56 protein-coding genes and 1 pseudogene (2 of these 57 only partly in view) are annotated in these 55,315 nt (G+C 71.7%); 33 read left to right on the top strand and 24 right to left on the bottom strand.

Translation table 11 applies throughout. The features are described from left to right. Positions 1-1,262 carry the 3' portion of an MFS transporter gene (locus IF00_RS0117820; protein WP_051820364.1) on the top strand. Its footprint begins 139 nt before the window's first position, so the window shows 1,262 of its 1,401 coding nt (coding positions 140-1,401); its start codon lies beyond the left edge, outside the window; its stop codon occupies positions 1,260-1,262. 130 nt (positions 1,263-1,392) lie between these two features. On the opposite strand, the gene IF00_RS0117815 is transcribed toward IF00_RS0117820, so the two are convergent. Together IF00_RS0117815 and IF00_RS48040 are read right to left on the bottom strand one after the other, a co-directional pair. After that, the gene (locus IF00_RS0117815) at positions 1,393-1,770 is read right to left on the bottom strand and encodes a dihydrofolate reductase family protein (RefSeq protein WP_078944726.1); all 378 of its coding nucleotides are present in this window, start codon (positions 1,768-1,770) and stop codon (positions 1,393-1,395) included. A 2-nt stretch (positions 1,771-1,772) separates the two neighbouring features. Then, entirely contained in the window at positions 1,773-2,066 is a 294-nt protein-coding gene (locus IF00_RS48040) for a TetR family transcriptional regulator (protein WP_425338333.1), read from the bottom strand. An 18-nt stretch (positions 2,067-2,084) separates the two neighbouring features. Between IF00_RS48040 and IF00_RS46990 the strand changes: the two genes are divergently transcribed. Next, positions 2,085-3,104 carry a hypothetical protein gene (locus tag IF00_RS46990; RefSeq protein WP_167346866.1) on the top strand — a complete coding sequence of 340 codons (1,020 nt, stop codon included), beginning with the start codon at positions 2,085-2,087 and terminating at the stop codon, positions 3,102-3,104. On the opposite strand, the gene IF00_RS46455 is transcribed toward IF00_RS46990, so the two are convergent. Next, positions 3,024-3,596, bottom strand: coding sequence for a hypothetical protein (locus IF00_RS46455; protein ID WP_030319177.1), 573 nt, complete (start codon positions 3,594-3,596; stop codon positions 3,024-3,026). The two genes, IF00_RS46990 and IF00_RS46455, sit on opposite strands and share 81 nt — an antisense overlap. A 274-nt stretch (positions 3,597-3,870) precedes the next feature. On the opposite strand from IF00_RS46455, the gene IF00_RS0117800 reads away from it, so the two are divergent. From IF00_RS0117800 to IF00_RS0117790, 3 genes are all read left to right on the top strand, one after another. Next, positions 3,871-6,213: a collagenase gene (locus IF00_RS0117800; RefSeq protein WP_245234553.1), complete on the top strand. Its 2,343-nt coding sequence runs from the start codon at positions 3,871-3,873 to the stop codon at positions 6,211-6,213. Positions 6,214-6,296: 83 nt separating this feature from the next. Beyond that, complete coding sequence (locus IF00_RS0117795; RefSeq protein WP_030319174.1) at positions 6,297-7,283, top strand: proline racemase family protein; 987 nt, start codon at positions 6,297-6,299, stop codon at positions 7,281-7,283. Then, positions 7,280-8,215: an ornithine cyclodeaminase family protein gene (locus IF00_RS0117790; protein ID WP_037638451.1), complete on the top strand. Its 936-nt coding sequence runs from the start codon at positions 7,280-7,282 to the stop codon at positions 8,213-8,215. The genes IF00_RS0117795 and IF00_RS0117790 overlap by 4 nt, the downstream gene beginning before the upstream one ends. A gap of 48 nt (positions 8,216-8,263) precedes the next feature. Here the strand turns inward: IF00_RS0117790 and IF00_RS0117785 are convergent, their stop codons facing one another. Genes IF00_RS0117785 through IF00_RS0117765 form a run of 5 tightly spaced genes read right to left on the bottom strand, consistent with a single transcriptional unit; the run spans position 8,264 to position 13,956 of the window. Continuing rightward, entirely contained in the window at positions 8,264-9,244 is a 981-nt protein-coding gene (locus IF00_RS0117785) for an ABC transporter ATP-binding protein (protein WP_030319170.1), read from the bottom strand. After that, positions 9,241-10,245: an ABC transporter ATP-binding protein gene (locus IF00_RS0117780; protein ID WP_030319169.1), complete on the bottom strand. Its 1,005-nt coding sequence runs from the start codon at positions 10,243-10,245 to the stop codon at positions 9,241-9,243. Before IF00_RS0117780 ends, IF00_RS0117785 begins: the two co-directional genes overlap by 4 nt. Beyond that, a complete protein-coding gene (locus tag IF00_RS0117775) occupies positions 10,245-11,231 on the bottom strand; it encodes an ABC transporter permease (protein ID WP_030319167.1) in 987 nt (328 codons plus the stop codon). Before IF00_RS0117775 ends, IF00_RS0117780 begins: the two co-directional genes overlap by 1 nt. Further along, positions 11,228-12,181 (bottom strand): ABC transporter permease, encoded by a 954-nt coding sequence (locus IF00_RS0117770; protein ID WP_030319165.1) that lies wholly within the window; start codon positions 12,179-12,181, stop codon positions 11,228-11,230. The genes IF00_RS0117775 and IF00_RS0117770 overlap by 4 nt, the downstream gene beginning before the upstream one ends. Before the next feature lie 32 nt (positions 12,182-12,213). Then, on the bottom strand, positions 12,214-13,956 hold the full coding sequence (locus IF00_RS0117765) for an ABC transporter substrate-binding protein (protein ID WP_030319163.1): 1,743 nt from the start codon (positions 13,954-13,956) through the stop codon (positions 12,214-12,216). A 213-nt stretch (positions 13,957-14,169) separates the two neighbouring features. Between IF00_RS0117765 and IF00_RS0117760 the strand changes: the two genes are divergently transcribed. From IF00_RS0117760 to IF00_RS0117730, 7 genes are all read left to right on the top strand, one after another. Continuing rightward, entirely contained in the window at positions 14,170-15,327 is a 1,158-nt protein-coding gene (locus IF00_RS0117760; protein ID WP_030319162.1) for an NAD(P)/FAD-dependent oxidoreductase, read from the top strand. A gap of 32 nt (positions 15,328-15,359) precedes the next feature. Then, positions 15,360-15,674, top strand: a complete 315-nt coding sequence (locus IF00_RS0117755) for a (2Fe-2S)-binding protein (protein ID WP_030319160.1) — start codon at positions 15,360-15,362, stop codon at positions 15,672-15,674. Next, a complete protein-coding gene (locus IF00_RS0117750; protein WP_078944725.1) occupies positions 15,655-17,226 on the top strand; it encodes an FAD/NAD(P)-dependent oxidoreductase in 1,572 nt (523 codons plus the stop codon). The genes IF00_RS0117755 and IF00_RS0117750 overlap by 20 nt, the downstream gene beginning before the upstream one ends. Positions 17,227-17,289: 63 nt before the next feature. Continuing rightward, complete coding sequence (locus IF00_RS0117745; RefSeq protein ID WP_030319156.1) at positions 17,290-18,198, top strand: dihydrodipicolinate synthase family protein; 909 nt, start codon at positions 17,290-17,292, stop codon at positions 18,196-18,198. Positions 18,199-18,232: 34 nt separating this feature from the next. Beyond that, a complete protein-coding gene (locus tag IF00_RS0117740) occupies positions 18,233-19,237 on the top strand; it encodes a proline racemase family protein (RefSeq protein ID WP_030319155.1) in 1,005 nt (334 codons plus the stop codon). Beyond that, the gene (locus IF00_RS0117735; protein ID WP_106975826.1) at positions 19,234-20,619 is read left to right on the top strand and encodes an aldehyde dehydrogenase family protein; all 1,386 of its coding nucleotides are present in this window, start codon (positions 19,234-19,236) and stop codon (positions 20,617-20,619) included. The genes IF00_RS0117740 and IF00_RS0117735 overlap by 4 nt, the downstream gene beginning before the upstream one ends. A gap of 47 nt (positions 20,620-20,666) precedes the next feature. After that, positions 20,667-21,347 carry a GntR family transcriptional regulator gene (locus IF00_RS0117730; RefSeq protein WP_030319151.1) on the top strand — a complete coding sequence of 227 codons (681 nt, stop codon included), beginning with the start codon at positions 20,667-20,669 and terminating at the stop codon, positions 21,345-21,347. Positions 21,348-21,378: 31 nt separating this feature from the next. On the opposite strand, the gene IF00_RS0117725 is transcribed toward IF00_RS0117730, so the two are convergent. The 7 genes from IF00_RS0117725 to IF00_RS0117695 form a co-directional block, all read right to left on the bottom strand. Then, complete coding sequence (locus IF00_RS0117725; RefSeq protein ID WP_030319149.1) at positions 21,379-22,407, bottom strand: LacI family DNA-binding transcriptional regulator; 1,029 nt, start codon at positions 22,405-22,407, stop codon at positions 21,379-21,381. Positions 22,408-22,475: 68 nt separating this feature from the next. Next, positions 22,476-24,425: a glycoside hydrolase family 36 protein gene (locus IF00_RS0117720; protein WP_078944724.1), complete on the bottom strand. Its 1,950-nt coding sequence runs from the start codon at positions 24,423-24,425 to the stop codon at positions 22,476-22,478. A gap of 5 nt (positions 24,426-24,430) precedes the next feature. Next, positions 24,431-25,246, bottom strand: a complete 816-nt coding sequence (locus tag IF00_RS0117715) for a carbohydrate ABC transporter permease (protein WP_030319145.1) — start codon at positions 25,244-25,246, stop codon at positions 24,431-24,433. After that, positions 25,243-26,247 (bottom strand): carbohydrate ABC transporter permease, encoded by a 1,005-nt coding sequence (locus IF00_RS0117710; protein WP_030319144.1) that lies wholly within the window; start codon positions 26,245-26,247, stop codon positions 25,243-25,245. Before IF00_RS0117710 ends, IF00_RS0117715 begins: the two co-directional genes overlap by 4 nt. Positions 26,248-26,249: 2 nt before the next feature. Continuing rightward, a complete protein-coding gene (locus IF00_RS0117705) occupies positions 26,250-27,584 on the bottom strand; it encodes an ABC transporter substrate-binding protein (protein ID WP_051820358.1) in 1,335 nt (444 codons plus the stop codon). Further along, positions 27,569-28,741, bottom strand: coding sequence for an aminotransferase class V-fold PLP-dependent enzyme (locus IF00_RS0117700; RefSeq protein ID WP_037638447.1), 1,173 nt, complete (start codon positions 28,739-28,741; stop codon positions 27,569-27,571). The genes IF00_RS0117705 and IF00_RS0117700 overlap by 16 nt, the downstream gene beginning before the upstream one ends. A 204-nt stretch (positions 28,742-28,945) precedes the next feature. Then, the gene (locus IF00_RS0117695) at positions 28,946-29,623 is read right to left on the bottom strand and encodes a TetR/AcrR family transcriptional regulator (protein ID WP_051820356.1); all 678 of its coding nucleotides are present in this window, start codon (positions 29,621-29,623) and stop codon (positions 28,946-28,948) included. Positions 29,624-29,676: 53 nt separating this feature from the next. Between IF00_RS0117695 and IF00_RS0117690 the strand changes: the two genes are divergently transcribed. Beyond that, positions 29,677-30,654, top strand: coding sequence for a GNAT family N-acetyltransferase (locus IF00_RS0117690; RefSeq protein ID WP_030319138.1), 978 nt, complete (start codon positions 29,677-29,679; stop codon positions 30,652-30,654). 88 nt (positions 30,655-30,742) lie between these two features. Here the strand turns inward: IF00_RS0117690 and IF00_RS0117685 are convergent, their stop codons facing one another. Next, entirely contained in the window at positions 30,743-31,132 is a 390-nt protein-coding gene (locus IF00_RS0117685) for a VOC family protein (protein ID WP_030319137.1), read from the bottom strand. A gap of 176 nt (positions 31,133-31,308) precedes the next feature. Next, positions 31,309-32,463: an MFS transporter gene (locus tag IF00_RS0117680; RefSeq protein ID WP_425338332.1), complete on the bottom strand. Its 1,155-nt coding sequence runs from the start codon at positions 32,461-32,463 to the stop codon at positions 31,309-31,311. Between the two features lie 315 nt (positions 32,464-32,778). On the opposite strand from IF00_RS0117680, the gene IF00_RS0117675 reads away from it, so the two are divergent. From IF00_RS0117675 to IF00_RS0117665, 3 genes are all read left to right on the top strand, one after another. Beyond that, positions 32,779-33,264 carry a hypothetical protein gene (locus IF00_RS0117675; RefSeq protein ID WP_030319135.1) on the top strand — a complete coding sequence of 162 codons (486 nt, stop codon included), beginning with the start codon at positions 32,779-32,781 and terminating at the stop codon, positions 33,262-33,264. A 134-nt stretch (positions 33,265-33,398) separates the two neighbouring features. Beyond that, complete coding sequence (locus IF00_RS0117670; protein ID WP_030319134.1) at positions 33,399-33,890, top strand: DUF2975 domain-containing protein; 492 nt, start codon at positions 33,399-33,401, stop codon at positions 33,888-33,890. Beyond that, positions 33,890-34,138, top strand: a complete 249-nt coding sequence (locus IF00_RS0117665; RefSeq protein WP_030319133.1) for a helix-turn-helix domain-containing protein — start codon at positions 33,890-33,892, stop codon at positions 34,136-34,138. The genes IF00_RS0117670 and IF00_RS0117665 overlap by 1 nt, the downstream gene beginning before the upstream one ends. 159 nt (positions 34,139-34,297) lie before the next feature. On the opposite strand, the gene IF00_RS0117660 is transcribed toward IF00_RS0117665, so the two are convergent. After that, positions 34,298-34,750 carry an Lrp/AsnC family transcriptional regulator gene (locus IF00_RS0117660; protein WP_030319132.1) on the bottom strand — a complete coding sequence of 151 codons (453 nt, stop codon included), beginning with the start codon at positions 34,748-34,750 and terminating at the stop codon, positions 34,298-34,300. Between the two features lie 111 nt (positions 34,751-34,861). On the opposite strand from IF00_RS0117660, the gene IF00_RS0117655 reads away from it, so the two are divergent. The 3 genes from IF00_RS0117655 to IF00_RS0117645 all read left to right on the top strand — a co-directional run bounded on the left by IF00_RS0117655 (position 34,862) and on the right by IF00_RS0117645 (position 37,547). Further along, positions 34,862-35,479, top strand: a complete 618-nt coding sequence (locus tag IF00_RS0117655; protein WP_030319131.1) for a LysE family translocator — start codon at positions 34,862-34,864, stop codon at positions 35,477-35,479. A gap of 70 nt (positions 35,480-35,549) precedes the next feature. Further along, positions 35,550-36,020: a PaaI family thioesterase gene (locus IF00_RS0117650; RefSeq protein WP_030319130.1), complete on the top strand. Its 471-nt coding sequence runs from the start codon at positions 35,550-35,552 to the stop codon at positions 36,018-36,020. A gap of 489 nt (positions 36,021-36,509) precedes the next feature. Beyond that, positions 36,510-37,547: a PP2C family protein-serine/threonine phosphatase gene (locus IF00_RS0117645; RefSeq protein WP_030319129.1), complete on the top strand. Its 1,038-nt coding sequence runs from the start codon at positions 36,510-36,512 to the stop codon at positions 37,545-37,547. Between the two features lie 216 nt (positions 37,548-37,763). Here the strand turns inward: IF00_RS0117645 and IF00_RS0117640 are convergent, their stop codons facing one another. Continuing rightward, entirely contained in the window at positions 37,764-38,495 is a 732-nt protein-coding gene (locus IF00_RS0117640; RefSeq protein WP_078944723.1) for a GNAT family N-acetyltransferase, read from the bottom strand. 479 nt (positions 38,496-38,974) lie between these two features. On the opposite strand from IF00_RS0117640, the gene IF00_RS0117635 reads away from it, so the two are divergent. Together IF00_RS0117635 and IF00_RS0117630 are read left to right on the top strand one after the other, a co-directional pair. Then, positions 38,975-39,769, top strand: a complete 795-nt coding sequence (locus IF00_RS0117635) for an SGNH/GDSL hydrolase family protein (RefSeq protein ID WP_030319127.1) — start codon at positions 38,975-38,977, stop codon at positions 39,767-39,769. 116 nt (positions 39,770-39,885) lie between these two features. Beyond that, positions 39,886-40,500: a hypothetical protein gene (locus IF00_RS0117630; protein WP_245234558.1), complete on the top strand. Its 615-nt coding sequence runs from the start codon at positions 39,886-39,888 to the stop codon at positions 40,498-40,500. A gap of 180 nt (positions 40,501-40,680) precedes the next feature. Here IF00_RS0117630 and IF00_RS0117625 read toward each other — a convergent pair whose 3' ends face one another. After that, positions 40,681-41,808 carry an NADH:flavin oxidoreductase gene (locus IF00_RS0117625; protein ID WP_030319125.1) on the bottom strand — a complete coding sequence of 376 codons (1,128 nt, stop codon included), beginning with the start codon at positions 41,806-41,808 and terminating at the stop codon, positions 40,681-40,683. A gap of 116 nt (positions 41,809-41,924) precedes the next feature. Here IF00_RS0117625 and IF00_RS0117620 point away from each other — a divergent pair, with 116 nt between their 5' ends. Continuing rightward, positions 41,925-42,359, top strand: a complete 435-nt coding sequence (locus tag IF00_RS0117620) for a MarR family winged helix-turn-helix transcriptional regulator (RefSeq protein ID WP_037638443.1) — start codon at positions 41,925-41,927, stop codon at positions 42,357-42,359. 219 nt (positions 42,360-42,578) lie between these two features. Continuing rightward, a complete protein-coding gene (locus tag IF00_RS0117615; RefSeq protein ID WP_030319123.1) occupies positions 42,579-44,099 on the top strand; it encodes a DHA2 family efflux MFS transporter permease subunit in 1,521 nt (506 codons plus the stop codon). Between the two features lie 363 nt (positions 44,100-44,462). On the opposite strand, the gene IF00_RS0117610 is transcribed toward IF00_RS0117615, so the two are convergent. From IF00_RS0117610 to IF00_RS0117595, 4 genes are all read right to left on the bottom strand, one after another. Continuing rightward, positions 44,463-44,891 (bottom strand): STAS domain-containing protein, encoded by a 429-nt coding sequence (locus IF00_RS0117610; protein WP_158710477.1) that lies wholly within the window; start codon positions 44,889-44,891, stop codon positions 44,463-44,465. 269 nt (positions 44,892-45,160) lie between these two features. Beyond that, positions 45,161-45,601: a VOC family protein gene (locus IF00_RS0117605; protein ID WP_030319121.1), complete on the bottom strand. Its 441-nt coding sequence runs from the start codon at positions 45,599-45,601 to the stop codon at positions 45,161-45,163. A 103-nt stretch (positions 45,602-45,704) separates the two neighbouring features. After that, complete coding sequence (locus IF00_RS0117600) at positions 45,705-46,160, bottom strand: hypothetical protein (RefSeq protein ID WP_030319120.1); 456 nt, start codon at positions 46,158-46,160, stop codon at positions 45,705-45,707. A 478-nt stretch (positions 46,161-46,638) separates the two neighbouring features. Continuing rightward, the gene (locus IF00_RS0117595; RefSeq protein WP_030319116.1) at positions 46,639-46,896 is read right to left on the bottom strand and encodes a WhiB family transcriptional regulator; all 258 of its coding nucleotides are present in this window, start codon (positions 46,894-46,896) and stop codon (positions 46,639-46,641) included. Positions 46,897-47,103: 207 nt separating this feature from the next. Between IF00_RS0117595 and IF00_RS0117590 the strand changes: the two genes are divergently transcribed. From IF00_RS0117590 to IF00_RS43805, 10 genes and pseudogenes are all read left to right on the top strand, one after another. After that, a complete protein-coding gene (locus IF00_RS0117590) occupies positions 47,104-47,934 on the top strand; it encodes a DUF1206 domain-containing protein (protein WP_030319112.1) in 831 nt (276 codons plus the stop codon). Between the two features lie 101 nt (positions 47,935-48,035). Beyond that, positions 48,036-49,226, top strand: a complete 1,191-nt coding sequence (locus IF00_RS0117585) for an alcohol dehydrogenase catalytic domain-containing protein (RefSeq protein WP_030319110.1) — start codon at positions 48,036-48,038, stop codon at positions 49,224-49,226. A gap of 231 nt (positions 49,227-49,457) precedes the next feature. Continuing rightward, positions 49,458-50,138: a HemK2/MTQ2 family protein methyltransferase gene (locus IF00_RS0117580; RefSeq protein WP_245234551.1), complete on the top strand. Its 681-nt coding sequence runs from the start codon at positions 49,458-49,460 to the stop codon at positions 50,136-50,138. 121 nt (positions 50,139-50,259) lie between these two features. Further along, positions 50,260-50,436 (top strand): CDGSH iron-sulfur domain-containing protein, encoded by a 177-nt coding sequence (locus IF00_RS46450; RefSeq protein ID WP_106975830.1) that lies wholly within the window; start codon positions 50,260-50,262, stop codon positions 50,434-50,436. Next, positions 50,433-51,476, top strand: a complete 1,044-nt coding sequence (locus IF00_RS0117570; protein ID WP_030319107.1) for an iron-containing redox enzyme family protein — start codon at positions 50,433-50,435, stop codon at positions 51,474-51,476. Before IF00_RS46450 ends, IF00_RS0117570 begins: the two co-directional genes overlap by 4 nt. 92 nt (positions 51,477-51,568) lie before the next feature. After that, entirely contained in the window at positions 51,569-52,936 is a 1,368-nt protein-coding gene (locus IF00_RS0117565) for a mycothione reductase (protein WP_030319105.1), read from the top strand. A 124-nt stretch (positions 52,937-53,060) separates the two neighbouring features. After that, on the top strand, positions 53,061-53,549 hold the full coding sequence (locus IF00_RS0117560; RefSeq protein ID WP_030319104.1) for a flavin reductase family protein: 489 nt from the start codon (positions 53,061-53,063) through the stop codon (positions 53,547-53,549). 146 nt (positions 53,550-53,695) lie between these two features. Beyond that, positions 53,696-54,661, top strand: coding sequence for an LLM class F420-dependent oxidoreductase (locus tag IF00_RS0117555; RefSeq protein WP_030319102.1), 966 nt, complete (start codon positions 53,696-53,698; stop codon positions 54,659-54,661). Between the two features lie 323 nt (positions 54,662-54,984). Beyond that, on the top strand, positions 54,985-55,221 hold the full coding sequence (locus IF00_RS41315) for a hypothetical protein (RefSeq protein ID WP_051820348.1): 237 nt from the start codon (positions 54,985-54,987) through the stop codon (positions 55,219-55,221). 13 nt (positions 55,222-55,234) lie between these two features. Further along, positions 55,235-55,315 (top strand): annotated as a pseudogene (locus IF00_RS43805) (DUF6766 family protein); its annotated part runs 135 nt beyond the window's last position; the annotation flags it as partial.

The raw sequence follows: 55,315 nt of genomic DNA, 5'->3' as shown, positions 1-55,315 counted from the left end.
GGCGGGGCCTCGATGTGGGCACCCGCGGCCTCGCATGGGTCGTCGACGCCTACACCGTGGTGATGGCCAGTCTGCTCGTCGTCTCGGGCGCCCTCGCGGATCGCCTCGGGCGCCGCCGGGTGTTCCGGTGCGGGCTGATCGTCTTCGGCCTGGCCTCGCTCGCCTGCGCCCTCGCCCCATCCGTCGGCGCACTCGTCGCCGCCCGTGCCGTCCAGGGGATCGGGGCCTCGATGCTGAGCCCGGTGGCCCTGGCGATCGTGGTCAACGCCATGCCCGACCCGCGGGAACGGGCACGCGCGATCGGGGTGTGGGCCTCGGTGTTCGGGCTCAGCATGGCGGCGGGCCCGGTCACCGGCGGGGCGCTCATCGCCGCGTTCGGCTGGCGCTCGGTGTTCTGGATCAACGTGCCGGTGGTCGTGGCCGCTCTCGTCCTGGTCGCCGTGTTCGTGCCGGAGTCCCGGGGCGAGCGCACCCGACGCCTCGACCTGCCCGGCCAGGTACTGCTGACCGTGCTCCTCTGTCTCTTCGTCGGCGTCCTCATCGAAGGACCCCACCTCGGCTGGACATCGACCGCGGCCCTCGTCGGTTACGTCGGCACCGCGGCTGCCGCGGCCGGCTTCGTCCTGGTCGAGCGGCGCCGAGAGGAGCCCCTGACGGAGCTCGGGCTCTTCCGCCGTGCGCCGTTCGTCACGGCGGTCCTGGGCGCGACGGCGGTGTTCGTCGCGCTGAACGCGACCCTGCTGCTCAACACCCTCTACCTCCATCACGTCCGTGGCTGGACAGCGCTGGAGACCGGCGCCGTGACCCTTCCCATGGCTCTCGGGGCCACTCTGTGCGCACCCTGGTCCGGCGCCCTGGTGGGGCGCTTCGGGCCCCGGCGTCCACTGATCCTCGCGGGCGGGTTCATCACGACCGGCGGCCTGTGCCTGGTGAACCTGGACCGGGACACGAGCGCGTCGTCGATCCTCCTCGCCTTCCTGCTGATCGGCACCGGGTTCGGCTTCGCCAACGCCCCCCTGACCAACACCGCGGTCAGCGGACTGCCGCCGTCCCGGGCCGGAGTGGCGGGGGCGATCACCTCCACCGCGCGCCAGGTCGGCGCGGCGGTCGGCATCGCCGTCGCCGGCGGCCTGGTCGCGGGTGTGGGCCATGCCGACCTCGCCGCCGCGACCCGTCCGGGCTGGCTGCTCGTGTCGGGGTGCGGACTCTTCCTCTTCCTCGCGGCCCGCACCGCAGATTCCCGACCTGCCCGTTCGCGCTAGGCCGCCTCCAGGGGTTCGGCCCCCTGGGCCTTCGGAGGCTCCGTGATCGCGGTGGCCCGTACGGTCATGGCACCTCCCCTCTCTCCCCGCCCGGTCTCGCGGCGCGCGGTCGGTCGTCCCCGCGGCGTCACTACTTCTCCACGGTGTAGCGCAGTTGAGCGAAACCGCCGATGTCGGCCACCGAGTCCAGGCGCAGCGGGACGTCCTGCACCAGCTCTCCGAAGAGCCGGTGGCCGGCGCCGTTCAGGACGGGGGCGACGCTGATGACGAACCTGTCGACGCGTCCGGCGTGGATGAAGCTCTGGACGAGACGTCCGCCGTCGGGGTAGACGTGCTCGCTCCCGCGCTTGTCGAGGTCGGCGACGAGGCTGTCGATGTCCCGGTAGACGGTGATGCGCGGGTCGGCGTCCTCGGGGAGGGTCGTGCTCAGGACGCCGACGTGACGTTCGCCGTAGTGCCAGTTCTCCTCGCCGAAGCCGATGACCTTGTCGTGGGTGTTCCGGCCCATGATCACGGTGTCGATCGAGTCGAGGAACTCGAAGAAGCCAGGTCCGAAAGGTCGAGTTGGAGCATGCTGAGGTGATTCGCCATCTCCTCAGCGGGCGACATGTGGCCGACGAACTCGTCGGCGACGGCGTGCAGCGCCACGAGGGGTGAGTCGTGTGCGGCCCGCGCCCTCTCGTAGGGGACGGCCGCGCCCGCGGCGGCCTGCGTGGCGAACGCCAGGAGGAGGCCCCGTTTCGACCCGAAGCGTTGCGAAAGCGTCGCCGGGGCGACTCCGGCCTCGGCGACGACGAGCGCCAGTGTGAGCTTGGCCGGCCCGTGAGCGCCGATGGCCCGCGCGGCGGCGGCTCGGAGCTGACGAAGGGTGAGGCCGGGGCGTACGGCGCGGGCTCGTACGCACCGCGTGCCTTCGCGCAGGCCTCGCCCGAGGCGCAGACCGGAGCCCGGGCCCCGAGCCGGCCTTCGGTCCGGAGCTCGCCCCGGACCCCGTCCCGTGGGCCGGGCGCGATCCCGGTGGTCCCCTCGCCGGCCCCGTCGCCCGAGGCGGTCGCCGCCGCGGGGATCCTCGGGGGGGAGTTCGACGACATCGTCTGGAGCGGCCGGGGCAGTGCCAAGTTCGCCATGGACACGACCCCACCGCCCGGCTATGTCCTGGTCGAATTCGCCCGGACCGGCAAGGGTTTCTTCGGCCTGGACTCCATCGACTGGAACGGCAGGGAGGCCTGCGGCCTCGGTGACTCGGACACCTCCCAGCGGTTCGAGCGGCGGGCGATGTGGTGCGACAACCTGTACCCGCTGCGCTTCCGCGTCAGCTGCGACGACCACGACGAGTGGACGATCGTGATCCGACCCGTGACCACGGTGCGCCGGCTCGGCGAGGCGGCTACCGGCAGGGGCTCCGAGGTGCTGCTGCACACCGGGCCCGCCGGTGAGCTGGTCACCCGTCTGCGTCCGGCGGAGGCGACAGGGTCCCTGCGGGTCAGGGGGTACGAGCCGCGTCGCCCCGATGCCCCCGCGCCGTTCCCGGTCGCCCTGGCGAGCGAGTCCGGCCGGAGCCCGAAGGGCACGCGCGCGCTGCCGGAGGGGCCCCTGCTCGTGGGGGTCGTCGAAGGAGCGGGCGACTGGTCACTGGAAGTCCGCCCCCGGGGAGCGCACCCCAGGAGAAGCGCTCCGGATTCTGGCGCCGCTTCGGCAGGGCGTAGCGCCCGACGCCTCGCCAGGCCCGGCGCGCGGGGCCGCGCAGGACGGGCTTCGGGGTCAGTCGGTGATGTACCAGTCGTCCCTGAGGTACTCCAGGGTGTAGTTGCCGAGGTCGCTCTCGGAGAAGGTGGCGGATGACCTGACCGCCTCGACCGGCATCTCGATCTTTCCGGGCGTGCGGACGGCGACGCGCTGCGGGTCGACCGTCGCGGTCTGCAGGGCCTTCTTCTGCGCGGGCGAGATCATCTGGAAGACGGCGGTGTACGTCGACGTGCACGGGCCGAATCCCTGGTTCTCCGCCTGCTCGGCGGCGGGCCCGGCCACGTCACAGACCGTGTCGATGTCCTCGTGGCCGAGGGCGTGGAGGTACTGCTCGTAGCGCCGGATCGCGCCCTCCTTCGTCCTGGCGGAGGGCAGCTCGCCGGTCGGGACAGCCGACGGCTTCCCGGTCCGAGCGATCGCGGTCGGTGTGGCCTGCGGCTCTTCGGCCCGCGTCGACCCGGATGCGGACGCGGCCGGCGGTGAAGGCTTCGCGCCCGCGTCCTCCTTCGTCTGCTCCGGACCGCACGCACACGCCACCAGAGCCACGCAGGCCGCCACCGCCGCGTTCACCATCGTTCGAGCCCGCATCCGGTCGTCTCCGCTTCCCTCGCCACCAGCCGACACCACGTCAAGAGGTCACGCAGGATGCGGGGGATCGGTTCCTCCGCCGGGCCGGCCGGCGGCAACCTCGGGTAACTCATGGCCGCAGAGGGGTTGTCAGTGCAATTTCACATTACTATGTTACACCGCACACGGCTTGATGAACCTTCGTCAAACACCGTGCGCACCACAACAGTTCTCGTCACATCCCCATTGACGTTCCCCCACCACTCATGGAGTTCTGTTGTCCATCCACAGACGTGTGCGTTCGTCCCTGCTCACCTCCGCCGTCGCTGTGACCCTCCTGGCCTCCTCGGGTCAGACCGGGGCCTCCGCGGCCGACACGGACGCCCGCACCACCGCTGTCCCCGCCGCGTCGACCGGCGCTCCGGCGCCGCGGGCCGACCACGGAACCAACCCGTTCGACGAGGTGGAGCGCCTCGCCACCGCTCCCCGCAAGACCTTCGGACCCGCGCCCGCCCCCGGCAGCCTCGCGGCCGGGCGCGTCCCCGGCCGTGCCCCGGCCACCGCCACCGCCGCACGGACCTTCTCGGCCGGCACCAAGACGACCGCCGCCGGCGTTCCCTGCACGCTCGACGGGATCACCGGGCTCGGCCCCGAGCAGTTCGCCGACTTCCTCGCCGACCCCGCTGTCCTCGCCGACGACTGTCTGCGCGGACTCATCTGGACCTGGGACGCCCGGCTCGCGCCCGTCATGTCCGACGCCCACGTGCAGGCCGTCGCCCGCCGGATATCCGGCCTGGCCGCCGCCCACGACGGCCGCAACTCCTCCCACCTGGAGGAGATGTTCACCTACCTGCACGCCGTCGCGTACCACGACTACTCCCGCGACGAGATCGACACCACCGACGCGCCCACCGTGAACGCCGTCCACCAGGCCGTCGCCGACTTCGGCAACGCCGCCCGCACCTTCGACGTCACGAAGAGCAACGCCCTCACCCTGCGCGAAGCCCTCTACGCGGCCAGCGCCCCCGGACTCCGGCAGCACCAGCTCGGTCTGATCAAGCGGGTCCTCGCCACCATGGACCCCTCGCACACCGCCACCCACCTCGACCCGTCCTGGGCGGGGGCCGCGCTCGCCGCGCTCTCCGTCAACTACCTGGGCGTCTACCCGGGCAACCAGGACGCCGCCTTCCAGGCCGCGGCAGCCGCCGACCCGGCGTACCGCGCCGTCTTCAAGGCCTTCGCCGGGTACGGCCACCTGAAGGGCACCGCCAACGACTGGGTCGCCCGCGACGCCCTCGGAGAGTACGGCCGTTTCGGCGAGATCCCCAGCCTGCGGACGGCGATCACCGCCGAACTCGGCGGCCTGCTCGGCCAGGTGGTCACCACCTTCGGCCGCGGCAGCCAGCAGTGGGCGAAAATCGTCTCCTGGCTCAACTACTTCGACGCGTGCAAGCCGTACGGCGTCTGCAAGGCGGACATCGAAGCGCAGATCTTCCCCTACACGTACACCTACGACAACGGCGCGATCAAGGTCCGCACCGGCCTCGACCGGGCCACCGTCGACCAGCTCTACTACGCGAGCAAGCAGGTCAAGGCGCAGTTCCACCGCGTGGTCGGCACCGAGACGCCGCTCGCCGGCGACCCCAACACCACCCTCACCATCGTCCTGTACGGCTCGCGGGCCGACTACGAGAACTACCACCCCATCCTGACCGGGATGGACACCAACAACGGCGGCATCTACATCGAGCGCGGCGCCACCTTCTACACCTACCAGCGCCGAGTCCCACAGGACTCGTCGCTGACGCTCGAAGAACTCTTCCGCCACGAGTACACCCACTACCTCAACGGCCGCTACGCGGTACCCGGCTTCTTCGGCGAGGGCCCCTGGTACCAGGGCGACCGCACGACCTTCATGGACGAGGGCACCGCCGAGTTCTTCGACGGCGCCACCCGCAGCGACGGCATCAAGGTCCGCAAGTCCCTGGTCCGCGGCGTCATCAACGACACGGCGGGCGGCGGCCCCCGGATGAACCTCCGGCAGATCCTCAACGCCACCTACGCCGGCGACGGCTTCCGCTTCTACAACTACGCCGGAACGTTCTTCGAGTTCCTCTGGAACGAGAAGCCCTCCCTGATCCGCGAGATGTACACCCACCTGCGGAACAACGACGTCGCCGCGTACGACGCCTGGCGCGCCCGCCTCGGCTCCGACACGAACCTCCAGCGCGACTACGACCGCTTCCTCGACACCCAGATCGCCCAGGTCGACACGCTGTTCGTCCCCAACACCACGTTCACCCCCAACGCCCAGCTGCGCGACGCGGCCCTGGCCACGGTGAAGTCCACCTTCGCCACCGCCACCTACAACACCCCCGACTGCGTCGAGAACGGCGAGCCCGGCAAGCGCCGGTTCCTCTGCACCGGCCGGATCACCGCCAACCTGTCCAACTCGGGCAGCGCCGACCAGAACTTCAAGGACATGTCCGAGACGGTCGACTACTTCATCCTCGACCGCGCGGGCGCCGCCTCGAACAACCTGGCCGACATGAACTGCTCCTTCGGACCGATCGACATCTGGTCCACCAGGGTCGCCGGCACGTCGAGCTTCAGCTGTGAGGGCCCCCTCCGCAGCTGACCCACCCGGTCCGGGCCGGTCCCTCCACGGGGAGGGGCCGGCCCGGTGCACATCCCTGAATCCCCTCCCGGAGGCCGTACTTCGTGAGCACCACCCCGCACACGGTCCGCACCACCGACTACCACACCGCCGGCGAACCCTTCCGGATCGTCGACGAGGACCTCCCCCCGATCCCCGGCGACACCGTCGCCGAACGCCGGGCCACCGCCCTCACGACCGGCGGATCGGGCACGGACCCCCGCCCCGGCCCCCTCGACGACCTTCGCCGCCTGCTGTCCCGGGAGCCACGCGGACACGCGGGCATGTACGGCGGCTTCGTCGTGCCGCCCGACGACGACGGCGCCCACTTCGGCGTGCTGTTCTGGCACAAGGACGGCTACTCCACCGCCTGCGGCCACGGCACGATGGCCCTCGGCGCCTGGGCCGTCGACACGGGGCGTGTCCCGGCTCCGGACGACGGCGACGTCTCCGTACGGATCGACGTGCCCTCCGGTCGCGTCACCGCCTCCGTGCACCGCACGGGCGGACGCACCACCGGCGTCACCTTCCGCAACGTCCCGACCCGCGTCGTCGCCCGCGACGTCAAGGTGACCACCACCCTCGGCACCGTCGACGCCGACCTCGCCCACTCCGGCGCCCTCTACGTCTCCGTCGCCGCCCGCGACCTCGGCCTCGACGTCTCCGTCCCTGCCCTGCCCGAACTCGTCCGCGCCGGACGGGAGATCCGCGCAGCGCTCCCCGCACACGACGTGTACGGCGTCATCCTGTACGAGGAGCTCCCGGACACCCCGGACGGACTCCACCAGCGCAACGTCACCGTCTTCGCCGACGGGCAGATCGACCGCTCGCCCTGCGGCTCGGGCACCTCCGCACGCCTCGCCCTGCTCGGCGACGACGGGCGTCTCGCCGTCGGGGACACCCTGCGGCACGAATCCGTCGTCGGGACCGTGTTCACGGGGCGTCTCCTGGCCGCGGGGATCACGGAGGTCGGCGGAACCACCCACCGCACCGGCACCCACGCCTTCGTCCTCGACCCGGACGACGAGCTGGGAGCGGGATTCCTCCTGTGACCACGCCCCTCTTCCTCGACGCCGCGACGATGGCCCGTCTCATGGGGCCCGGGGCGGTGACCGACGTCCTCGCCGACGTCCTGCGGGCCGGACTCGACCCCGACGCAGGACCTCCCCGCACGGCCGTGCCCGTCCCCGCCGGCGAACTCCTCCTGATGCCCGCGGCCTTCGGTTCCTTCGCCGGGGTCAAGGTCGCCGGAGTCGCCCCCGGCAACCCGGTGCGCGGGCTGCCCCGCATCACCGGCTCCTACCTCCTGCTCGACGGCGCCGACCTCCGGCCGCTCGCCCTCCTCGACGGAGCGGCGCTCACCGAGCTGCGTACGCCGGCCGTCTCCGCCCTCGCCGTCCGCTCCCTCACACCGGCCGACCGCCCCCTGCGCCTCGTCCTCTTCGGGGCGGGCCCCCAGGCGTACGGTCATCTGGAGGCCGTCCTCGCCGTCCGCGAGGTCGCCGAGGCCGTCGTCGTCGCCCGCGAACCGGTCGGCGGGCGCGCCCTCGCCGGGTACGCGCGGACCCTCGGTGTTCTCGCCCGCACCGGTAAGCCCGACGAGGTGGCCGAGGCCGACCTCGTCGTCTGCTGCACCACGGCCCGGGAAGCGCTCTTCGACGGGACCCTGGTGTCACCCGGCGCCACCGTCGTCGCCGTCGGTTCGCACGAGCCGACCGCCCGTGAGACCGACACCGCGCTCGTGGTCCGGTCCGCGGTCTACGTTGAGGCGCGGTCCGCCGCGCTGCGGGAGGCGGGCGACCTGCTCGTCCCGGTCTCCGAGGGGGCGATCGGGCCCGACCACATCGCGGGCGACCTCGCCGACCTGGTGGCCGGTCGCGCGGAACCGCCGGCCGGGCGTCCGCGCCTGTTCAAGAGCGTGGGCATGGCCTGGGAGGACCTCGCCGTCGCCACCGCCCTGTACAAGGCGGCCCGTTCGTCCTGAACACACCGGTGCCCCGGTCCCGCGCGCGGGACCGGGGCGTTGGCGTACTCAGACGCCCTCGGGGAAGTGACAGGCGACCTCACGCGGCTCGCCCGGCACGAGTGTCCGCAGCGGCGGTGCCTCCGTCCGGCAGATCTCCCGCGCCTTGGGGCAGCGCGGGTGGAAGGTGCAGCCCGGAGGGGGAGCGGCCGGACTCGGCGGGTCGCCGAGCAGGGTGATCCGCTCCCGGCTCCGTTCGGCCGCCGGGTCTGGCAGCGGTACGGCGGAGAGCAGCGCCCGTGTGTAGGGGTGGGCCGGGGCGGCGTACACCCGTTCCTTCGCGCCGATCTCCACGATCCGGCCCAGGTACATGACGGCCACCCGGTCGCAGACGCGCTTCACGACGGAGAGGTCGTGGGCGATGAAGAGGTAGGCGAGCCCGAGTTCGCTCTGCAGTCGCTCCATCAGGTTGACGATCTGCGCCTGGACGGAGACGTCGAGGGCGGAGACCGGTTCGTCGGCCACCACGAGCCGGGGGTTGGTGGCCAGGGCGCGGGCGATGCCGATGCGCTGTGCCTGTCCGCCGGAGAACTCGTGGGGGTGCCGGTCGATGTGCTCCGGGATGAGGCCGACCAGCTCCATCAGCTCCACGGCGCGCTTGCGCGCTGCGGCGACCGTGGCGCCCTGGACGAGCAGCGGGTCGGCGATGATCCGGGCCACGGTGTGCCGGGGGTTGAGGGAGGAGTGAGGGTCCTGGAAGACCATCTGGAGGTCGCGGCGCAGCGGCTTGAGCGCACGCTGCGACAGGTGGCTGATGTCCCTTCCCTCGAACGAGACGGATCCGGCGGTGGGTTCAAGGAGCCGCACGATGGTGCGGCCGGTGGTCGACTTGCCGCAGCCGGACTCGCCGACGAGGCCCAGGGTCTCGCCCGCCGCCACGTCGAAGCCGATGCGGTCGACGGCCCGGATCGGGGCAGAGCCCCTGCGGCGGCCGGGGAACGTGATCGTGAGATCCCGTACGCGGAGCAGGGGCGGTGCGTTCGTGGTCATGGGGCGACGCCTTCGTACGCGGGGAAGTGGCAGGCGGCCGGGTGTCCGTCCGGGCCGCCGAGGGACGGGCGTTCGGTCGCGCAGCGGTTCCGTTCCTCCTCGGAGCCGGCGGCGGCGCGGGGACAGCGGGGCGCGAACGCGCAGCCCGGAGCCGGTTCGAGCAGCGAGGGCGGACTGCCCGGGATGGCACGCAGCGGGGCGTCGTCGGGGTCGTCGAGACGGGGCAGCGAGTCGAGCAGGCCGCGGGTGTACGGATGGGCGGGGGAGGCGAACAGGGCATCCACGGGGGCGTGTTCGGCGGACCGGCCGCCGTACATGACGAGCACGTCGTGGGCGACCCGGGCGACCACCCCGAGGTCGTGCGTGATCATGACGACGGAGAGGCCCCGCTCCTGCTGGAGGCGGGCGATCAGGTCCAGGATCTGGGCCTGGACGGTGACGTCGAGCGCGGTGGTGGGCTCGTCGGCGATGAGGAGGTCCGGTTCGCAGACGAGGGCCATCGCGATCATCACCCGCTGGCGCATGCCGCCGGAGAACTGGTGGGGGTACTCGCCGGCCCGGCGCCGGGGTTCGGGGATGCCGACCTCGGCGAGTGCTTCGACGGCCCGCTCGCGGGCGGTGGCCCGGCGTGAGCCGAAGTGGACCCGGTGATGCTCGGCAACCTGCTCGCCGACGGTGTAGTAGGGGTGGAGGCTGGACAGCGGGTCCTGGAAGATCATGGCCATCCGCCGGCCGCGGAGCGCGTTCAGCTCCCGGTCGGACAGGCCGATCAGTTCCCGCCCGGCGAGGGTGACGGAACCGGTGACCTCGGCGCCCGTGTGCAGGCCCATGACGGCGAGGGAGGTGACCGACTTGCCGGAGCCGGACTCGCCCACGATGCCGAGCGTCCGGCCGGGCAGCACGTCGAAGGCGAGGGAGTCGACGGCCCGGACGGGGCCGCGCTTCGTGGGGAAGGTGACCGTGAGGTCCCGTACCGACAGGAGGGAGGCGGAGTCGCCCATCAGTACCTCACTCGTGGGTCGACGACGGCGTACAGGAGGTCGACGGCCAGGTTGGCGACGACGATGAAGGTGGCGGCGAGCAGGGTCACCCCGAGGATGACCGGCTGGTCCCCGGTCGACAGGGCACCGTAGAAGAGCCGTCCGATGCCGGGCAGCCCGAAGATGGACTCGGTGATGACGGCGCCCGCGAGGAGCCCGCCGAGGTCCATCCCGAAGATCGTCAGGATCGGTGTCATCCCGGCGCGCAGACCGTGCTTGACGACCACCGTGCGGCGCGGCAGACCCTTGGCGCGCGCGGTGCGGATGTACGGCTCCGCCATGGACTCGATCATCGAGTTCCGGCTCTGCCGCGCGTACATGGCGGCGTAGAGCAGGGCGAGCGCCAGCCACGGGAGCAGCAGGTTGGAGGCCCAGGACAGCGGGTCGGTGCCGAAGGGCACGTACTGGGGGTAGGGGAGCAGGCCCGTGACCCGGATCAGCCCGTAGATCAGCATCACCGAGGTGAAGTACACGGGGAGCGAGGCGGCGGCGACCGCGCCGACCATCAGGACGCGGTCGGTGAGCGTGTCCTTCCGGAGTGCGGCGGTGACGCCCGCCGAGAGGCCGAGGAGCAGCCAGATCGCGGCGGCGCCGACGGCCAGCGAAGCGGAGACCGGCAGCCGGTCGACGAGGAGGTCCCACACGCCCTGGCTGTTCTCGTAGGAGTAGCCGAGGCACGGGAAGTCGCAGTGCAGGGCGTACCTCCCGGTGCCCAGAGTGCGGCCGGTGAAGATGCCGGTGACGAAGTCGGCGAACTGCCGCCACAGCGGGGCGTCCAGACCCATGTGGGCGCGGATGGCCTCCAGGCGGTCGGTGCTGCACGACTTGCCGCAGGCCGCGGCGGCGGGGTCGGAGGGCAGGACGTAGAAGACGGCGAAGGTGACGGCGGCGATGGCGACGAGCACGCCGAGCACGCCGAGGAGACGCCGGCCGAGGTAGAGGATCACGCGCCGCCTCCTCGCGGGTCGAGGACGTCGCGCAGCGCGTCGCCGAGCAGGGTGAAGGCGAGCACGGTGAGGAAGAGGCAGAGGCTCGGGACGGCGAAGTACATGGGGTCCGTCTCGTAGTAGGAGACGCTCTCGGCGATCATCTGGCCCCAGGAGGGTGTCGGCGGGCGGACGCCGACGCCGAGGTAGCTGAGGGCGGCCTCGGTGGCGATCATCCCGGGGACGATCAGCGTCGTGTACGCGATGACGGGCCCCGCGACGCCCGGGAGGATGTCGCGGACGAGGATGCGCAGGGGGCCGGAGCCGCCGACGCGGGCGGCGTCGACGTACTCGCGGTGCTTGAGCGACAGGGTCTGGCCGCGGACGATCCGGGCGATGCCCGGCCAGCCGAAGAGGCCGATGACGGCGGTCATGAGGACGATCCGGTTGACGTCCCGCGCCACCGACATCATCGCGATCATGAAGATGAGGGAGGGGAAGGACATCGTGAGGTCCATCAGGCGGGAGAGCGCGGTGTCGGTGCGGCCGCCGAAGTAACCGGCGGCGATGCCGGCCGCCGTCCCCGCGACGACGACGATCGCCGTCGCGGAGAAGGCGATGAGCAGGGAGACCTGGGCGCCGTGCACGACACGGGCGAACAGGTCGCGGCCGGTGACGGGTTCGACACCGAGCCAGTGCTCGGCCGAGACGCCGCCGAGCGGTCCGATGGGGAGGCCGCCGAGGTACGGGTCGACGGCGCTCTTGTCGAACTCGTCCGGGCCCCAGCCGCCGAGCGCGGCGATCAGCGGGGCGGCCGCGGCGAGGAGCGCGAAGAAGGCGACCACGCCGAGGGAGAGGCGGGCGGCGGGGCGGCGGCGCAGTTCGGCACGGACGAGCTGCCAGGGGCCGTGTGCCGTGCGGGTGAGGGGTGGTGGGGCGGTGGTCGCGGAGGGTGGCCCGGTGGTGGTCACGGGGGAGGGTGGGGTGGTGGTCACGGCCGGCCTCAGTTCCCGCTCTTCGAGGGGTCCTTGAGGCCGACGGTGGCGTAGTCGAGCTGGCCGCCGAAGGAGGTGTGGCCGAAGGCGCCGGCGATGTTGGTGCCGATGAGGAGGGGCTTGCGCTCGACCACGACGGGCGCTGTGGGCGCCTTGGCGAGGATCTCTCCGTCGAGCTCCCGCCAGGCCTTGGCGGCCCGGGTGGCGTCGGCCATCGCCGCGATCTCGTCCATGCGCTTCATCGTGGCGTCGTCGCGGAAGAGCGAGTGGTTGCCGGAGTTGCCCTTCTCCTTGATGAAACGGCCGTCGAAGACGAACGGAAGGAACGTCGAGCCGGAGGGGTAGTCGGGGCACCAGCCGGTGTAGACGAGGTCGGTGCGGTTCTTGGTGTCGCCGATCGTGTCGTAGAAGGCGGAGGGGTCGACGGTTTCGATGGTGACCTTGATCCCGGCTCGGCCGAGGGACTGCTGCACGGCCTCGCCGACGGCCTTGTCGCCGTTGGAGACGGTGATGCGCGTGGTGAAGCCGTCCGCCTTGCCCGCCTGCTTGAGCAGCTCCTTGGCCTTGGGAACGTCGCCGGTGAGGGGGATGCCGAGGGTGTCGGGCTGCTTGCCGCCGAAAAGGAAGCCCGGCATGAGCGCCGTGGCCGGGTCGTTCAGGGCGGGGCCGCCGGATGCGGTGAGGACGGCCTCGCGGTCCAGGGCGTACTGCACGGCCCGCCGGACCTTGACGTCGTCGAAGGGCGCGCGCCCGGTGTGCATCTGCACCATCTCGGTACAGCTGGTCGACTCGGCGAGGAGACGGGCCTTGATGTCCGGCTTGGTGAGCACCTTGGGGGTGGACTCCGGGCGGAGCTTGTCCCACGGGACGGCGGAGGCGTCCGGGCCGGTGGCGGCGATGAGCCGGTCGTCGATCTGGTTGGCCTTGAGGCCCATGGTGACGACGACCCTGTCCGGGTACGCCTTGCGCACCTGGTCGGTCTTCGGGTCCCAGTGAGTGTTGCGGACGAGAACCAGCTGCTTGTCGCGGGCGTAGGAGTCGATCTTGTACGGGCCCGAGGAGAAGGGCCGGTTGTCGTACTGGGGCCCCTTGTCCTGGGACGGCGGCACGGGCGCGAAGGTGGGCAACGTGGCCGCGAAGGGGAACTCGGCGAAGGGCGTGCGGAGTTCGAAGACGATCGTGCGGTCGTCGGGGGTCTTCACGGAGGCGAGGTGCTTGCCGCCCGCCGGGCCCTGGTAGCCCTCGGCGCCGGCGAGGTAGCGGGCGGCGTAGTCGGGGCCGCCGGGCAGGTCGGGGGAGAAGGACCGCTCCACGTTGTGCTTGATGTCCTGGGAGGTGATGGGCGTGCCGTCCTCGTACTTCAGGCCCGGCTTGAGCGTGAAGGTCCAGGTTCGGGCGCCGTTGGAGGAGACGCCCAGGCTCTCCGCGAGGTCGGGGACCAGTTCGCCGCCTTGCGCGCCCGGTGCCGCCTTGTACGTGACGAGGGTGCGGTAGAGCAGGCGGGTGCCGAAGTCCATGTCGCCCATCACCCAGTTGCGGGCCGGGTCGAGATGGGTGAAGTCCTGGTTGGACAGGACGGTGAGCGTGCCGCCCTTCTGCGGGGTGCCGCCGAGGACCGCCCCGGTGTTGGAGGTCGCGGGGTTCCTGCCGTTCCGGTCGCTCCCGGACGTGCCTCCGCCGGAGCAGCCGGTCGCGGCGAGGGTCAGGGTCGTCACCAGGGCCGTGGCCAGGGTGCGCGTGCGCTTGTTCATGCGGGTCACTCCGGGGAAGCGGTCGGCCAGCCGTAGGGCGGCTGGAATGTGACCGGTAACATAGTAATGTGAAATTGTACTGACAAGGTGTCGAGTCGGCCGTTACTCATCCGTGTCCGGAAGGGGGCCGGGGTCGATGGGGGCCGGGCGGAGCCGGGTGGATGTCTCGGCGAGGGTCTTGGCAGGGGCTGTGCAATGTGAAATATTACTGCTGTGCCCACGAGAGAAACCTCGGACGTCATCGTCATCGGCGCCGGCGTGGTCGGCGCGGCCTGCGCCCACTACGCGGCCCTCGCCGGCCTCTCCGTCACCGTCGTCGACCGAGGTTACGTCGCCGGCGGCACGACCGGAGCGGGCGAGGGCAACCTCCTGGTCTCCGACAAGGAACCCGGCCCCGAACTCCAGCTCGCCCTCCTCTCCACCGCATTGTGGACCGAACTCGCCGACAGGCTTCCGCCGACCGTCGAGTACGAGGCCAAGGGCGGCCTGGTCGTCGCCTCCGGCGAGACGGGACTGCACGCCCTGCGGGAGTTCGGGGCCCGCCAGGAGAAAGCGGGGGTCATCGCGCACGAGGTGCCCGGTGACCGGCTCCACGACCTGGAGCCCCACCTCGCACCGGGCCTCACCGGCGGCTTCCACTACCCCCAGGACGCCCAGGTGATGCCCGCCCAGGCCGCCGCGCAGCTCCTCCGAGCCGCCGGCGACCGGGTCCGCCTCGCGCTGGGCGAAGAGGTCACCGGCCTCCTCACCGGCGCGGGCGGAGCGGTCCGCGGAGTGCGGACCGCCACCCGTGAACTCCACGCCCCGTACGTAGTGAACGCCGCGGGTACCTGGGGCGGCGCCCTCGCCGAGCTCGCCGGCGTCCACCTGCCCGTCCTGCCCCGCCGCGGCTTCGTCCTCGTCACGGAACCCCTGCCGCGCATCGTCCGCCACAAGGTGTACGCCGCCGACTACGTGGCCGACGTGGCCAGCGGCTCCGCCGCGCTCCAGACCTCGGCCGTCGTCGAGGGCACCCCCGCCGGACCCGTCCTCATCGGCGCCAGCCGCGAGCGCGTCGGCTTCGACCGGACCCTCTCCACCGAAGTCCTGCACCGCCTTGCCGCCGGCGCCACCGCACTGTTCCCCGTCCTCGGCACCGTACGGGCGATCCGCACCTACCTCGGCTTCCGCCCCTACCTGCCCGACCACCTGCCCGCCATCGGGCCCGACCCGCGCGCCCCCGGACTGCTGCACGCCTGCGGCCACGAGGGCGCGGGAATCGGCCTCGCACCGGTGACGGGACAGATCGTCGCCGCCTGCATCACCGGCGCCGAACCTCCTCTCGACCTCCACCCGTTCCGACCCGAACGTTTCGACGCCACCGCACCCTGAGGCGCGCACCCACCGTCACGAGAGGAGGGCCCGTGGCCCGCACCCCCATCGGCCTCGTCGGGGCACAGCCCGATCCGCCGTTCGAGATCACCTTCGACGGCCGGCCCGTCCCCGCCTTGCCGGGCCAGACCCTCGCCGCCGCCCTGTGGGGCGCGGGCATCCTGGCCTGGCGCACCACGCGGGACGGAGGCCGCCCGCGCGGCGCGTTCTGCGGCATCGGCCAGTGCTACGACTGCCTCGCCACCGTCAACGGAGAGCCCAACCGCCGCGCCTGCCTGGTCCCGGCCCACCCCGGTGACACGATCACCACCCAGGAAGGGCACGGCCATGACCGCCTCGGCGTCTGAACCCGAAGACGTGGCCCGGTCCTGTTCGGCATCCGGGCCGAAGGACTCGACGCGGACCGCCCCCGACCCCGTGCCCGACACGGGCCGACGCGCGGACGCACCGTACGACCTTGTCGTTGTCGGCGCGGGCTCCGCAGGGCTCGCCGGAGCCGTCGCCGCCTCCGAACTCGGCCTGTCCGTGGCGCTGCTGGACTCCTCGGCCCAGTCCGGCGGGCAGTTCTACCGGCACCCTGCGCCCGCCCTCGGCGCGCGACGGCCCGAGGCCCTTCACCACGATTGGTCCGCCTTCGCCGACCTGCGCCGACGCCTGCACGCGAGCGGCGTCGACCACCTGACCGGACATCACGTGTGGTCCGTCGTGAAGGAGACCGACGGGACGTGGACGGCGCATGCCCTCACCGGCGCGGACGGATGCGCGGACGCCCCCGCCCGGATCCGGGCCCGCGCCCTGCTCCTCGCCACCGGGGCCTACGAACGCCAACTGCCCTTTCCCGGCTGGACCCTGCCCGGGGTCGTGGGCGCCGGGGGAGCGCAGGCCATGCTCAAGTCCGGGCTCGTGCTGCCCGGCCGGAGCATCGTCGTGGCAGGCAGCGGTCCGCTCCTCCTCGCCGTCGCCTCCTCCCTCGCCTCGGCCGGAGCGCGGGTGCCGGCGGTCGTCGAGGCCGCGGGGTACCTGCGGTACGGCCGCCGCCCCCGGGCGCTGGCCACCAACCCGCGCAAGGCGGCCGAGGCCCTCGTCCACGCGGCAGCGCTGGTCCGTCACCGGGTGCCCGTACGGCTGCGCAGCGCGGTGACCGAGGTGCACGGCACCGACCGGGTGGAGGCCGTCACGGTGAGCCGCCTGGACCGCGAATGGCGGCCCGTACGGGGGACGGGCCGCCGGATCGCCTGCGACGCGCTCGCGGTCGGTCACGGCCTCGTGCCCCAGATCGAGCTGGCCGTGGCCGTCGGCTGCACCACCCGCGCGCTGCCCGACGGCACCCTGGGCCTGGCCCTGGACGACCTTCAGGAGAGCTCGGTGCCCGGCCTGTGGGCCGCGGGCGAGACCGGGGGCGTCGGCGGTGCCGAACTCGCCCGCACCGAGGGGGAGCTGGCGGGCCGGGTGATCGCCGCACGGCTCCTCGGCCGCCCCGCCCGAGTCGGTGCGACCGCCGGACTCCGGCGGCGCCGGGACCGCATGCGTGCCTTCGCCGACGTCATGTCCGCCGCGCACGCCCCGGGCCCCGGATGGACCGGGTGGCTGAGCGACGACACGGACGTGTGCCGCTGCGAGGAGGTCCCGGCGGGCAGGATCCGCGAGGCGATCGCCGCGTGCGGCGCGCGCGACGCCCGGACCGTCAAACTCCTCACCCGGGCGGGCATGGGGTGGTGTCAGGGCCGGATGTGCGGTACGGCCGTGGCGTGCCTCGCGTCCGCCGGATCCGCCCCTGAACCGCCGGGCGAACGCCGCCCGTTCGCCGTCCCCGTCCCGCTGTCGACACTGGCCGCGCTCGACGGGTCACCGGACCCGGCGTCCGCGCCCGACAGTCCGACAGACCCGGTCCCCTCCTAAGACGTCACACCCATCACAGTCACACCCGTCCTACCCGTCACAGCTCACCGAAAGGTCGTCGAGATGAACGCCACCACCTGGACCACCGAACGCCCCTGGCGCGGCATCATGGTCGCCACCACCCTGCCGTTCAAGGAAGACCTCTCCGTCGACTACGACGCCTACGCCGAGCACGTGGCCTGGCTGATCGCCAACGGCTGCGACGGCGTCGTCCCGAACGGCTCCCTCGGCGAGTACCAGACCCTCACCGCCGACGAGCGCGCCCGTGTGGTCCGTACCGCCGTCGAGGCCGCGGGCGACGGAGCCAGGGTCATGCCGGGCGTCGCCGCCTACGGCAGCGCCGAGTCCCGCCGTTGGGCCGAACAGGCCGCCGAGGCCGGCTGCGGTTCCGTCCTGCTGCTGCCGCCCAACGCGTACCGCGCCGACGAGCGCTCCGTCATCGCCCACTACGCGGACGTGGCGGGAGTCGGCATCCCGGTCGTCGCGTACAACAACCCCATCGACACCAAGGTCGACCTCGTCCCGAGCCTGCTGGCGAAGCTCCACGCCGACGGCAGCATCGTCGCCGTCAAGGAGTTCAGCGGCGACGTCCGCAGGGGCTACGAGATCGCCGAACTCGCCCCGGAACTCGACCTGCTGATCGGCGCCGACGACGTCCTTCTGGAGCTCGCGCTGGCCGGTGCGGTCGGCTGGATCGCCGGATACCCCAACGCCCTCCCCGCCAGCTGCGTCGAGCTGTACCGGGCCGCCGTCGCGGGCGACCTGGCGACCGCCCGACCGCTCTACTCCTCGCTGCACTCCCTGCTGCGCTGGGACTCCAAGGTCGAGTTCGTCCAGTGCATCAAGCTGTCCATGGACATCGCAGGCCGCCGCGGCGGCCCCGCCCGCCCGCCGCGCCTCCCCCTCACCGGAGCGACCGAGACCGCCGTACGCACCGCCACCGAGAAGGCCGTCGCCGACGGTCACCGCTGACCGGACCCACCGACCGGACCGAAAGGAACTCCGCGTGCGTACGCGTCATGTCTTCCACGCAGTCGACTCCCACACCGAGGGAATGCCCACCCGGGTCATCACCGGAGGCGTCGGTGTGATCCCCGGCGCCACCATGGCCGAGCGCAGGCTCCACTTCATCGAGCACCTCGACCACCTCAGGACGCTCCTCATGTTCGAACCGCGCGGGCACGCGGCCATGAGCGGCGCCATCCTCCAGCCGCCCACCCGCCCCGACGCCGACTACGGCGTCCTCTACATCGAGGTGTCGGGCCTCCTGCCGATGTGCGGCCACGGCACCATCGGCGTCGCCACCGTCCTCGTCGAGACCGGCATGGTGCCGGTCGTCGAACCGGTCACCACCGTCCGCCTGGACACCCCGGCGGGTCTCGTCTCCGTCGACGTCCAGGTGGAGGACGGCGCGGCGACGTCCGCCACCTTCACCAACGTCCCCGCCTTCTGCGTGGGCCTGGACCGCGCGGTGGACGTCCCCGGATTCGGCAAGGTCACCTACGACCTCGCCTTCGGCGGCAACTTCTACGCCTTCGTCCCCCTCGACGACCTCGGGCTGCCCTTCGACCGCGACCGCAAGGACGACCTCCTCGCCGCCGGACTCGCGATCATGGACGCGATCAACGCCTCCCCGGACCGGCCCGTACACCCCACCCGCCCCGAAATCGCCGGACTCAAGCACGTCTACCTCTCGGCGCCCGGCTCCGACGCCGCGCATTCGCGGCACGCGATGGCCATCCACCCCGGCTGGTTCGACCGTTCCCCGTGCGGCACCGGGACCAGCGCGCGCATGGCCCAGCTCCACGCACGGGGCGAACTCCCGCTCGACCGAGACTTCGTCAACGAGTCCTTCATCGGCACCCGGTTCACCGGCCGGCTCACCGCAGGGACGGAGGTCGGCGGCCTGCCCGCCGTCGTCCCGACCGTCACCGGCCGTGCCTGGATCACCGGCACCGCCCAGTACTTCCTCGACCCGGACGACCCCTTCCCCGGAGGCTTCCTCCTGTGATCACCGACAGGTCCACCCTCGTCTCGCACAACCCGGCCGACCCGACCGACGTGCTCGTCAGCCTCCCCGCTCCCGGCGCCTTCGCCGCCGCCGATGCCGTCGAGCGGGCCCGGGCCGCCCAGCCCGGCTGGCTGCGCGCCGGAGCCACCGCCCGCTCGGCCGCGCTCGGCGCGGTCGCCGCGGCCCTGGAGGCCGCGGCCGACGAGCTCGCCGCCCTCGCCGTACGCGAGGTCGGCAAGCCCCTCACCGAGGCCAGGGCCGAGGTCGCACGCACCGTCGCGATCTGGCGCTACTACGCCCAGGCACCGTTCGAGCCCACCGGCTCCGTCCACGAGACCGCGGCAGGTCCCGGGCTGCTCCTGAACCGGCGCCGCCCCCACGGCGTGGCCGGGCTCGTCACGCCCTGGAACTTTCCCTTCGCCATCCCGAGCTGGAAGGCCGCTCCGGCACTCGCGGTCGGCAACACGGTGGTCCTCAAACCGGCCCCCGAAGCCACCGCATGCGCCCAGCGACTCGCCGAGATCGTCCGACAGGCCCTGCCGGACCACGTGTTCGCCGTCCTGCCCGGCGGTGCCACCGAGGGCAACGCCCTCGTCTCCGCGGCCGACGTCGTCTCCTTCACCGGCTCCACCCCCGTCGGCCGGGCCGTGGTCCGCGCGGCGACGGCGCGCGGCATCCCCGCGCAGGCCGAGATGGGCGGCCTGAACGCGGCGATCGTCCTGCCCGACGCGGACATCGGTCAGGCAGCGGCCCACATCGCCGCCGCCGTCGCCGGGTTCGCGGGCCAGAAGTGCACCGCCACCAGCCGGATCATCGCGGTCGGCGCCGCCCTCGACCCCCTGCGCGAGGCCCTCTCCGAAGCCTTCCGGGCCGTCCGGGTCGGCGACCCCGCCGATCCGGGGACGGTGTGCGGTCCGCTCGTCCACGAGAGCGCCCGCGAGCGGGTGGTCGAGGCCTGGCAGGGGCTCCCCGCCCTCGCCGGCGCCACCGTCCCCACGACACCCGGCTGGTACGCGGCCCCGACCCTGGTCGAGAAGGTCCCGCCGGGACACCGACTGCTCAACGAGGAGGTCTTCGGTCCCGTCGCCGCGCTGCTCCCCGCCGACGACCTCGCCCACGCGGTACGGATCACCAACTCCGTGCCGTACGGCCTCGTCACCTCGGTCCACACGGCCGACCTCGACGCGGCCCTGTACGGGCTCGACCTCGTCGACACCGGCATGATCCGGATCAACGCCCCGTCCACCGGCGTCGACTTCCACCTGCCGTTCGGCGGGGCCAAGCAGTCCGGTCACGGCCCGCGCGAGCAGGGCAGGGCGGCCCTCGAGTTCTACACGTCCTCCCGGACGTACACCCTGGCACCCGCGGGCGCCGCGACGTGACATCGTACGGTGGTGACGCAGAACGAACCGAAGGGATCACCACCTCCATGGGGCACCTGACCCACCGCGACCTGAACGCTTCCCGAGAGCGGCTGCGCGACCAGGTCGCCCATGCCCTGCGCGCCGCCCTGATCTCCGGCGAACTGCGGCCGGGCGTGGTGTACTCGGCCCCCACCCTGGCAGAGGACTTCGGCATCTCCGCCACACCCGTGCGTGAGGCGATGCTCGACCTGGCCCGCGAGGGGCTGGTCGAGCCCGTCCGCAACAAGGGGTTCCGGGTCACCGAGGTCGACGAACGCGACCTCGACCAGTACACCGAGATCCGCGCGCTCATCGAGATCCCGACGGTCGGCCGCGTCACCCGGTCCGCCACGCGCGAGGACCTGGAGGCGCTGCGGCCGGTGGCCGCGGAGATCGTGCGCGCCGCCCGTGAGCACGACCTCATCGGCTACCTGGAGGCCGACCGGCTCTTCCACCTCACCCTGCTCGGCCTCGCGGGCAACGAGCGCCTCGTCGAGACCGTCGGCGATCTGCGCAAGCGGTCACGCCTGTACGGGCTCACATCCCTCGACGAGAGCGGTGACCTCATTCCCTCTGCCGAGGAGCATCTGGAACTGCTCGACCTGATGCTCGCCGGGGACGCCGAGGGCGCGGAGGCCTGCATGACCCGGCACCTGGGCCACGTCCGTTCCCTCTGGGCCAGGAGCGGGGGACCGGCCGAAGGCTAGGGGTCCGTTCGGATCATGGCCGGCGGCACGGCTACCGCGCCGGTGTGCTGCCCCGTACGACCGGCTCTGCCGGGAGCAGCAGCCCAGTCGTGGGAGCGGCGGCGGGGTCCTCGACCGCGGTGATCAGCCGGGCGACGAGGGCGTGGGCGATGCCGGACAGGGGCAGGCGCACGCTGGTGAGGGCGGGCTGGATCAGTGTGCAGTGCGGCATGTCGTTGAAGCCGGCGACGGCGACGTCGGCTCCGACGGTGAGGCCGGCCGCACGGACGGCATGGTAGGCGGCGAGGGCGAGCCAGTCGTTCGCGCACACCAGGGCGGTCGGGCGGTCGGGGCCGACGAGCAGACGCTGCAGGGCCTGGGAGAGCGCGGCCGGATCGTCGTCGGGTACGCCGACCTCGAAGGCGCCGTCGGGTGCCGCGGCCGCGGCCTGCTGCAGGCCGGCCCGCCGGTCGGCGAGCCAGGGCAGCGAGGCCGCGGAATTCACGTAGCAGATCCTGCGGTGGCCCTGCTCGAGCAGGAGGCCGACCAGGGCGGCCGTGGCGGCCGCGGAGTCGATGTCCACCCAGTTCTGCGGGCGGCCCGGGGCCGTGCGGCCGAAAGCGGCGAACGGGAAGCCGGCCTCGGCGAGCACGTCGACGCGCGGGTCGTCGTGCACCACGTCCGAGAGGACGAACCCGTCGACCTGCCGGGCCGCGATCAGCCCGTTGAAGGACTTGGCGACCGCCGCGAGGCCCTGTTGGGGGTCGCAACGGAACAGCAGGATGCGGTGGCCGACGGCGTCGGCGGCGCTCACCAGCGCCTGGAGGAAGCCGCCCATCAGGGGGTTCGGATCGGCGGGGTTGTCGACGGGGGCCGGATAGCCGATGACCTTGCGGGTGCCGGTGCGCAGACTTCGGGCGGACTGATCGGGCTGGTAGCCGAGTTCGTCGATGGCGGCGGTGACCCGGGCCAGGGTGGTGGCGCGCAGCCGGTGGGGGGCGTTGAGGGCGTTCGAGACGGTCTGGCGGGAGACTCCCGCCGCGCGTGCGACGTCCTCGATGGTCACCTGTCGAGCGGTCATCGTTCCTCTGGGGGCGGTGGTCGGAGGGGCTGGGGACGGCGGACGGCCGTCCCCGGCCCCTTCGTCGTTCAGTGCTCTCGGGTCAGGGTGAGCAGGCCGCCGGTCGGCACCGTCACCGGGTTCACCCCGGGGACGAGGTCGAGCACGGTCTCGGACAGGATCTCACCACCGCAGTCCTGTACGAGGGCGAAGGCCCGTTCCTGCCGGGTGGCCACGAGGAGCACCACGGGGTCGCGGTCCGCGTTGGCGACGAGCAGGGTCCGCGGACCGTCCGCGCCGTCCCGGTCCGGGAGGGCGACGGGCAGCGGCGCGTACCGGGCGACCACGCTGGTGCGATGGCCGTGGGCGCTGACCAGCGGGTAGCCGAGGTCCGGGCGGGCGGGCTCCAGGTCGCCGAGCTGGAGGACGTCGGCGTGGCGGCGGAGGACACCGAGCCAGAAGCGCAGGGCGGCGAGCCGGCCGGGCGTCTGTGCGGAGAGGTCGACGGAGATCTGCGGTACCGAGAACAGCGCGTTGATCAGGTGGACGGCCACGGACTCGGGCGCCTCGGCGGAGTTCCACATGATCATGTCGGCGTGAACGGCGAGCGGTCCCGCGGTGAGCCGGCAGTCGACGGTGCGCTGACGGTTCTCGGCGGGGCTGAGCGGGCAGTCGGTGGCGCGGACCATGGTGGCGTACGGCCAGAGGCTCGGGCTCACGTACGGCTGGCGGTGTTCGACGATCACGTCCGGCCGGGTGCGGCGCAGGCGGGTGTCGAGCTCGGCGAGGAGCTGGAGCAGGCCTTCGTGGACGGTGTCGCGGTCGGCGCCCGCCGGTGCGGGCGGGGGGTCGGCGACGGCGAAACGGTCGATGAAGTCGAGCTTCACCCCGTCCATGCCCCACTCCTCGACCGCGCGGCAGACCTTGTCGATCAGATAGGTCCGGACCTCGGGGTGACGGGGGTCGAGGACGGCCGCCTCCAGGTGGGGCTCCTCGCGCAGGACCTTGTCCTTGAAGCGGTCCCAGGCGTCGTTGTGCCGGCCGATGAACGGCAGGGCGTACCAGAGGAGGTAGGCGAGACCGCGCCGGTGGACCTCGGCCACGTGGGCCTTGAGGTCGGGGAAGGCCTCCGGGTTGGGGTCCCAGTCGCCGCAGTGGCCGTAACCGCGGGTGCGGTCGGCGGTCTGCCAGCCGTCGTCGACGATGACGCTCTCGCAGCCGAGGCCGGCGGCGAGGGTGGCCTGCTGCTCCACGGTGGCGGTGTCGACGTTCTGGTGGAGGCTGTACCAGGTGGAGTAGGCGGGCATCCGGGCGGCGGGGGCGACGCCCGGGTGGTCCACGCCCTCGGCCCACCAGTCGGTGACGGCCCGCAGGGTGGTGGCGAAGTGACGGCCGCTGAGGTCGATCCGCAGCCGCATCGGTGGCCCGTCCGGAGCGAGGTCCTGTTCGACGGTGAACGCGAACTCCCCGCTCTCCTCCACGACACCGGCGCCGACGCGTACGGGTGCGGCGGTCTCTCCGGCGGCGGCCGTGCACAGGGCGCGGTCGTGGGCGCCGACCAGACTGGCGACAGGGGCGCCGAGAGCGAGCGAGACGGTCCGGGGCGTGATCCAGGAAGGCGGCAGCCAGCGGGAGGCGTCGGTGTCCGGGGTCCAGTAGGCGGTGGCCCCGACGCAGGGGACACGCCATTCGGCGCGGAGGGTGACGGCCTGCGCCGCCGTGACCTCGATCAGCGCCACGCCGTCCTGGATCCGGGCGACGCTGGCCGCCCACCGGTCGCCGCCGTGTCCGGTGAGGTGGAGGGCGAGCGGCTCTCCGGTGGAGTGGAACAGGCCCGTGGCGAGCCGGCGGTGGACGACGGCGCCGGGAGTATCTCCGGTCGGCGTGCCCGGTCGCCAGGCCGGGACGGGCTCCTGGGGAACGGACTCCTGGGGGTCGGGCTGCCGGAGATCGGCCTGCCGGGGGTCGGCGTCATGCCCGGGGTCGACGTGCTGCGGAACAGCGCCCTGCGAGGCGACGGACTTCGGATCGGTGGTCACGGCGATCACTCCTTGGTGGCCCCGGCGAGCAGGCCGGAGATGAACTGGCGTTGCAGGACGAGGAAGAGGGCCATCACGGGGATGGCGGCGATGGCTCCGGCGAGCAGGACCTGCGCGTAGTCGGTGGTCGACAGACCCTGCAAGGTGGCGGTGGCGACGGGCAGCGTGTACATCTCGGGGCTGCGCAGCGCGATCAGCGGCCACACGAACTGGTTCCAGCCGCCGAGGAAGACGAAGAGCGCGAGCGCCGCGATGATCGGCCGGTTGACCGGGATGACGATCCGCCACAGCACGCGCAGTTCGCCCGCGCCGTCGACGCGGGCCGCGTCCAGGAGTTCGTCGGGCATCGAGCGCAGCGCCTGCCGCATCAGGAAGATGCCGAACGGCGTCACCAGGCCGGGCAGGACGACGGACTCGTACGAGTCGATCAGGCCCAGGTCCATCATCATCTGGAAGATCGGGATCAGCATCACCGCGTCGGGGATGACGAGGGTGCTGAGCAGCAGGACGAAGAACAGATTGCGCCCGCGGAAGTCGAACTTGGCGAAGGCGTACCCGGCGAGGACCGAGACGACGACCGCGCCGACGGTCTGGAGACCCGCCACCACAAGGGTGTTGACGAGGACCCGCGTGAGACCGATGGACTCCTGGAGGCCCTGGAGGTTCTCCATGAGGTGGCTGCCGGGCAGCAGCTTCGGCGGCCAGGAGAACACGTCCTTGTCGTCCTGGGTGGCGGCCATGGCGAGCCACCAGAACGGTCCGACGCAGAGCCCGAAGGCACCCGCGAGCAACACGGTGAGCAGGGGGCCGCGGAACTTCATCGGCGCTCTCCCATCAGGCGGACCTGGAGGATGCCGAGCACGGACACGATGAGCGCGAGCGCGTACGCGAGGGCCGAGGCGTAACCGAAGTCGAAGTACTTGAAGCCGTTGTTGTAGAGGTACATGGTGACCGTGAGGGTGGAGTTGTCGGGGCCGCCGCCGGTGAGGACGTACGGCTCGTCGAAGAGCTGCAGGGTGCCGATGGTCGAGAGCACCACGGTGAGCAGGAGGATCGGCCGCAACTGGGGCAGGGTGATGGCGAAGAAGCGGCGGACCGGTCCCGCGCCGTCGACCATCGCGGCCTCGTACAGCTCCTTGGGGATGCCCTGGAGGCCGGCGAGGTACATCACGGCGTTGTAGCCGGTGTAGTGCCAGGTGATGACGAGGACGACGCCGACGCGGGCCCAGTAGGGGCTGCCGAGCCAGTTCACCCGGTCGATGCCGAACAGGGAGAGAACCCAGTTCAGCAGTCCCGCGTCGTGGTTCAGGATCACCGAGAACATCACGCCGGCGGCGACCAGGCCGGTCAGCGAGGGGACGAAGACACCGAGTCGCCACAGCGGGCGCAGCCAGACCTTGGTGGAGTTGAGCCCGAGGGCGACGAGCAGGGCGAGGCCGAGCATCAGCGGCACCTGGACGACCAGGATCAGCGCGGTGTTCCTCAACGCGGTCCAGAACAGCGGATCGTCCAGGAGTCGCCGGTAGTTGGAGAGTCCCGCGAACTGCCGGGCGTCGCCGTTCCCGGTCGTGAGGCTGATCCAGAACGAGGCCGCGATGGGGTACGCCTTGAAGACCGCGAAGCCCAGGACGGCAGGCATGATCAGCAGGTACGGGACGGAGCCACGGGTCAGCAGCCGGCGCCGGCCGGGACGGGCGAGGCCCGAGCGACTGGAGCCGGAGCGGGCCCTGCCGGGGCGGCGGTGGCCACCGCGACCGGCGGGCGTGCCGGTCGCGACGGCGGGGGCTCCGCCGGGGGCGCTTTCGGACGGGGCGAGGGACATGGTCAGGCCGCCTGCTGCCGGCCGGTCTGCTGGGCGAGCTGCTTGGCCGCGGCCTTCAGCGCCTCGGCCGGGTCGGCGCCCTTGATCAGCACCTGGCTCTGGGCGTCGGCGGCGATCTTCAGGGCGCGGCTGTAGTCACCGGTGAAGTTGGTCGCGTCCGAACCGGAGTCGAGCGATGCGACGAAGGACCGCAGCACCTGCTGGCCCCCGTAGAAGGGGTGGGGCGCGCTGAACTTCGGGTCGGCGTAAGCCCCCTTGAGGGCGGGGAAGACGCCGCCGGAGGCGAACATCCGGTTGATCTCGGCCGGCTTGGTCAACGCGTACTCGATGAAGCGCCAGGCCGCCTTGCGTCGCTTGCTCGTGGCGGAGACGGTCAGGTACGTGGAGTTGACGATGGCGCTGCGTCCACCCCCGGGGACCGCGGCGGGCGCCTGCATGACGCGCCACTTGCCGCTCTGGGCGGGGAACTTGGTGGCCAGGTACTCGATGGCCCAGGCGGGGTACGGGACGGTGGCGAGTTTGCCCTGGCCGACGAGGCGCTTCCAGGTGCCCTGGCCGGCGGTGTCGGCGAGCAGGCCGCCGTCGTTGAGCCGCTTGATCACGGTGAGGGCCTGCACCGCCTGCGGGGAGGCGAGGGTGACCCTGCCCTCGGCGTCGAAGTAGAAGGCCCCCTGGAGCTGCATCAGGTTCTGGAAGAAGTCCATGTCCTGCTTGGTGCCCGGCTTGTCGAGCCCGAGCAGCTGGGCGCCGGTGGCGGCACGGATCTTCGGCCCCGCGGCGATGAGGTCGTCCCAGCTGGTGAGGGAGGCGGGGTCGACACCGGCCTTCTCGAAGTAGTCGTGCCGGTAGAAGAGACCGAGGGGGTTGACCTCCCACGGGAGGGCGTGGGCGGCTCCGTCCTTGCCCATGACGGTCGGCCACAGACCTTCGACGAAGGCGTCCTTGTGCCGGTCGGCGCCGAGTCTGGACAGGTCGGCGAGGCCCTCGGGGAACTTCTCCAGGTAGCCGGGCAGGTAGTCGACTCCGATGTGCAGGACGTCGGCGACTCCCTTGCCGCCCGAGGCGAGACCGACGGTGATCTTGTCCCAGATGGCGGGGTTGCCCACGTCCTGCACGTCGACCTTGATGCCGGGGTTGTCCCGTTCGAAGGAGGGGACGACCCCGCGCAGGGCCTCGGCCGCGGTGGTCCAGCTCCAGACGGTGATCTTCCCGTTGTCACCGTCGGCACCGGCGGCGCCGCCGCCCGATCCGCCACCGCCGCAGGCGGCCAGGCCGAGCCCGGCGGCGGAGGCGGTCGCGAGGTGAAGCATCTGTCGGCGGGTCAGCTGGTGGGACATGTCGGCTCCTGGGCGTCGTGGCGGGTACGGGTGTGGGTACTGCTTTCGGTGCTGGTGCTGGTGCTGGTGCTGCTGTGGGTGAGGGTGCGCAGTGCCTCCGCGAACAGGTCCGCCGCGGCGGGCGGGGTGGAGGCGTGGGGAGAGAGCCGGATCCACTCGTCTCGGCGCGTGGCGATCACGCCGGCCGTTCCGAGGGCGCCATGGACGGCGCAGGGGTCATGGCCGGGGAGGCGGAAGGTGCCGATTCCCCCGCGCTCCTGGGGCTCCAGTCCATCCGACAGGACCTCGGCGCCCGCCCGCCGCGCCCGGTCGAGCAGCTCCGCGAGGGTCGCTCTGATCCGGGCACCGATGACGGTCGGGCCGCCCTGCTCGATCAGGTCGTCGACGGCCGCGCCGATGGCCGCGGCGGCCGGGAAGTCGGGATTGGTGGCCAGGTGGGCGGCTGCCCCGGGCAGGGAGGGCGCAGGATGCCGTACGGCGAAGGGCTCCGTGACTCCGGCCCAGCCGCCGAGCCCGGGGCCGAGACGCTCGCCGCACCGGTCGCGGATCAGCAGCAGTGCTGCTCCCCAGCCGGCCCGTAGCCACTTCTGGCCGCCGCTGACGAGGACGTCGGCGGCTTCCGCTTCGAGGGGGACGGCACCGAGCCCCTGGATGGCGTCGACGATCAGGAGCCGGTCGGGTCCGAGGACCTCTTTGAGAGCGGCGAGCGGGGCCACATGGCCGGTGAGCGAATCGACGGCGCTGACGGTGAGTGCCGTGACGTCGGGCGTGAGATGACGGCGCAGAAGATCGGCGGTGATGTGACGCTGCCCGTCCGGGGCGAGAACGCGGACCTCCGGGCCGCCGCGGCCGGCGAAGCGAAGCCAGGGATAGACGTTGGCGGGGAACTCGCCGCGGGGCACGAGCACGGTGCCGGGACCCTGGAGTGCGGCGGCCACGGTGAACAGGCCGTTGCTGGTGGACGGGGCGAGGGCGATCTCGTGGGGCCGGGCGTCGAGGAGCCGCGCCGCTGAGGTACGGGCGGCGTCGCTGAGGGCGAACAGCCGGTCGAGGTCGTCGGGGTTCGCTCGACCGGCCAGCCCGGTCGCGGCGGCGAGCGCGGCGGAGGCCCGGTGGGAGAGCGGGCCGATCCTGGCGTGATCGAGGTAGCCCGGCATCGGGCTGTGATCGGAGGTGGACCGACCGGGAGCCGCGCGGGTGCCGGCATCGGAAGATCCTGTAGTTTGAGCGTTCAAATTCAGTCCCTCTGAGTGCCCAAATGCATGACGATCCCGGGATTTGAAGGTTCACATTAGAGAGGTGGAGTCGCCCCGGCAAGAGTTCTGTCGACGCGAACTGCCGCAGTCGGGCTCGCGGTTGCTCTACCGGTGGCCGATGGCCTGACGGTGATCGTCGGTGCCGGCACCGGTGGGGGTGCCGGTTGCGGTGCGGGTGCCGGTGAGGGGGCGGGGCGGCGCGATCGTCGCGAGGAACTCGTCGAGCATCGCGCTCTGTACCTCCTCCGGGAACCGGACGGGGTCGAACAGGGCCTGGACGACGAGGCCGTGCGTGAAGGCGACGGCGGTGGCGGCGAGTTGTTCCAGATCGGTGTCCGCCGGGAGTTCGCCCAGGTCGCGTGCGGCCTCCAGGTGGGGGAGGAGGGTCGAGCGCAGCCGGGTGTAGCGGTCGGCCTGCTCCGCGCCGAGGCCGTCGTCCGCGAGCGAGAGGTCCCAGGAGCTGACCCAGATGCGGTTGCGGGCGGTGTCGCCCGGAGTCAGCGGAAGGATGTCCAGCAGCATGACGCGCACGGTGGCGAGGCCCGCGCCGGGACGGGCCCGGCGGGGACGTTCCGCGGTGCGCTTCTCCAGCAGGTCCAGGGCGTGTGCGATCAGGGCGCGTTTGGTCGGGAAGTAGTGCATGAGCATCCCGGTCGAGACGCCCATCGCGGCGGCGACGGCGCGCAGCGTCAGCCCGCCGAACCCCTTGTCGGCGAGCACCTGCCACACCGTCTCGGATACGTCCTCGCGGCGGGCGTCACGGTCTCCGGGTGCGGGCGGCATGCTGTTAGCTTACGTACCGAACGCTTGTTACGCACCGAGGGAGCGATGCTCACATGTTCACCCTGCCCATCGGCGATGGTGCCCTGCTCCGCCCCCTGGAGCCCTGGCGGGCACCGGAGTTCCTCGCCCACATCGACCGCGCACGGGACGCCGTCGACCCGTGGATCCCCTGGGCGACCTTCAGCACCGACCTTCCCTCCGCCACGGCCACCCTCCAGCGCTACGCCGACCGGCTGGCCACGGACAACGGCGGGATCTTCGGCATCTGGCTGGACGACACCCTGGTCGGCGGCGTGATGTTCACCCGCTTCGACAGCACCTCGGGCGTGTGTGAGATCGGCTGTTGGCTGGAGAAGGCGGGGGAGGGGCGGGGTCTGGTGAACCGGGCCTGCCGGACCCTGATCGACTGGGCCTTCACCGAGCGGGGGATGAGCCGGGTCGAGTGGTGGGTCGCGGCGCACAACGCCCGCAGCATCGGGGCCGCGCGTCGTCTCGGCATGACGCGCGACGGGGTGCTGCGGAGGCATTCTCCGTACCGAGGTGTGCGGCACGACATCGAGGTCTGGTCGGTCCTCGCCGAGGAGTGGCCGACGGTGAGGGAAGGGTCCGCGTCCGGCGTCCAGGCCGAACTCGACCGGTTGATGGGGGTGTTCGTCGGCGCCTTCACCAACACCGGCGGCAGGCGTCCCGACCTCGACGTCATCCGCGACGTGTTCATCCCGCAGGGAAGGATCATCGCGAACGTCGGAGGCGAACCGGTGATCTACGACCTCGACGCGTTCATCGAGCCTCGTCAGAGGATGCTCACGGACGGGACCCTGACGGAGTTCTCCGAGAAGGAGGTCTCCGCGCGCACCGAGATCTTCGGATCGATCGCCCATCGCTTCAGCGAGTACCGCAAGTCCGGTTACCACGACGGCGCGTGGTTCGAGGGCTCCGGCCGCAAGACCACCCAGTACCTCCTGACCCCGGCCGGCTGGAGGATGTCCTCGCTGGCCTGGGACGACGTGCCCGCTGCCGTCACCGGCTGACCGTGCGGACTCCGGTGGGACGGAGAAGGAGAGGGAGACCGAGGGCGCGATCGAAGGCCGCGCCGGGCGCGGCCCTCCATGCGGTCGTCTACGAGGGCCGGCCGCCGTACGGCACGGTGATCAGCTCCATGAAGTGACCCGCCGGGTCGACGAAGTACACGCCGTGGCCGCCGTCATGGTGGTTGATCGCACCGGGCTGTTTCCGGTGCGGGTCGGCGTAGTGCTCGACACCGAGCTGCCGGATCCGTGTGTACGCCGCGTCGAACTCCTCGTCGGAGACCAGGAAGGCGTAGTGCTGGGGTGTGATCCTGTCCGCCGGGATCGTGGCGAAGTCCAGAGTGACGTGGTTGCTCAGATCGACCGCGACGAACGGCCCCCATTCGGCGGTGATCTCAAGGTCCAGCAGGTTCGCGAAGAACTCCGCGGATTCCCGGTTGTCCCGGGCGTGGACGATGGTGTGGTTCAGCTCGACAGACAAGGAATGCCTCCGAGGGCATCTCCCGACACCTCCATGCCTCACCCGGTCGGTGACCGGCACGCGATGTCGCCATAGATCTTAGTCGCTGGTGTCGTCGTCCGCATGCGTCCGCAGCCGCCCCATGCGCGGGCATGGGGCGGCCGCGGATGTCTGGACGTGGCGTGGGGTGGTGCGGTTCAGGCGCTCAGGATGACGAGTGCGGCGATCGCGGGGCCGAAGGCGCCGCCGAGCTGGTAGCCGAGGTTGAACAGGCCGATCGCGGTGGGGCGTTGCGCGGTGGGCGCGGCCTGGGTGGCATAGACCGCCAGGGTGGCCTGGCCGGCGCTCGCGGTGAGGACGGCGAGCGTCGCCGCCGGCAGGAGCAGCGCCGGCCAGGGGGTCAGGAGTGCGGTGAGCGGGGCAAGCGATCCGGTGGTGAGCAGGATGGTGAGGACGCGCGGGCGGCCCCACCGGGTCGCGGAGGCGGCCAGGGCCATGGAGAGCGTGGAGCCGGTCAGGAGGGCGATCAGCTGGCCGGTGCCGATGGTGGAGGTGGACCAGTCGGTCCGGTCGTCGAGCAGCCGCGGGACGGCGAAGAGGAGGGTGAAGTACGAGGTCGCGAAGGTGCACGCGAGCAGGGTGGAGAGGACGAAGGTCCTGGTGCGCAGGAGTGAGGCCGGGACGAAGCCGTCGGGGTGGCTCCGGACGTGGAGGGCCAGCAGAGCGACGACCGCGAGGGAGGCGGCGATCGCCGGGAGCGGGAAGCGGGGGATGAGGACCAGGGCGGTGGCGAGGAGGACGAGGAGGGTGGCGCCGCGGCCGTGGAAAGGGGTGGTCCGGCTGGGGGCGGACAGCTCGGCGCGCCGTGTGACGGCCGGCAGGGCGAGGAGTGCGACGACTCCGACGGCGAGGGAGAGGCGCCAGGAGGCCGCGCCGGCGATGGTGGAGCCGAGCAGAGGGCCGGCGGCACCGAGAATGCCGAAGCCCGCGGTGATCACGCCCATGCGGCGGACCGAGCCCGCCAGGCTCATGGCGACGGTGACGAGACCGGCGCCGCCCATCGCCTGGGCGGCGCGGCCCGCCATGGCGAGGGGGAGCCAGGGTGCCGCGGCGACGACGGCGGTGCCGGCGGTGATGAGGACGGCGGCGAGCCGGAGTGTGACGCCCAGTCCTCGGCGGCGCAGGAGCCCCGCCATGAGGGGGGTGCCGACGGCGACGGCCCAGGCGAAGACGGTCACGAGCCAGGTCGCCGTGGCGGTGGTGACACCGAAGGATCCGGCCATGTCCGGGAGGATGAGGACGGGGCTGTTGGCGCTCGCGGCGAGGGGCGTGGCGAGCAGCGCGAGCCACAGCGCGTGAAGGGACGCGGGCCGATCGGGGCGCGAGGCGTGGCGTGCGTGTGGGGTGGCGCGTGCGTGGTGGCCGTGCGTCCGTGGCGGTGCGTATGGCGCGCTGTGGGGGATGGCGCGGGCTGAGCCGGTTCAGACGGTGGTGACGATGTCCTCGTAGGCGAGGTGACCGTCGCCGGAAACGGCCCCACCGAAGGGCTGCTTACCAGGACGGCGGCGCTCGGCTTCGCTCCATCCCCGTCTGGGCCCGGGCATAGGGGCGTTGGGCCGCAACATTCGGAGGCGACCTTCTCGGCCCGGCGTGGCAGCATGCGGCAAATGGTCTTTCGACACCCCGACGGCGACTACGCGATCACCGCGGTGTACTCCGTGCCCGATGATGCCTGGTATCTGGAACTGGATCTCGTGGCCGGGCAACAGACTCTCGTGATCGCCATCGTCCCCGACGAGGATCCGGCGCGGGAGCCGACGGTGTGCTTCAACCCGCACGCAGGGCACGCTGACGTTCCGTACGAGGTCATGCGCTGGTTCATGCACCAGGTCGATGAGGAGATCCGCACCTCCCGTGCCTGGATGCGGTTGAGGCCGGAGCTCGTCGAGATCGTCTACCAACTCCGCCAGGAGCACATGGGTGTCATCGACGATGACGACTTTCCCCAGGTTCTGGCGGACGTGCGCGCGACGGTCTCCGAGGAAGACCTCCCCGACGTTCTGGAGGCCGCCTTCGGGCGGAATCCTGACGGCACCACCATCGACCACCCCCCGACGCCCCAGTCTGCAGACGGTTCCAGAGGCACCCCTTAGGTGCGCTGCCTCAAGACTCTGGTGACGGGTGCACTCCAGCCGCCGGGGCAAGCCACCGCCATCCGCGTCCCACACTTGCCGAACCTATCGAAATTCGATAGGTTCCCATCGTAAATCGATGTAAGGGTGAGTCAATGGGAAAGCTGGCAGTGCGTGCGTTGCGCGCCGTGCTCGCCGTGGTGCTGGCCGGCACCGTGTGCGTACAGGCTTTGATGATGTGGGTGTTGGTCAGTGGGAGTGACCCGGAGGACGGGTCGCTTCCGCTCACCCCGTTGCGCGTGATCGTGATCCTGGGGATGGCCTCGGCGCAGGTCGCTCTGGTCTGTGTCTGGCGGCTGGTGGCGATGGTGCGACGCGGAACCGTGTTCTCCCTCGCCGCCTTCCGCTACGTGGACGGCGTGATCGGGGCGATCGTGGCGGCTGCCGTCCTGTGGTTCGCGGTCACGGCGATCAACGCGCCGGGCCAACGGGAGGACCCGGGCGTCACCGTCATCATGGCCGGGATCGGCGTGGCCGTTCTGGGGGTCGCGCTCATCGTCCTCGTGCTGCGGATGCTGCTCGCTCAGGCCGTCGACCGCGACGTCGAGGCCGCGCGGATGCAGGCCGAGCTGGATGAGGTCATCTGATGCCGATCGTCGTCGACATCGACGTGATGCTGGCCAGGCGGAAGATGTCCGTGGGCGAGCTCGCCGGCCGTGTGGGGATCACACCCGCCAACCTGGCGGTGCTCAAGAACGGCCGGGCCAAGGCGGTGCGGTTCGCGACGCTCGCCGCGCTCTGCGAGGTGCTCGAGTGCCAGCCGGGCGACCTGCTGCGTTGGGAGATCGAAGACGTCAGGGCGGATGACGTCCCGGCGGGGCGCAGCGATGTATGACGCTCTCGCGGAGCGGCGCGGCGATGGGTGACGTCCCCGCAGGGCGGGCGCTCCTCGTTGCCGGGTGGCCGCCTCGGCCGGCCGCTGACAGGTACCCGCAGCGGGTGCCGGAGCTCGGGGAGTATCCGGCTCGGGGCCGACCCATGGGGGAGTACCCGGCTACTCGGGCAGGGGGCGGTCGTCGATGACGTTCTTCATGACGAGGGTGGAGGTCAGGCGCTGGACCCCGGGCAACCGGGCGAGCTGCTGGTCGTACAGCTTCTGGAAGGCGACCAGGTCGGCGGTCGCGATCCGCAGGAGGTAGTCGGGCTCGCCGAAGAGGCGCTGCGCCTGAAGCACGTGCGGAACGGCGGCCACGGCCTCTTCGAAGGCCGTCACGGTGTCGGCGTCCTCCCAGCGAAGGGTGGCGAACACGAGCGCCTCGAAGTTCAGGCCGACGGCGGCCGGGTCGACGACGGCGCGGTAGCCGCGGATCGCGCCTTCACGTTCGAGGTCGCGCAGCCGGCGGTGACACGGCGACACGCTGAGCTTCACGCGAGCGGCCAGCTCGGTGATGGTCAGGCGGCCGTCGAGCTGCAGCTCGGTAAGAATCTTCCGGTCCAGGGCGTCCATGGCGAAGATTCTCCCTCAGGTCGCGCGATCATGGGGTAAAGACGCAAACACCTTCGGGCACATCGAGCCTAGCCTTCCCTCCAGAGCAAGAAGTGTGAGAGGGAACGATCGATGGATACGACGACGCTGGCGGCCTTCCTGGCGGTGGACCTGCTCCTGGTGTTCACCCCCGGCGCGGACTGGGCCTACGCGATCACCGCCGGTCTTCGGGAACGCTCGGTCGTCCCCGCCGTCACCGGGCTGGTCGCCGGGCATGCGGCCTACGCGCTGGTGGCCGTCGCGGGTCTCGCGGTGATCGTGGCGGGTTCCCCGGCCGCGCTCACCGCCCTGACCGTGGCCGGGGCCGGCTACCTGCTGTGGCTGGGCTGGGGTGTTCTGAGGCAGCCGGCCGTACCGGAGGCCACGGGCGAGAGCGCGTCGGCCTCCCGCATGCGGGTCATGCTCAAGGGGGCCGGGACCAGCGGCTTGAACCCGAAGGCGCTGTTGCTGTACTTCGCGCTGTTCCCGCAGTTCATCGACAGCGCCGACGGCTGGCCGGTCGCCGCGCAGACCGGTCTGCTCAGCACGATGCACCTGGTCGCGTGTGCCGTCGTCTACCTCGGCGTCGGCGTGCTTGCCCGCACGGTCCTCAGGACCCGGCCCTCGGCCGCCCGGGTCGTCACCCGCGTCAGCGGTGCCATGATGATCGCCATCGGCGCCTTCCTGCTGGTGGAACGCCTGGCCGGCTGAAGCCTCCGTCCCCCTGCGCCCCGGCGCTACCCGAGCTCCACCCGACTCGGTCCCGAAGGAGAGCATGCACGTGGAAGACCAGGCACAGGTCCCGACGCGGCAGGGACAGGCGAGCCTCGCCGTCCAGAAGCGCATCCAGGACAGCTTCGACCTGCAGGGCCTCATGGCCCATCTCGGCGCGCGCCTCGCCCACATCGGCCCCGGTCGCGTCCACATCGTGCTCCCGGCCCGTCCTGAGGTGACCCAGCAGCACGGCTATGTCCACGCCGGTGCCACCAGCGCCATCGCGGACAGCGCGGGCGGCTACGCCGCGCTCACTCTGTTCGACGAGCACTCCGAGGTCCTCACTGTCGAGTACAAGATCAACCTTCTGGCCCCCGCCGCGGGCGACCACCTCGAAGCGATCGGCACCGTCCTGAAATCCGGGCGCACCCTGACCGTGTGCCAAGTGGAGGTGTACGGGGTCCAGGGCGACGGCGAGCGGAAGCTGGTCGCCAACGGTCAGCAGACGTTGATCCGTGTGAACAGGGCGGCCGAATGAACCCGCAGCCTTCTCTGCCCTCCTGGCGGAGGTGAGGGAAGCACCCCCTTGCCCACGCCGACACCCTCCTGCTGCCCGGCCGCCGACCGGCCCGGTCGACACCGTCTTCCTCGGTCCCGCGAAGGAAACCGCGGGGGCCCCGCGCGGGCCGACGGCGCCGACCTGGTCGCCGACATGCTCCCCGGACTCCGGTCCGGGGGCAGATGGCAGACCGCTCCGCGCGCATGATCCTCTCCTCCCACGGCCCGATCCCCGAACCGACCCGGCCGCCGTCATGACCGCTGCCCTGTGACGGGTCCAGGCCTCGCCGACGACCCGGACGGAGCGGTCTGTCCGACGGCGACCGGTACCTGGGCTGTGCAGGACGTCCGCCACCCCCTGTGACCGCCGCTGCCCGAGGCGCTTTGTCCCTCTTATGTGGATATTCTGTCCCGTGTGATCGAGTCTGGACAGCTACGGCTACGGCTCCGCCGGCGCTATGGCCCAGGGATGTTCGTGCGGCTATCGCCGGTCCTACTGACCGTCGTGATTGCCGCACTGGCCTACAACACTCCGCCGGAGATGGCTTTCAGCCGCCTCCTGCCGGCCGCGCCGGCCCTGGCGGCCGCCATGTGGCCGGTCCTGCCCACTGTCCTGCTCGGCACGGTCTGCCTGGTGCTGATGATCGGCCTCAGCCTCGTCTTTCCCGACCTCGGAACATGGTGGACGGCCGCGGGGATCATCGCCGTCACCGTCGCCGCGGCGTACGGAAGCCATGTGCGGCTCCAGCGAGAACGCACCCTCCTGCAGGTACGGCTCGTCGCCGACGCGGCGCAGCAGGTGGTGCTCAGCCCGATGCCGCGCCGCTTCGGGAACGTCGAGATCGAGTCGCTGTACCTCGCGGCCGCGGCCGAAGCGCGCATCGGCGGGGATTTCTACGAGGCCGTCGACACGCCGTACGGTGTCAGGCTGCTCATCGGTGACGTACGGGGCAAGGGCCTGCCGGCGGTGGGAGCGGCCGCGGCCATCGTCAACGCCTTCCGTGAGGCCGCCTACAGCGAGAAGGACATGGTCGACGTCGCACGCAGGCTCGACGCCACCTGCACCCGTTACAACGGAGCCTTTCCCCCCGACGGGACGATGGAGCGCTTCGCCACCGCGCTTCTCGTCGAGATCCCGGACGCCGGCGGAAGGATCGACGTCCTCAACTGCGGACACCCGCCGCCGCTGATCCTGAACCGCGCGACGCTGCGCGTCGTCGAATCGCGGACTCCCTCGCCCTTGCTCAGCCTCGCGGACCTGCTGGGCGACCACTACAACGTCGAAACCTGCGCCTTCGCCCCGGGTGACCTGCTGCTCCTCTACACCGACGGAATCGCCGAGGCCCGCGATCGGCGCGGCGAGTTCTTCCCCCTGGCGGCCTGGACGCGCCGGCAACCCCTGACGCCACCCCGCGAGCTTCTCAACGCGCTCCACCGCGATCTTCTTCGCTACACCCAAGGGCGTCTGGACGACGACATCGCCGCCCTCGCCGTACGCCTGAGCTAGCGCTGAGCGGCTCGGTCCCCAGCGAGCGACTCGCCTCTTCTCGGAGAGGCCCCCTGGTTGCCCGGCGTCACCCGGGGCAGCCCGCGCGGGCCGCGCCGAGTCGGCCCCCATCGACCTCCGCCCGACACTCGCCGCGACGAGGTCAAGCCCGCCGCCCGACCATCCGGGTGCCCCTGCGCGAGGGCGTCGGCCGGGTCCGGTTCGCGAAGGCGCCGGCTACGCCGAGCTCGACTGGCTCGCCCCGCGGCTCGGCTGAAGACCGCCGCCCGGGCCCCCGCCGGCCGGCTCCGTGGCCGGCGGGGGCCCGGACGGGGAGTGCTGGGCCGCTGCCTGTGCCGTCGGGCGGCCCAGGTACCAGACGGGTCCGGGGTCGGGCACGTGCAGCGCCTCGAACCCCAGGCGGTCGTAGAACGCCCGTGCCGCTGTGTTCGCCTGCACCATGCACAGGTGCACGGCGGGCACGCCGTGCGCGTGCAGCGCCGCGAGGAGTGTGTCCATGAGGGCGCGCCCGTACCCCCGCCCCTGCCAGGAGGGCAGGAGGTCGATGTGCAGGTGCGCGGGATGTCCGGTCAGCTCCCCGCGGACCATGTGCTCCGGCGTGTGCAGCAGGACCGCCATCGACTCGGCGGGCGTGCAGGGCACCCCGGCGGGTGCCGGGAACCGCTCCGCCGCACGGGGGAGCCACTCCTCGCGGAACCGGGCGGCGAAGCCGGCGGTGTCCGGTACCCCGAGGACGTAGCCGACGGCCCGCCCGGCGCCGTCGTCCAGAACGAACGCGAAGTCCGGCTCCAGCTCCACGTAGGGGTACGCGAAGAGGACGGGCATCAGCTCGGGATCGGGGTAGAGGGGGGAGGAGTCGCCTCCCTCGTGAGCCGTCTTGACGCAGATGTCCGCGAGTTCGGCGCGGTCCGAGGGCCGGTAGCGGCGGACGAACGGTGCTGTCTCCATGCGTGTGACGATCCCAGAATGGGAGCGCTCCCGCACCGGGTTTGCCCCGGACCCGGCGGTGCGCGAGGCGGCCTGCTCGTAGGTCGCTCCACTGCTGCGGAGCCGGTCGAGCAGACCGGGCCGGTCGAGTAGCCCTGGCGGCCTCGGGAGTTGATCGCGCGGGGGAGGACCTGCGGAGCCTGCGGTCGCCGACGGTGCGGGCCCGTGGATGCCGAAGTGCCCTCGATGTGCCGCTTGTTGGAGCCGTAGCTGTAAGCCGTGGTCATAGCTGTGGCCGTAGCGGTCACGGTGGTCGCCCTGAGGCGCGCAGCCCGCCCCGCGCGGGCCGCAAACGGGACGAGTCTACGCGCGGAGAACTAAACATGCGCCCAAAGCGGACGACATCCGCTCCGAGGGCTACCCGCGGGTATCACCGCCCTGCTAGAAGTGTCGCGTTCAACCAACTCACCTCCCACGCTCAGGATTTGAGGCTGATCGCCATGCTCTGGCGAAGAATCGCGCTGTCCGCGTCCACCGCGCTCGCAGTGGCCGCCGCGGCCCTCGGAGTCGCCCAGCCGGCCACCGCCGCCGGCCACCGCTACGTGGCCCTCGGAGACTCGTACTCCTCCGGCGTGGGGGCCGGAAGCTACCTCTCGGACAGCGGCGACTGCCGTCGCAGCACCAACGCGTACCCTCGCCTGTGGGCAGCGGCCAACTCCCCCTCGGCGTTCTCCTTCACCGCATGCTCCGGCGCGACCACCGGCTCCGTCCGCAGCGGTCAGCTCGCCCCTCTGAACTCGTCCACGACCCTCGTCAGCGTCACGGCGGGCGGCAATGACGTCGGGTTCGCGGACGTCATGCAGACCTGCGTGCTCAACAGCGAGGCCACCTGCGTCGCGGCCGTCGACGCCGCCGTCGTGAAGATGAACAGCACGCTGCCCGGCGGGCTCTCCGCTCTCTACGGAGACATCCGCAGCCGCGCACCCCAGGCGCGCGTGGTGGTTCTCGGGTACCCCCGGTTCTACAAACTGTCCGGGAGCTGCATCGCCGGACTCAGCGAAACCGAGCGCGCGGCCATCAATCGGGGTTCCGACACCCTCAACGGCGTTCTGGCGAAGCAGGCCGCGAACGCGGGCTTCGCCTTCTCCAGTGTCGTCGACGAGTTCACGGGCCACGAGATCTGCTCCGCGGACTCCTGGCTGCACAGCCTGTCCGTCCCGGTGTACAACTCCTACCACCCGAAGGCCGCCGGGCAGTCGGGCGGATACCTGCCCGCTTTCCGTTCGGCCGTCTGACCCTGCCCGACCTTGCGCGAAGGACCGGACCGGCTCGGTCCGGTCGAGCCGGAGTCGCCGCCTCGCTGCCGGTAAGGCGTGTCAGTGGCTGGTGACAGGATCGACGAGTGCTGTTCATGGGATACGACGACGAGTTCCTGGTCGCGGGCGAGGCGCTGCTGGCTCGCCCCGGCTTCTGGTCGAACCACCTGCTGGGGACAGGGGGTGAGGGGTCGAGTACCGCGCTCCCTGTTCCGGAGTGGTTCGGTGACGACGGAGCGGATGCCGATGCGTTGTCGGAGGTTCTCCTCGACCCGGAACGGTGGCCGGTGTTCCGGGTGCCGACCGAAGACGGTCCCGGAGTCGTGGTGGTCTACCGCAACATGGTCGGCGAGTACGGCATCGATTACCTCCTCACTCGTCCCGGCCGAAGTTCCGTTCAGCGGATCGGCGGTGGGGACGGAGGCCTCGCGGGGTCCGGGCTGACGTGGGACGAACTGGTCCGCATCGCCGACACCCCGGCCCGCACCGCCGAGGGCGTCCAGGACACGGCTGCCCGGCTGCTGCTGATTCTTCCCCTCCTCGCCGAGCCGGAGGTGCCGGCGGCGGCGATCGGAAGGCTCAGTGCTGACCTGATGGCAGTCGGAGCGCCGCCGGACACCGTTTCCGACACGGCGGAGCACCTGCTCATCCGTCTGACGAAAGGATCGCGACACGATCCCACCTGGCGATCGCCGCTGAGCGGCGGCTGACCAAGGGGGCGGACGGCGAGGCTCCGATCCGCCGTCCGCCGTCCGCCGTCCGCCGTCCGCCGTCCGCCGTCCGCCGTTCGCCGACCGTCGACCCCCGACCGCCGCCCCGATCCGGACACGGAATGGGGCGGCGGTAGAGGGGTGGCGGCAGCCGGCGGTGAATCGGCGCGCGGTTCGGGGCTAGCTGAGCGTCTTCACCGCGGCCGCGTCGTACGGCTTGAGCTCGTCGGTCCGCCCTGCCAGGACCTTCGCGGCCCACTCCGGGTCCTGGAGCAGCGCGCGGCCGACGGCGACCATGTCGAACTCGTCCCGCTCCAGGCGGTCGAGGAGGTCGTCGATGCCCTGCACCGGGGCGCCTTCGCCCGCGAAGGCGTGGATGAAGTCGCCGTCGAGGCCGACCGAGCCGACGGTGATCGTGGGCCTGCCGGTGAGCTTCTTGGTCCAGCCCGCCAGGTTCAGGTCCGAGCCCTCGAACTCGGGAATCCAGTGGCGGCGGGTGGAGGCGTGGAAGACGTCGACGCCGGCCGCGGCGAGCGGGGCCAGGATGGCCTCCAGCTCCTGCGGGGTCTCGGCGAGCCGCGCGTCGTAGGCGTCCTGCTTCCACTGCGAGAAGCGGAAGATCACCGGGAAGTCGGGCGAGACCGTCTGGCGGACCGCTGCCACGACCTCGGCCGCGAACTTCGCACGGGCCACGGGGTCGCCGCCGTACGCGTCGGTACGACGGTTCGTCCCCGCCCAGAGGAACTGGTCGAGGAGGTAGCCGTGGGCGCCGTGCAGCTCGACGCCGTCGAAGCCGATGCGCTCGGCGGCCGCGGCGGCCTCGGCGAAGGCGCCGATGACATCGTCCAGGTCGCTCTGGGTCATGGCCTTGCCCGTGCCCTCGGTGCCGTCGGGGCGGATGCCGGAGGGGCCCATCGCCGGGGCGTCGGCGTAGGGCGCCTGACCCTGCCGGCGCACCATGCCGATGTGCCACAGCTGCGGCACGATCGTGCCGCCCGCCGCGTGCACGTCCTCGACGACCTTCGCCCATCCCGCCAGCTGCTCCTCGCCGTGGAACCGCGGCACACGGTCGCTCTGCCCCGCCGAGTCGTGGCCGACGTAGGTCCCCTCGGTGACGATCAGGCCGACGCCGGCGGCGGCGCGTCGGGCGTAGTACGACCGCACGTCCTCGCCGGGGACTCCGCCGGGGGAGAACATGCGCGTCATCGGCGCCATCGCGATGCGGTTCGGGACGGTCAGGCCGTTCAGGGAGACGGGCCGGGACAGGATCTCGGCAGCGCGGGAGGTGGGGGACGCGGTGACGGTCACAGGGACGCTCCTCGGGGCTATTACTTGACAACCTTGATGCTTGATAACTTCATGCAATGGGAACGGTAGAGGTCGAAGCTTGAGATCGTCAAGTATCTCCGGTTAGAGTGGCTCGCATGACAGAAGCTCCCCGCGCCGACACGGCCCAGCTCATGGAGCTGCTCTCCGTGTCGCTCGGCGTCTACTACGGCGACTTCACCGTCGCGGCGGCGAGCGAGAACCTCACGGCGAGCCAGGGCAAGGCCCTGACCGTGCTCCGTCGGGGACCCGCCGCGATGCGCTCCCTGGCCGAGACCCTGACCTGCGACGCCTCCAACATGACCGGGATCATCGACCGGCTGGAGAAGCGCGGCCTGGTGCGCCGCGAGGCCGACGCCTCCGACCGGCGCGTCAAGAACGTCATCCTCACGGCCGAGGGTGAGCGCGTCACCGACGCGATCCGCGCGAAGATGCGCGCCACGCAAGAGGGCCTGGACAGGCTCAGCGGTGAGGACCGTGACTCCCTGTACACCCTCCTGGAGCGGGTCTTCGTCTTCCCGCCCGCCGTCTGACCCCCCCGGTTGCCTGGCGTCTCCTCGACGGCGCCTCCCGTCGACGCGGGGAGCGTGTCGACGCCCTCCGGGCCGCAGACCCGCGGGCGGTCGGGAAATTGGTTTGTGCTCGGGCGGCGCCACCGACAGGATCGGGAACACCCATGAGTTCTTCCCGGCGCCGCGGTCCGTCATTGTGAGCTGCCCTGTGCGGAAGACGCTCACATGACGGAAGGCACCATGCCCGCATCACACGTAACGCCCGCACCACAGGCAACGCCCACCCTCTCGCCTGCCCACGTCACCGCCGTACTGCGGATTCTCGTACTGTCCACGTTCGTCGTCCTCCTCAACGAGACGATCATGGTCAACGCGATCCCGCGGCTCATGCGCGAGTTCGAGGTCACCGCGGCGGCCGCAGGGTGGCTGTCCACGGCCTTCATGCTGACCATGGCTGTCGTCATCCCGGTGACGGGGTGGTTCCTGCAGCGCGTGACGACGCGGACCGCCTTCAGCCTGGCCATGGCGCTGTTCCTCGCCGGTACGGCCCTGGCCGCGGCCGCGCCCGCCTTTCCCGTGCTGCTGGCGGCCCGTGTCATCCAGGCCGGCGGCACCGCGGTCATGATGCCGCTGCTCATGACGACGCTGATGACCCTCGTGCCCCCGCAGGAGCGCGGCCGCGTCATGGGCAACATCACCCTCGTCATCTCCGTCGCACCCGCACTCGGCCCCGCGGTCTCCGGTGTGCTGCTGCAGTTGGGTACATGGCGCCTGCTGTTCCTGGCCGTGCTGCCCATCGCCGGAGCCATGGCCGTCTTCGGCCGTCGCAAACTCGTCAATATCGGTGAGCCGCAGGCCGGCCCGATCGACTGGGTGTCCGTACCCCTGGCGGCAGCGGGCTTCGGTTCCCTGGTCTACGGCCTGAGCGGGCTCGGTGCCGGGGACGCGGCGCAGGCACCCATGCCCCCGGTGGCCATGACCTTGGCCGGCGCCGCGCTCGTGGGCCTGTTCGTATGGCGACAGCTGGCACTCCAGCGCTCGTCCACGCCGCTCCTCGACCTGCGGGCCCTGGCGTCTCGTCACTTCTCCGTGGCGCTCGCCCTGATGTGCCTGTCCTTCATGGCCCTCATGGGCGCGTTCATCCTGCTGCCCATCTATCTGCAGGAGGTGCGCGGTCTGACCTCACTGCAGACCGGGCTGCTCCTCATCCCGGGCGGCCTGACCATGGGCCTGCTCGGACCACAGGTCGGCAAGCTCTACGACCGATTCGGCGCACCTCGCCTCGTGGTACCCGGAGCCGCTCTCACCGCGCTCTGCCTCGCACTGTTCGCATTCGCGGGCGAGCAGACCTCGCCGTGGCTGGTGCTCGCCCTGCACGTGGCGCTGAGCGCGGGGATGGCGTTCGTCTTCACCCCCGTCTTCACGTCCGGCCTGTCCGTGCTGCCGCCGCACCTCTACCCCCACGGCTCCGCCATCCTCGGCTCGCTGCAGCAGGTCGCCGCCGCCGCCGGTACCGCCCTGGTCATCAGCGTCATGTCGGGCCACGCCGCCACGGCGGCAGCCGAGGGTGCCGGCGCCACCGGCGCCCTGGCCACGGGCGTCCGCTGGGGATTCGGCATCGGAGCCGTACTCGGCGCCCTGGCCGTGCTGGTCGCGCTGCTGGTCCGCACCCCACCCACTCCGCAGCAGCCTGCTGAGCCGGAGGCCCAGGAGGAGGAAGACGGCACCACGACGAACAAGACCGCCCCCACACCCTCCTGACACCCTGACGAGCTACCCGGCACTCGACACGGGCCATCGCCGTGTCGAGTGCCGGAGATCTCGTGGCAGTTCGTCCCAAGGGCCCCCGGCTCCTCGTCGCCCACCCAGCCGTCGCGCCCGCATCGCCGGGCAACGACGTTTCGAGGAGCGGTCGTTGGGGCCGCAGTCCGGTGCGGGCCCCAACGACCTCTCTCGTCTACGGAGCGGAGCAGGTGATCGAGAGCGCGCCGCGGCAGTACATCAGGGTTCTGCGGGGCGTCGCCCGGGCGGATCGGGCGCGACGGCCGTGGCGAGAGGCGCGGGGTTCCCAGTGGACCATGAGGATCGCTGCCAGCATCGGGCCGCACGTCATGAGTATGAAGGTCATGACGTGGCCGCCGCCATCAGTGGGTCGGCCTGTGCCGCCGGCTGTCCTGAGACGTCGATCGCGGCCGCGATCAGGAGGCGTTGGACGGCCCGGGAGCGGTTCGCGAGGGTGAGGCGGCGTCCGCGCCGGGGCCACCAGTCGAGGACGGCGAGCAGGCTGGAGTCGCAGAAGGCGACCCGCGCGGTGTCCAGGACGAGTCCGATGTAGCCGTCGGCCGCTGCCGAGGCCAACAGCGCACGCAACGGAGCGATGCTGTAGCAGTCGATCTCCCCGACGAGGCGGACGACCAGGGTGGAGCCGAGCGTGGCGCAGGAGTCGACGACTATGACGCCGGGCGCGTTGTCCGCGCCCGAGTCGTGCACGACGGGAAGGGCGGGAGCAGCGAGCGAGGCGGGCAGTATCGGGGCTGTGCTTGAGGTGGTCACGGACCCATCAACGCCCCGCATACGGTGCTGGGATTCGAGGCACGCGGCTCTTTCACCCCATCTGAGCAGCACCGATCCCCAGCACGAGCGAAAGATGCCACCCGTACGGGTCAGAGGCGAGAGTCTGTTCACCCACGCACCTCAACGCCACCCCGGGTAGCCGCCCCACCGAAGGTGGCACGGCGCTCTCCGCCCCACTCCCCGCGCCCCCGGTGGACCGGCTCCTCCCCGACCCGGACGAACCCTGCGCCGACTCCGGTGCCTCCTTCTCAGGGCAGCTGTTCGGCCAGTCCGACGATGATGCCCTCCGGGCCGCGGACGTAGCAGAGCAGATAGCTGTCCTCGAACCGGGCGATCTCGCCGACGAGCGCGGCGCCGTGAGGGCGCAGGCGGGCAACGGTGTCCTCGATGTCGTCGACCGCGAACATGACACGGTGCGTGCCCAGAACGTTGTGCGGCCGGTTGCGCGGCCCGCTGCTGATCACCGCGGGGCTGCGGTACTTCGCCAGCTCAAGTCGGCTGTGGCCGTCGGGGGTCCGGAGCATCGCGATGTCGCAGTGGACGCCTTCGAGTCCGGTGCACTGGTCGGCGAACGGCCCCTGGACCTCCCCGCGGCCTTCCAGCTCCATACCGAGTTCCACGAAGAACGCGACGGCGGCATCCATGTCGTCGACGACGATGCCGACGTTGTCCATCCGCTGAATCGCCATGGCGGTTTCTCCTTCTTCCGTGTGCGGCCGGTCCCGGCCGCTGATGCCCCGGGGACGGAGCCGGTGGCACGTTCTCGACATCCGCGGACAGCCGAACTCCGAATCATTTGTCGCAGTGCTCGGCGGGCTCCTGGCGAGCCGGCACATCATCACCGACGTCCTGACCGTCGTCCCTTTCGTTCGTCGCCGCACGGAGCCCCGTCGGGTCGCGCGACCACTGCCGCCCGTCGCTGTCGATGAACTGGATCGCCCGGAGCGGGGCCCCGCCCTGTTCGATTCCGAGGTTGTTCAGCAGGTAGGCGTCGACGGCGCGGTGATCGAAGGCCATGCGGGTGCACGGCGGGACGGTCGAGAAGGCCAAGAAGACGTCCTCGTGCTCGGCCGGGTCGATGTTCGCGTCCGGCGCGTACCACCAGAGCTCGACGTTGGTCACCGGATCCAGCGAGCGGTTCACCAGGACGATCGTCTCGGAGAGCTCGCCGGCCGGCTCGGCCCGGTAGCCGACCCGTCCGGCCTGCTGCCGTTCGTCCTGGTCCGACTGCCTGCGCGTCGCGTCCACGCTCGACGATGCCACCGTGGCGCTGAAGAAGAGACCGCCCGCGGCCGCGAGGGCTGACAGGGCGGTCGCCCAGGGCGCCAGCGCGTTGCCGAGGCCGGGTGGGCGCCGTGCCGCTCCCGGCGTTCCGCCGCCCGGCGGACTACGCCGACGGGTGTTCAGGCGACGGGCTCTGACGGTATCGGAGGGTGGTCGATGCGGCACACCCCCACCATCGGCCAAACGACGCGGCCCGGCCACCGGGTGTCCTCCACTCAGCAAGGCGGTGGAGAAGCAGCCGCTTCCGCAATCGGGAGGCGGAGGCCGTACACGTCGTCCGTTCGAGCGACCGCGCACCGGGCCGGCGCTGTCGCGCCCTGCCACCCGCTGAAGCGAGGCGCACCGGAGGCGATCCGCCTCGGGCGGCTCGGCCGGCTCGTGACGTCGTCACGGATTCCCGCGGTGCGTACCCGGGCCGTGGCTTGCCCCGGGGTCGGGTTCCTCACTGCGCCTTGACCGCGCGGTTGCGCAACCGCCGCTTCAGGCCACGGCGTTCGTTGTCGTCGAGACCGCCCCACACGCCCGTCACCTGACGGGAGTCGTCCATGGCCCAGCGAAGACAGGCCTCCTGAACGGGGCAGCCTCGGCAGATCTCCTTGGCCTCCTCCGCCTGGACGAGAGCGGGGGCGCCGCTCCCCACCGGGAAGAAGAGGTCGGGGTCGACGTTCTGGCAGGCAGCGGATGCGCGCCAGCTGTCCATGTCATTCCTCCTGCCTAAGGATGCGGGTGTCATTCCCTTCGGCTGACCGGTCGACGGCACTTGAAACACCGCCGGCGTCGCGAGTGCGCCCCTGCGCTGCGGCGCGACGCCGTGTGGACGGCGGACGGTCGGCTCGCCGGACGCCTGATGGTTCGTCCGGAGGAGACGGGGCACCCGAAGGTTCCAACCCGAGGGGAGTGACCAATCATGACCACAGGAGCGTCGCCCACGACCGTGGCGAGAAGAGTGGACCGCGCAAAGGTCGTACGGGCAGCTGCTCGGGCGGGCTTCGTGGCGCGCGGGGTGCTGTACCTTCTCGTCGGAGCCCTGGCCGTACGCATAGGTCTGACGGGCACGAGCGAGCAGGCCGACCGGGGCGGGGCCCTCGCGGAGGTCGTCTCGACGCCGTTCGGCGTCGTCCTGCTCTGGGCCCTCGGCGTCGGCCTCGCGGGCATGGCGTTGTGGCGGCTTTCGGAAGCGCTCTTCGGGGGCGCCGGGCCGAAGGGAGACCAGCCGGGCAAACGTGCTCTGTCCGGTGCCCGGTTCGTGTTCTACGCGGTCTCCTCCTTCCTCGTCCTGGCCTTCGCGGTGGGGGACCGGGGCAGTGGCGCGGGCTCGACCGACAGGCAGAGCCAGGACCTCACGAGCCGTCTGTTGTCACTGCCCGGCGGTCCGTGGTGGGTGGGGGCGGCGGCCGCCGGCTTCCTGGGCGCGGGGCTGTGGATCGCAGGCCGGGCGGTGCTGCGGAAGTACCGCGAGCATCTGGAATGGCAGCGGATGTCCACGGTGCAGCGCCGCTTCATGGACGTGACGGGCACGGCGGGCGGTGTCGCGCGAGGGCTTGTGTTCGGCGCCGTCGGCTTCTTCGGCCTGAAAGCGTCGATCGAGTCCGACCCGGGCGAGGCGAAGGGCATGGACGACGCGATCCGCTCGTTCGCACAGGCCCCGGCGGGCCCATGGCTTCTGGTCGCCGTGGCTGTCGGTCTCGTGCTCTTCGGGGCCTTCTCCTTCGGCCAGTCCAAGTGGCGTGAGGTCTGATCCACGGGGTTGCCCTCGGGCGGTGGAAGGGGCAGCGCATGGGGCAGCCGGGACCGGGCAGCCGCTGAGTGTCGAGTGCCGCCGAGAGCGAGGAGAGGACCATGAGGGCATTGACCTGGCACGGGCAACGCGACGTGCGGGTGGACACCGTGCCCGATCCGGTCGTCGTCGATCCGACGGACGTGATCGTCCGCGTCACCTCGACCGGCATCTGCGGCTCCGACCTGCATCTGTACGAGCTGTTCGGCCCCTTCCTGGACGCCGGTGACATCCTCGGGCACGAGGCCATGGGGATCGTGGAAGAGGTCGGTCCCGGTGTCCGGACCCTTGTGCCGGGAGACCGGGTGGTGGTGCCGTTCAACATCTCCTGCGGTACGTGCTGGATGTGCGGCCAGGGGCTGCAGTCGCAGTGCGAGACCACCCAGGTCACGGAGTACGGCATGGGTGCGTCGCTGTTCGGCTACACCAAGCTCTACGGCCAGGTTCCGGGCGGCCAGGCCGAGTTCCTGCGGGTTCCCTTCGGCGACACCCTGCCGGTCAAGGTGCCCGACGACGCCCCCGACCAGCGGTACCTCTACCTCTCCGACGTCCTGCCGACCGCCTGGCAGGCGGTGGACTACGCCGGGATCCCGCCCGGGGGCAGCGTGACAGTGCTGGGGCTCGGACCCATCGGCGACATGGCTGCTCGCGTGGCCCTTCACCGGGGCGCGGCCGAAGTCCTCGGCGTGGACCTCGTCCCCGAACGGCTCTCCCGCGCTCGGGAGCGCGGTGTGCGCACGCTCGACCTCGCCGAGCTCGGCGACGGGCTCGGGGACCGGATTCGGGACCTCACGGACGGTCGCGGTACGGATGCCGTCATCGAAGCCGTCGGCATGGAGGCGCACGGCGCCCCCTTCACCAAAGCCGCCCAGCGAGTCACCGGACTGCTGCCCGACGCCCTCGGCAGGAAGCTCATGACCAAGGCCGGTGTGGACAGCATGACCGCGTTCGACGCGGCGGTGGACGCGGTGCGTCGCGGCGGCACCATCAGTCTGGTCGGCGTCTACGGCGGCGCCGTCGACCCCGTGCCCATGCGCAGCCTCTTCGACAAGCAGATCCAGCTCCGGATGGGTCAGGCCAACGTCCGGCACTGGGTGGACGAGATTCTCCCGCTGCTCGACGACAGCGATCCGTTGGGAGTCGACGAGTTCGCAACGCATGTTCTTCCGCTCGAGGAGGCGCCCCAGGCCTACGAGACGTTCCAGGCGAAGCGGGACGGCATGGTCAAGGTGGTACTGACCCCCGGTCGATGACCCTTCCGCCTCGGCTCGGGTACCGCATGCCGGCGGGCTCCTCGGTCGGCTCCGCCTGCCACACGGGCGACGGACGGAGCCGACCGGAGTCACTCCTCGTGTCCGTCGGATCCGTACGGGGCGATAGATCGCCGCATCGCGGATGAGCCGTCCCGAAGGGGGCAGTCGCAGGAAACAGCCGGTCGGCGCCGTCGCGCTCCCGATCGGGCCCGTCGATCATGGAGGTATCCCGTGTCCGGTACGGCTCTGACCCTGGGCACACTGCCAGGCGGGCTGATCGCGTTGCCCGGTGTCTACCGGCCGCAGGCTGACACGCGGCTGCTCGCCCACGCCCTTGCCCAGGAGGACGTCGGGCCCGGGACGGAGGTGCTGGAGATCGGTACGGGCACCGGAGCACTCGCCCTCGACGCGGCTCGGCGACGGGCACGGGTCACGGCTGTCGACGTCTCATGGCCCGCCGTCCTCACCGCCCGCCTGAACGCCCTGCGCCAGAGACTGCCCGTGCGCGTCGTTCACGGCGACTTCGCGGCGCGCAGCGCAGGCCGCCGCTTCGACCTCGTCGTCTCGAATCCGCCCTATGTGCCGGCTCCGGACGTCCTGCTGCCCTCGCGCGGGCCGGAACGGGCCTGGGACGCCGGCCCGGACGGGCGAGGCGTCATCGACCGCATCTGTGAGAGCGCTCCGGCGCTGCTGCGGCCCGGTGGGGTCCTGCTCCTGGTGCATTCCCGGATGTGCGGGGTCCAGGAGACCGTCGACCGGCTGACCGGGGCGGGGATGGCCGCGGACGTCACGGCCAGGGCCTCGGTGCCCTGGGGTCCCGTCCTGTGTTCACGCCGGTCCTGGCTGGCACGGGTGGGCCTGGCGGCCGAAGCCGAGGAACGGGAAGAGCTGGTGGTCATCCGTGCACGCTGACTCCCGGAACACCACTCCCGGCGACTCCCGGAACACCCCCCGCGACTCCCGGAAGACCACCCCCTGCCCCACCCGCCCGGAGGCGCCTGTCAACCGGGCGGCCAAGGACCCGAAGGGCCCCGTGCTGGTCGAGGGGCCGGTCGAGATCGTCCTCGATGACGGCACGGTCGCCCGCTCCGAGCGCTTCATGGTCGCCCTCTGTACCTGCCGTCGCAGCCGCATCTACCCGTGGTGCGACACCAGTCACCGCCCCCGCGAGCGCGCCGTCCCGGCCCCCGAGGACAGGAATCCCTCATGACGCCCACGCTCACGAGCGCCACGGCCACCGCGCGGCCCCGCCTGGTCGAACCGCGCGGCACGCTGTCCGCCGCGGTCACCGAGGCCCTCCGGTCGAACGGCACTCCGGCGTACCGCCCGGGCGCCGTACTGACGGCCGACCCGTGGGGCGAGGACCTCCAGCTCGCGCTCTACCTCCTCTACGAGCTCCACTACCGCGGCTTCGACGGTGTGGACGACGACCGCGAATGGGACCCGGATCTGCTGCGGCTGCGCCAGGCCATGGAGGCCCGATTCCTGCACGCCTTGAGCACAGAGCTGTCCGACGCCCCCCGATCGGTCGAGGAGGCCTTCGCTCCGCTCCTCGTCGAACCCCTGGACTCCGCCGGTGGCCTCAGCCACCACCTGGCACGGAAGGGTGAGCTGTGGCAGTTGCGGGAGTACGCGGCTCTTCGCTCGCTCTACCACCTCAAGGAGGCCGACCCGCACGTCTGGGTGATCCCGCGGCTGCGGGGCCGGGCCAAGGCCGCGATGGCCGCCATCGAGTACGACGAGTTCGGTGCCGGCCGCCCCGACCGGATCCATGCCCGGCTGTTCGCCGACCTCATGGTGGACCTCGGCCTCGACCCCGCGTACGGCCGCTACCTGGACCAGGCGCCCGCTCCGCTGCTCGCCACCGTCAACCTGATGTCCCTCTTCGGGCTCCACCGCGCCCACCGAGGTCTCCTCGTCGGTCACTTCGCCTGCGTCGAGGTGACCTCATCGCCCGGCTCCAGGCGACTCGCCAAGGCGATGCGGCGCTGCGGGGCAGGACCGGCCGCCGAGCACTTCTACGACGAGCACGTCGAGGCGGACGCCGTGCACGAGCAGGTCGTGCGCCATGAGGTCATCGGCGGACTGCTCGCGGACGAGCCGTCCCTGGAGCCCGACATCGCCTTCGGCTGCGCGGCCACCGTCCACCTGGAGGACCGCCTCGCGGAGCACATCGGCGTGGCATGGGCCGAGGGGCGCAGCGCGTTGCGCACGCCTTTGAGCGCACGGACCCGGGAGCGCGCCGAGTGAGCGGCTCCGGGGCGGTGAACCCGGGGAACGAGTCCGACGGAGGCCGGTGCGTCCGCGCACCGCTCCCGGAAGGGGGCTCGTACGCTGGCCGGATGCGTCACCACGATCTTGTCGTCATCGGTGCGGGATCCGGCAACGCCGTGGTCGACGACTCGTTCGCCGATCTGGACGTGGCCATCGTCGAGGAGCGCTGGTTCGGCGGCACCTGCCTCAACGCCGGATGCATCCCGAGCAAGATGCTCGCGTACACCGCGCAGGTCGCCCGGACCGTGCGGGAGGCCGGGGCGTACGACGTGGACGCCGAGCTGCGAGCGGTGCGATGGCGCCAGGTGCGCGACCGCGTCTTCGGGCGGCTGGACACCGAACGGGACAGCGGCCGTCAGGGGCGCGTGCAACAGGACTCGGTCACCGTGTACGAGGGCAAAGCCCGGTTCATCGGACCCAGGAGCCTTCGGATCGAGGGTGAGCACGGGACCGTCGACGTCAGCGCGGATCAGATCGTCGTCGCGGCGGGCAGCCGGCCCTCGATCCCCGGGCCTGTCGCGGAGGCGGGCCTGCCGTACGAGACCTCCGACACCATCATGCGGATCGACGCTCCGCCCCGGCGCCTGGCGATCCTCGGGGGCGGATACATCGCCGCGGAGCTGGCCGAGGTGTTCGGGGCGGCGGGTTGCTCGGTCACCATCGTGGAGCAGGAGGAACGCCTGCTCGGGCCGCAGGACGAGACCGTCGCGGAGCGGTTCACGGAACTGGTCCGCTCCCGCTACGACCTCAGGCTCGGCCGGGAGCTCACAGGAGTCGGGGGACGCCCGGGCGCGCTGCGGCTGAGCCTGGACGACGGATCGACGGTCGACGCGGACATGCTGCTCGTCGCGGTGGGCCGGGCCCCGAACAGCGACCGGCTGAATCTGGAAGCGGCCGGTATCGCCACGCACGACGACGGCCGGGTGCGCGTCGACCGACATCAGCGCACGACCGCGGAGGGCGTCTTCGCCCTGGGGGACATCTGCTCGCCGGTGCCCCTCAAGCACGTCGCCAACCGTGAGGCGAAGGTCGTCGCACACAACCTCCGCCATCCGGACGACCTCGTCGCCGCCGACCACGACCTGGTCCCCGCGGCGGTCTTCACCAACCCCCAGATCGCCTCGGTCGGCGCCACCGAGCAGGAATGCCGCGACAGGGGCCTGGACTACGTCGTGGGCCTGGCCGGTTACGGCGACGTCGCCTACGGCTGGGCGATGGAGGACACGACCGGATTCTGCAAGGTGCTCGCCGAGCCCGGCAGCGGGCGTCTTCTCGGCGCCCACCTGATGGGCGCCGAGGCGTCGACACTGATCCAGCCCCTCGTCCTGGCGGCGACACTCGGTATCGACGCCCGCACGCTCGCCGAGTCCCCGTACTGGATCCATCCCGCGCTCACCGAGGTCGTGGAGAACGCCCTCCTCGACCTCGGTCGATGAGCCCGGCCGCGCCGGGAGAGGTGCCCGGCGCGGCCGGGCGGGCACAAGCACCGGTTGTCTCCCTACGCCCGGGGTAGCCGCCCGACGGGGGCCCACCGGACCATGCGGAACCACAGGAGGCACTGTGACGGACGCGGACCCCTTCACCGACGTACTCGACGGCCCGATGTACGTGGTCACGGCCGCGTCCGGCGGAGAGCGGGCGGGCTGCCTGGTGGGCTTCGCCTCGCAGTGCTCCATCGACCCGCCGAGGTTCGCCGTGTGGCTGTCGGTCGCCAACCACACCTACCGCGTGGCGAGCGAGGCCGAGTACCTCACCGTGCACCTGCTGCACCGGGACGAGCGGGCGCTGGCGCAGCTCTTCGGAGAGGAGACCGGCGACCGGGTCGACAAGTTCGCGACGATCGGCTGGCGGCCGGGGGAGGGAGGCAGTCCGATCCTGGAGCAGGCGCCCACCTGGTTCACCGGCCGGATCGAGGGGCGCATCGAGGGTGGCGACCACGTGGGATTCCTCCTGGCGCCCGTGGCGGTGTGCCCGCCGATCGAGGGCCCGCCGCCCGTGCTGCTCCGATACCGGGAGCTACAGGACCTCGATCCGGGGCACCCGGCCTGACGTCCCGGACGATGGAGCACCGGTACCGCGGACGGTGCGGGGGACCGGCAGCGCGTGACCCGGCCGACGGGCGCGGGCCGCGCCCCGCCCGCCTCGCGGGGAACGGCCGCACGTTTGAGGACGATCGAAGCGGAAAGCCGCCCGATATGGTGCACATCGGGTACACGATGATGACCGAGCAGGCCGGACCCCGGGACCTGGTCGACCATGTGGTGGGGGCGGAGCGGGCAGGATTCGACTTCTCCGTCGTCTCCGACCACTCCTTCCCCTGGCTGGAGGCCCAAGGGCACGCGCCCTACGCGTGGAGCGTGCTGGGCGCCGCCGCGCAGGCTACCTCCCGGATCCCGCTCATGACGTACGTGACCTGCCCGACCTTCCGCTACCACCCCGCCGTGGTCGCCCAGAAGGCGGCCACGATGCAGCTCCTGTCCCAGGGGCGATTCCGGCTGGGCCTGGGCTCGGGCGAGAACCTCAACGAGCACATCGTCGGCGCCGGCTGGCCCGCCGCCCACGTCCGCCTGGACATGCTCGAGGAATCCGTGGGGATCATCCGTTCCCTGTTCGACGGCGGGTACGTCAGCCACCACGGCCTCCACTTCGACGTCGAGAACGCCAGGATCTGGGATCTCCCCGACGATCCGCCCCCGATCGGGATCGCCGTCTCCGGAGACCGCTCCTGCGAGGTCGCCGGCCGCCACGGCGACCTGCTCATCGCCACCGAGCCGAGGAAGGAGCTGGTGACGGCGTTCGGCGCGTCCGGAGGTTCCGGCAAACCGTGCGTGGGCCAGCTCCCGGTCTCCTACGGCCCCGACCGCGCAGCGGCGGTGGCCCGGGCGCACGACCAGTTCCGCTGGGCGCTCGGGGGCTGGAAGGTCAACGCCGAGCTCCCGGGCCCCGCGGCCTTCGACCAGGCCTCGCAGCACACCAGGCCCGAGGACGTCGCGGATGCGATCCCCTGCGGCGACGACGTGGATGCCTTCGTCGATGCGGTACGCCCCTACCGTGACGCCGGATTCACCGAGATCGCCCTGATCCAGATCGGCGGCGACCGACAAGAACCCTTCTTGAACTGGGCAGAGACGAAGCTTCTGCCGGCCCTGCGGGAGCTGTGAGGACCTGCGTGAGGACCCGGGGGCGATGGCCGCATCGGGTGAGATGCGAGGCCATTCGGCGGCGCGATCTCCTACGACGGTCGCTCGGGGGCATGTCTGGAGACGCGGCGCCGAGGTCCGGCGCCGCGTCGGCGGATCGTGGCGGAGGAGCAGAGTGACATCCCGGCCCCCTCGGCGCCGCCTCTGCGGGCAGTGGGTCCTCTCCGTCTGCGGCGCGCCCCAGGCGCGCCAGGACGGAGCGACCCGAGCGGGCCGCTCCTTCGAGGAATCCCTGGGATCCGGACGCTTCCGCGCGGCCTGCGCGCTGCTCGCTCCCGCGAGCCGTGAGCAGCTCCGAAGAGGACGAGGAACGGCCGTGCGAGCAGGCGTCGGCGTCGCGGGACCTGCCGCACGGCGGCGGTGTGCGGAGCGTGGACGTGTACGGCAGGCAGGCCCTGCTCCGTCTTCACGGCGAGCCCCTGTTCCTGTCGCTGTTCGACGCGGGCTGGCGGGTCACGGCCGCCGGCTGGCTACCCGAGCCGGGCGAACAGCCGTACCGCTGCACCCTGAAGGGGGCATGAGGGGCGCCGCCGCCTTCGACAACTTCGGCTCCGGCAACTGCAGGCGCCCGTCGTTTGGCACTCGTACCTCGCCTCCGCGGACTTCTGGAACCGC

This window comes from Streptomyces flavochromogenes, from assembly GCF_000717595.1.
Classification (GTDB): domain Bacteria; phylum Actinomycetota; class Actinomycetes; order Streptomycetales; family Streptomycetaceae; genus Streptomyces; species Streptomyces flavochromogenes.
This window is presented reverse-complemented; position numbering and strand designations above follow the sequence as displayed.

What these genes read in the sequence shown, in the direction of transcription:
- IF00_RS0117785 (WP_030319170.1), bottom strand. Translation starts at nt 9,244, where the DNA reads ATGACCACGAACGCACCGCCCCTGCTCCGCGTACGGGATCTCACGATC.
- IF00_RS0117585 (WP_030319110.1), top strand. Translation starts at nt 48,036, where the DNA reads ATGAGGGCATTGACCTGGCACGGGCAACGCGACGTGCGGGTGGACACC.
- IF00_RS0117750 (WP_078944725.1), top strand. Translation starts at nt 15,655, where the DNA reads ATGACCGCCTCGGCGTCTGAACCCGAAGACGTGGCCCGGTCCTGTTCG.
- IF00_RS0117595 (WP_030319116.1), bottom strand. Translation starts at nt 46,896, where the DNA reads ATGGACAGCTGGCGCGCATCCGCTGCCTGCCAGAACGTCGACCCCGAC.
- IF00_RS0117620 (WP_037638443.1), top strand. Translation starts at nt 41,925, where the DNA reads ATGACAGAAGCTCCCCGCGCCGACACGGCCCAGCTCATGGAGCTGCTC.
- IF00_RS0117780 (WP_030319169.1), bottom strand. Translation starts at nt 10,245, where the DNA reads ATGGGCGACTCCGCCTCCCTCCTGTCGGTACGGGACCTCACGGTCACC.
- IF00_RS0117700 (WP_037638447.1), bottom strand. Translation starts at nt 28,741, where the DNA reads ATGCCGGGCTACCTCGATCACGCCAGGATCGGCCCGCTCTCCCACCGG.
- IF00_RS0117690 (WP_030319138.1), top strand. Translation starts at nt 29,677, where the DNA reads ATGTTCACCCTGCCCATCGGCGATGGTGCCCTGCTCCGCCCCCTGGAG.
- IF00_RS0117715 (WP_030319145.1), bottom strand. Translation starts at nt 25,246, where the DNA reads ATGAAGTTCCGCGGCCCCCTGCTCACCGTGTTGCTCGCGGGTGCCTTC.
- IF00_RS0117630 (WP_245234558.1), top strand. Translation starts at nt 39,886, where the DNA reads ATGGGATACGACGACGAGTTCCTGGTCGCGGGCGAGGCGCTGCTGGCT.
- IF00_RS0117765 (WP_030319163.1), bottom strand. Translation starts at nt 13,956, where the DNA reads ATGAACAAGCGCACGCGCACCCTGGCCACGGCCCTGGTGACGACCCTG.
- IF00_RS0117645 (WP_030319129.1), top strand. Translation starts at nt 36,510, where the DNA reads ATGTTCGTGCGGCTATCGCCGGTCCTACTGACCGTCGTGATTGCCGCA.
- IF00_RS0117555 (WP_030319102.1), top strand. Translation starts at nt 53,696, where the DNA reads ATGGTGCACATCGGGTACACGATGATGACCGAGCAGGCCGGACCCCGG.
- IF00_RS0117670 (WP_030319134.1), top strand. Translation starts at nt 33,399, where the DNA reads ATGGGAAAGCTGGCAGTGCGTGCGTTGCGCGCCGTGCTCGCCGTGGTG.
- IF00_RS0117570 (WP_030319107.1), top strand. Translation starts at nt 50,433, where the DNA reads ATGACGCCCACGCTCACGAGCGCCACGGCCACCGCGCGGCCCCGCCTG.
- IF00_RS0117705 (WP_051820358.1), bottom strand. Translation starts at nt 27,584, where the DNA reads ATGTCCCACCAGCTGACCCGCCGACAGATGCTTCACCTCGCGACCGCC.
- IF00_RS0117745 (WP_030319156.1), top strand. Translation starts at nt 17,290, where the DNA reads ATGAACGCCACCACCTGGACCACCGAACGCCCCTGGCGCGGCATCATG.
- IF00_RS46455 (WP_030319177.1), bottom strand. Translation starts at nt 3,596, where the DNA reads ATGCGGGCTCGAACGATGGTGAACGCGGCGGTGGCGGCCTGCGTGGCT.
- IF00_RS0117815 (WP_078944726.1), bottom strand. Translation starts at nt 1,770, where the DNA reads ATGGGCCGGAACACCCACGACAAGGTCATCGGCTTCGGCGAGGAGAAC.
- IF00_RS0117710 (WP_030319144.1), bottom strand. Translation starts at nt 26,247, where the DNA reads ATGTCCCTCGCCCCGTCCGAAAGCGCCCCCGGCGGAGCCCCCGCCGTC.
- IF00_RS0117655 (WP_030319131.1), top strand. Translation starts at nt 34,862, where the DNA reads ATGGATACGACGACGCTGGCGGCCTTCCTGGCGGTGGACCTGCTCCTG.
- IF00_RS0117615 (WP_030319123.1), top strand. Translation starts at nt 42,579, where the DNA reads ATGCCCGCATCACACGTAACGCCCGCACCACAGGCAACGCCCACCCTC.
- IF00_RS0117665 (WP_030319133.1), top strand. Translation starts at nt 33,890, where the DNA reads ATGCCGATCGTCGTCGACATCGACGTGATGCTGGCCAGGCGGAAGATG.
- IF00_RS0117730 (WP_030319151.1), top strand. Translation starts at nt 20,667, where the DNA reads ATGGGGCACCTGACCCACCGCGACCTGAACGCTTCCCGAGAGCGGCTG.
- IF00_RS0117590 (WP_030319112.1), top strand. Translation starts at nt 47,104, where the DNA reads ATGACCACAGGAGCGTCGCCCACGACCGTGGCGAGAAGAGTGGACCGC.
- IF00_RS0117605 (WP_030319121.1), bottom strand. Translation starts at nt 45,601, where the DNA reads ATGGCGATTCAGCGGATGGACAACGTCGGCATCGTCGTCGACGACATG.
- IF00_RS0117725 (WP_030319149.1), bottom strand. Translation starts at nt 22,407, where the DNA reads ATGACCGCTCGACAGGTGACCATCGAGGACGTCGCACGCGCGGCGGGA.
- IF00_RS0117640 (WP_078944723.1), bottom strand. Translation starts at nt 38,495, where the DNA reads ATGGAGACAGCACCGTTCGTCCGCCGCTACCGGCCCTCGGACCGCGCC.
- IF00_RS0117565 (WP_030319105.1), top strand. Translation starts at nt 51,569, where the DNA reads ATGCGTCACCACGATCTTGTCGTCATCGGTGCGGGATCCGGCAACGCC.
- IF00_RS0117660 (WP_030319132.1), bottom strand. Translation starts at nt 34,750, where the DNA reads ATGGACGCCCTGGACCGGAAGATTCTTACCGAGCTGCAGCTCGACGGC.
- IF00_RS0117675 (WP_030319135.1), top strand. Translation starts at nt 32,779, where the DNA reads ATGGTCTTTCGACACCCCGACGGCGACTACGCGATCACCGCGGTGTAC.
- IF00_RS0117695 (WP_051820356.1), bottom strand. Translation starts at nt 29,623, where the DNA reads ATGCCGCCCGCACCCGGAGACCGTGACGCCCGCCGCGAGGACGTATCC.
- IF00_RS0117635 (WP_030319127.1), top strand. Translation starts at nt 38,975, where the DNA reads ATGCTCTGGCGAAGAATCGCGCTGTCCGCGTCCACCGCGCTCGCAGTG.